Source organism: Leptothoe spongobia TAU-MAC 1115, from assembly GCF_018739885.1.
Classification (GTDB): domain Bacteria; phylum Cyanobacteriota; class Cyanobacteriia; order Phormidesmidales; family Phormidesmidaceae; genus Leptothoe; species Leptothoe spongobia.
The window spans coordinates 1-42147 of sequence record NZ_JADOES010000046.1 but is presented as its reverse complement, the minus strand read 5'-3'; the positions used below and the strand labels follow the sequence as shown (position 1 = coordinate 42147).

Sequence of the window (42147 nt, the reverse complement as noted above, 5' to 3'; positions counted from 1 at the left end):
TCCAGTATGGCTGTAAATCCCTACTTTGAACTATTTGAGACGATACCAAGCTATGGCGAAAAATTAGTGACACTAACGAGAATAGCGACTACCTCTATGTGCTATCTACATTTATCTATGAGCCGGTGCGCTGGTGCGATCGCTTTGGTTGGCGATCTCTGAGCACCTTGGAAAAACAGGCCATGTATCACTTTTGGGTTGCCGTGGGGCAACGTATGGGCATTACCGATATCCCCGACTCCTATGATGCCTTTGAGCACTATAACCAGAGCTATGAACAGCAGCATTTTACCTATGCTGTAGCCAATCAGCGGGTGGCAGACGCAACTCGGGCCATGCTGTTGGGATGGTTTCCGATGGGGGTGCGATCGCTAGCCAACACAGCCATTCCAGCCTTGCTAGATGAGCCTCTTCTCAAGGCCTTAGGGTGGCAATCTGCACCGGCCCATCTAACCACCCTACTCGAAAATAGCCTCAAAATTCGCAGCCGGTTTCTCCGAAAACTCCCCCCTCGTTCCCTACCAGACTTCTTCGCTGACCAATCAATTCGTAGCTATCCTCAGGGCTATAAACTGACTGACATTGGTCCTCCGTCAATGCTGACAGATCTAAACTCTACCAATGAGAGAGAATAACCATTAGGAGATTTTTATGGCCATGCAGTTAGACAACGTAGTCCCGTTTGGTCGGTCGTTTGACGAATATGTGAGCATGTTTAACCTGATGGAGCCAGACCTGCAACAGTCTATATTGAGTGTGGCCGATGGGCCAGCGAGTTTTAATGCAGAAGGGACTCGTCTGGGCTATCGTATTAAATCGGTTGATCCACTCTATTGTTTTGAGTCTAGCGAAATCAAGCAGCGCTTTGATGCTGTTGTTGACAACATTATTTCTCAGATAGAAAGCACTCCAAATGACTGGGTTTGGGATTATCATCGCTCCCCAAGCAATCTTCGAAAAAATCGTGAAACTGCCCTCTACAAATTCTGTCAAGATTTTGAGCACAGCAATCATGACGGGCGCTATGAAGTAGGAGAACTGCCTCAGCTTAAATACGCGGACTCCAGCTATGGTCTGGGTCTCTGTTCCCATTTCCTGTTTCTCTACTCTGATCAGTTTGACCAATCTTTTCATCTAAACTCAATTCGCGAAATGCTACGACTATGCCGGGAAGTCCGCATTTTTCCTTTGCTTAGCCTCAATCTACAAACCTCCCCCCATTTAGAGTCTGTTATGGGCACCCTAAGGGAACTGGGCTATCGGTGTGAGATTCAGCCAGTTGCCTACGAACTCCAACGCAACGGCAACAAAATGCTCAAGATCACCCCCCCATAGTCAGCGGTTTGCCCCCTCTCTTTTCCTCGTTTCCCCCGTCTCCCATGCATCCCCTACCCACTTCCCATTGATACCCTAGCTTCACGCCCATTCCCAACCATGGTCACCAGACGACAACTCCTCCAAAACACTGCACTATTCACCGGAGGTTTACTCATGGGTTGCACCAATTCCAACACCCATACCGCTAGCCCATGGCGAATGCCCGATGAAGCCATGCCCCATGAGCGCACCTGGATGGCCTTTGGCGCAAGCGAACGTATCTGGGGACGACGGTTACTCCCAGAAGTACGCCGTAATTTAGTCACCATTGCTCACACCATTGCCCAATATGAGCCGGTTTCCATGCTGGTCAGGGCTGAAGATCATGATCTAGCTCACAATCTGTTGGGTGCCGCCGTTGAGTTAATTGTCTCGCCGTTGGACGATCTATGGATACGCGATACGGGACCACTGTTTGTGCTTTCTGAACAGGGTACAAAAGCAGGTATAAACTTCAATTTTAACGGCTGGGGTAGGAAACAAGTTTTTCAACAAGATGCGGCCATTGCCGAGTTTGTCACTCAACAAGCCAGCGCTGAGGTGATTAATACAAGTCTGGTATTAGAAGGTGGCTGTATCGAGGTAGATGGCCAGGGTACTGCCATTATTACCGAAAGCTGTGTGCTGAATGACAATCGCAATCCCGGCATTACCAAAGCGCAGTTTGAAGATCTACTGATGCCGCTGCTGGGGTTAGAAAAAATCATCTGGCTACCCGGTATAAAGGGCTATGACATCACCGATGGCCATACTGATTTTTATGCCCGTTTTGCTAAACCTGGTCTGGTGTTAGCCGGGTATGAACCCAATCCAGAGTATTTTGACCATGGGGTGACTCAACAACATTTAGAGATTCTGGAGGGGGCAACCGATGCCCAAGGTCAGCCTTTAGAGGTGATTGTGCTGGCAGCACCCAGCACAATCCGAGATACTTATGAAACCGAAGACTTTGCCGCTGGCTATATCGGTTTTTATGCCTGTAATCATGCCATTATCATGCAAGAATTTGGCGATGATCAGGCCGATCAGATGGCTCAGGCAGCCTTACAACAAGCCTTCCCTGAGCGAGAAATCATTGCCATTAACATTGATGGTATTGCCGCAGGCGGCGGCAGTATCCACTGTGCTACTCAGCAAGAGCCCAACCTGGTTGGGTAAAGAGCCCAGCCTGGTTGGGTAAAATGCCGCCCTAGACAATCTTCAAGCGAAAGCTATTGGCCGTAACCACTGACATTAACGAGTCGATAGCCATCGGCCACATACTGGTCAAACCGGTTCTGATACTGACTAGAGTTCATCCCATGACGGGCGACCCAGGCAGCACCGGACTGCCTTTCCCAAATGGCGGCATAGCGATTGCGATTGCCGACCTTGTAGCCACTGACGTTGACAAGGCGATAGCCCTCTGCAGTCAGTTCATCAAATTTGGCTTGATACTGACTAGAGGTCATGCCGTGGCGGGCGACCCAGGCAGGACCTGAGCGCTTTTCCCAAATGGCAGCGTAGCGAGCTTGGTTGCCCACACTGTAGCCGCTGACGTGAACGAGTCGATAACCATCGGCCACATATTGGTCAAACCGAGCCTGATACTGACTAGAGGTCATGCCATGACGGGCAACCCAGGCAGGACCCGAGCGCTTTTCCCAAATGGCGGCGTAGCGAGCTTGGTTGCCTACACTATAGCCACTGACATCCACCAGTCGATAACCATCGGCCACATAGCGGTCAAAGGCATTTTGATATTGCCTGGAGGTCATGCCATGACGGGCGACCCAGGCAGGACCCGAGCGCTTTTCCCAAATGGCGGCATAGCGAGCTTGGTTGCCGACACTGTAGCCACTGACATCCACCAAGCGATAGCCATCGGCCACATATTGATCAAACCGAGCCTGATACTGACTAGAGGTCATACCGTGACGGGCAACCCAGGCAGATTGGTGGGAGGTTTGTTGCCAGATGGCGGCATAGCGAGCGGTTGGACTGCTTTGGGCAACACAATGGGTGCAGGATGACGTTTCATCCAGGGCCGCTACCGGCAACGATACAAAGGGGGTTAAAAGGGTAGCTGCGCCAATAACGGCGGCTGTAATTTTGGCTAAAGACATGGGATGGGATTCCTTAAGGTGACGAGCAAATGGCTAAGGCATCAGGACATTTGCGATAGAACATAAACAAGTTAGAGAGTCATCATCAACTCTCCATAGGTTTTCTCCGTAGGTTTGTTTGAAGCACTATCCATCACTCACAGGCAAAGACCAGGAATTATGCAAATGGGCAAAAAATTCTATTTTTGGTTTGAGGGACAGAACAGACACAGCTGCTGCCCGATGCAGACAAATTCTGATGCAGACAAATTCTGATCCAGGGGGATCAACTTAATACGGGACGTTTTCTAGAAGATAGTAGTTGGTAGTTAGTCGTTAAACTCCAGTCAGGGACTAACCACCAACCACGAACCACGAACTTCCTTACCTGATCAGAATTTCCCGGCTTACGCGGATACCCCCAATAAGGCTGACCCGCAGGTTTTTGCCAGGTTTTGCCAGTATTAAGGCATCATTGTAGGCTGACAATAGTGTTCTAGCTCCCACCCCAAAACTATGCGCAATACGACAGCCATTGGCCTTGGGTTAATCACCCTATTCACAGGTCTAACCGTTGCTTATTTTTCACGTCAGCAGGCGATGGCTCAGGCCACAGCTCCCACGGGATTGATTCTTAAGGCCAGTCCCTACAGTGTGGAAGAAACGGAGACGCGGTTTAAGAAAATCCTGGAATCCAAAGGGTTGAGCCTATTTGCCACCGTTGACCATGCTGAAAATGCCTCAGGGGCTGGCCTTGAGCTGCGACCTACTCGCGTGGTCATTTTCGGTAATCCTAAGGTAGGGACGCCCTTGATGCAATGTCAGCAGACCATGGCTATTGATCTGCCGCAAAAGGTTCTGATTTGGGAAGATGAGCAGGGTGATGTACAGCTGGCCTATAATGACCCGCAGTATTTAGGGGGACGTCATCGCCTCAATGGCTGCGGTGTGGAAACCCTGAAAACAGTGTCCGGAGCGCTAAACAATTTGACGAATGCTGCGATCGCACCTTAAAAAACCATCCCGATGATTTGAAATTCGCAACTTAATCCCCTCCTGGGAGGGGCAACGGGGTGGGTTGGCCGTGAGTGCTAGCGATCGAAACCCACCCCGCCTTTCAGGCAACCCTCCCGAGGAGGGGATTAAGTTGAATACCTTATGAAATCCTCATTCCTAAGTCAAGTAAGCCGACAAACAAGTGGGTGTTGTTTTCGTTCTCAACTCAATAATCCCCTGGGTTTCAGATGACTTAGACAATAGGTGTTCTAAGTGCTGGCGATCGGTCGCTTGGGGAGGTTGAATACTTAGTTTCAACAACCCCTTGCAGATTAAATCCATGAGTTGAGCTTGGTTAGCCGGTGTTATAAACCGAGACCACTGAGGCGTTAATCGCTGAATGGTCTGTAGAGTTTCATACAAGTCCTGATTAATCTGATAAGTCGTAAAATAGGGATCATCAGGTACAAAAAGCTCTATCTGTTGCTTAACATTACCGAGGCCCGATTCTATTCGAAATCTCAGATTTGGCAACAGGGAAAGAAAATACTCATCTCGGTTAGAGGATTCTAACAACTGACGTTGCTGGAAATAACCCTCTACAAAATCAGAGATCGTCTGGGTGGGGTTATGAACTGTTCGACAGAAATAGGAGCCTGATGGTTGCTCAACCTGTCTTCGGATCAGAATATAACCAAAATTAACCGCCTGTAGACCAGCCTCATGGAAATTATTCAGCCAGTTTTCTAACTCAGTATTGTAAGCCTCTAAACTTTGGCCAAAGGGGGCATGGCTATGGGGTACCGAGAACAATACATCATCTCGATCAGCCGTGCATAACACTAGCTGATGGGCACGGCCACCACACCACCACTGGTCAAGTTTAGCCTGATAAGTTTGCACATCCACCAGATCCGTCACAATAAAGACGTGGCCTTGGGGTTTCAGATACTTGGCACTATCCCGGATGATGGCAGCAAGAATCTCTTCTCCGTTGGCTCCTCCATCGCGGAAACCTAGATCCCGTTTAGGACTGGGCACAAAGGGCGGATTTGCCAAAATCGTATCAAAGGTTTGACCCGTAACCGGTTGATACAAACTTCCCTGGTGAAACTGAATGTTACGGATATCATTGAGTTGGGCATTAAAGCGAGAAAAACGAATAGCCCGTGGATTCAGATCAACAGAGGTCACCGTCTGACCATAACGACTGGCGACTAATCCCTGGACACCACTGCCACAGCATAAATCGAGAACTGCCTCAACAGTATATCGAGGAGCCGTATAGACGAGTCCCTGGCTATCTGCACCGATATACATCACCGGACTTTCCGCCATGCTATCTTCTGGCAACAGCATGTATCGGTGATCCGTGGCGATGTAAAGGCCCTCCACACAAAATAGATCAACCCGTGACGACCATTGCTCTCCCCGTGGAATCAGCAGCCCCAATCGAACTAAAAGCTGTGTTAACTGCTCTCCAAATAGCTCACTTAAGCGAGCTTGGGGCAACGCCACCCGCAATAAAAAGAGACGAATTAAGTCATCCAGATTGCTTTGACCCAATTGATAACGGTCATAATAATGTAAGCGCGTGGGCTCAATGGATTGTAATGACTCCACCTCTAATTTTTGGCAAATTGTTGGCAACGTGTAATCTGCCCGTTGTAAACAGTTTCGCAATTCCCCCAACTGATGCCGCAATATAAATTCTGCATCTTCAAAAGCAGCCAGAGTCTGGCTACTCTCAGCAGGCAGGGAAGAATCTACAGTTCTCCCAGGGGAGAACGTATCAGCTAACTCAATGCCATATTGGGCCAGTTGGGTATGGGCCCATTGTATCTGTTGAGAAAGCTCGGCATGGGTCAAACACAGCTCGTGGCGAATTGTCTCCTGCCAATCAGGCTGCTTGGATAGTATGGCCATCAACAATTTGACCTGATCAAAGCTATACCCCCTGACGTTCTCCCCATTGAGCAACTGCTTAGGATTGCCTCCACTGACTTTAGACGCTAGTCGAACAGCACAACTAAAATTATGACTGCTCACGTTTGAGGTTGAATTAAGGTCTGATTTATGATTTGAAGCATGGTTAAGACGCTGCTGCACAAAGCCACTTTCCACTGCGAGATTAACAAGAGTAGATTTATTCAGCGGATCGAGTATCCATACGACATCCTGGGTCACCTTAGTATTGATCGGTCCGATCAAGGGGGAGTCAGGAAAGAGAACACTGGTTTCCTTATACCGTGCCCCCAGGGTAGAAAGCCGTTTCAATTCTGTTTCGCTCCAGGGGCAATTGGCCTGCTCCCCAAGAAATAGAGCCCGATCCAAGGTGGCCATCAGGTCAGTAACCGCTGGTTGATGAGGCGCTAGCCCCTGGGGAACCACTGCATCTCCAGTTTTGGATAAATGTTCGCCATAGTTTTGGACACGGACATGTTTTTTAGAAATCCAGACATTTTCAATGGCTAAATAGTCAATATCCGTATTCAAGAAGGTTTGAATTGCTTCTGCTGGAGTTTCGACAATGGGTTGTCCAGCCACATTGAAACTAGTATTGAGTAATACGGGGGGTCCCTGTCGGAGATCAACCAAACGGTGACAAAGCTGATGGAAGTAGGGATTATCCTGGGCTGTGACAGTTTGAACCCGTCCAGTGCCGTCAACATGGGTAACCGCCGGAATCTGTTGACGCATCTCTGGCTTGATCGGGGCAACCATCAGCATAAATGGCGATTGACCGTCCAGCTCAAAGACGTCACCTACATTTTCTAAAGGAATCACTGGGGCAAATGGCCGAAAAGCCTCACGGAATTTGACCCGAGCATTGATAATGTCTCGCATCCGCCGAAACGTTGGATCCGCCATAATGGAACGATGACCTAAGGCTCGAGGGCCATATTCAGCTCCCCCTTCAAATCGAGCAACAATGTGACCATTGGCCAGGGCTTGAGCACTGCGCTCTAACACCCCCTCGGGGGTAAGTTCTTCGAAATCAATGAGATCAGCAAATTGTTCTAGTGATTGATTGACCTGGGGCGGTTCATAGGCATGCCCTAAGGTGGCTTGGGTCAATGCCGGTCGTTTGCAACCGCCTTGTTGAGCATAGGCCCACAAAGCAGCCCCTGCCGCAATCCCACTATCACTAGCCGCTGGAAAAATAAAAATATCGTCTAAACCCAGCTCACTAAAGAGCCTGTAATTAGCAACCGAATTCAGGCCTACACCACCGGCAATACATAACTTCTTTAAGCCGGTCCGCTCCATTGCAACTTTAACAATGTGCTTAAGCGCCTTTTCTAGTTCATCCTGAATTTTATAGGCTAAATCGACTAAATAAGAACGCAAATAGGGTTTACCCTCGCCAGTATCATAGGTCTTTTCTAAAGCCGCTATCTCCAAAAAGATATCGTAGGGAGAAATTGATAGGCTGTAGCTATCTTCTACTGGTTTGATCCAGGGATAAAAATTAACCTGCTCCCCTCCGAAGGGGGCTAACCCCATGAGCTTACCCGCTTCTGCATGGCTCACGTTAGTATTTCCTAACTTGGAAACAAATCCAGCTTTGCGAGTGACATATTCATACAAAAAGCCTAGGGTAGATAGACCTGCTAAATGAGAGTCTACCGTCTCACTATGGAGAGTATGGAGACTGTGGCCATCACCTGCATAGAGAGTGTAGGATTCAGTACGATGCTCCTGGTCTATGGAACCAGTGGCATCAATCACGAGCACCAGTGCCTGATCAAAACCAGATGGCCAGTAGGCCGAGTAAGCATGGGCGAGATGATGGCTGGGAATGGCCATCACCTTGTCAGCAATGTCAGCAGGCAACGTATTCCGCATAATGGTAGGCGCAAAATCATGCCCTGGCATATTAGCGGTAACGGTCGCTAAATCATCGAGGGTAATACCACAGCTATCTAAACAGTAGCGAATAGCTTCATGGGGGGGTTGCATACGTGCCGTCACTCCAGGTGACTGCAGCATGAAACCGATACTATATTTTTGCCGATCTAAGCGCTCTTGTTCGATCGCCACCAAAATCTCACCATCTTTAACAATGGCAGCTGATCGCTCATGACTAAGATTGAGTCCAAGAAAATACTGGGACATTTCTATACACCCTAATGAATGGAAGTGGTGTCGTTATTGATCCTCGGGTTCTTGGCTCGAACATACTGACATAAAGCAAGATTTACAGATCGCGCCCTTCCCTAAATCGACAACGACAAAATTGTTTTTAATGCGATATGGCTCCGACTTTTTTTGTGGAGTTCTTATGATGACAATAGCATCTGTAGTAGCAAAAAGAGTGAAATTTTCCGTATATTCCCAGAAGGTACGTCAAAAATCGACCATAATAGTCTAAAGAGAAAGGTATTTTAAAGCACCAAAAGACGTAAATTTTAAGCGGATTTAGCAATTTTTAAAATCTGTTGGAAGTAAAATCTTTTGCTAAATTTATGACAAGACGGTATGGTGATGACTATTAGGAACAGAAAGACTGCGTAAGCACTTAGATTTAATTAAGTTGTTTTTGTACTATAGCTAGTCTTATGTCGGTAGGCATGGAGTAGTACATTGCTATTCCGTAATGCAAGTCCCTGCTGATATTGATGATTCCTTATTTGAGAATCTCTCTCCGAAAGTTGATTCATATGGCAAGAGTCCTATTAAAAAGTAAAGTCAACAGATGTCATGGCTATGGTTGAAAATCTGTTGAAAATCCCTAAACGCCATAGAAAAAAGGGGGGAAAGTAGTTAGCACTACTCTCCCCCTTTTTGTTAGACAGTCAGTCAGGCTTAACTCACAAACAGAAAGCTGTCAGGATTTGCACCACCGGCACCCTGCACATTGGCGATGGCATCACCAGACTCAGTGAAAATAAACAGATCCGTACCTGCGGCAGTAATTTATCCGGTCAGAACCGCTTGTACCTTGCAAGAAGTCGTTTCCACTCGTACCGAAAACATCATTGGACTCAACATTAGAGTTAAGCGAAGTGAGATTCATGGGGAACAGCTCATTAACAAATTACTGTTGGTAATTTAACGGAGGTTGCTTGCTGTCCCCTAAGCAAACCCTGAGAGTCTGCTTTGTTTCGATGAGAGTTTCTTGTTACTGACTAGGCAAACCCTGAGATTTGCCTGAGGTTTTTAAGGATTATCGTTACAAAAGACTCAGTATTGGGAGCAGGGATGAGCCCCTGCCCCTCCTAAAGATTGATTTTAATGGGGCGTGTGGAGCTAACGTCTGGCCATCACCGTTGGTGCCATCAGCTGCAACTGCTCCTGACTAACCCAGCGAGTCTGCTGGTCATTGGCGATTTTGCATAAATAATAGTTGCCATCATCCAGCAAAACTTCTACAGCTTGAACAGTCCACTGTTGATCAAGATAGCGGACCGTATCCCCGACTGAGGGCACCCAGCTGGGGATGGCAACAGCGGGTTTGCGAGCTAGCAAATAGTCAATGTCTTGCCATAGGAGGCGCAGGGCTCTTTGTAGTAGAGGTGTGACGGCATCAGCAATGGCGGCGAGGATTAGGGTGCCGAGGATCATCAAGGGAAGTGCGATCGCATACCTCACACCATCCCCCTGAACCACCAGCCCCAATGTCCGGTCTACCACAAAATTATGGATCAAGAAAAAGCTATAGCTGTACTTACCTAAACTCAGTGCTAAGTGATGACTCCATCGAGCTGTCGTTAACCAGCGGCACACCACCATGCACACTAGCGTTAGCCCCAAAGGCACCAACAGATCACAGACTAGCCAGCCCAGTTTGTAAAACTGACAAATAAATCCCACACCATAAAGTAACGTACCGACCTGTAACGCTTTGGCTTGAGACCAAAAGAGCACACCACGACCATGCTTATAGGCCTGGGCCGCGACCATGCCAATCACAAAGGTACTTAACTTAGCCAACAGCACATAAAACGGCAGGGGACCATGGGCCGTATCAAGCATGGTATAAGTCGGCTGTCCGCCAAAGACATAGGTGGCCAAGGCCCGGTAACCCAGGGTGACCACGAGACTGATCACCACCAAGTTGCGTCCTCCCCAGCGATACATCAACCGATGCAATACCGGGAAGCACAAGGTAAAACTCAAGATCAACGGAATAAACCACCAGGGACCGCTAATGGGTAATAAGAGACTACCGTGATAGTCAAACAACAACGGAAACGTAGACGCGGCAAACAGATTCCAAGTGGGGGGAATATAACTTTGGGTAGCCGCACCCACGACCCACAAAATCGGATAAGCGAGCAACGCCACTGTCCAAAATGGCCACAGTAAACGCGATAGACGTTTTTGCCAAAAAGCTAACCAGTCAAAGGAGCGCTGTCGGGTAGCCAGCATCAGGCTAAACCCACTTAACAAAACAAATACATCGACAAACTGAAACCCAAATAGGGCGGGAGTCCCCAACAAATGGATCCAGCCCGACAGAGTGGTGAGAGAATTTACCTCGGGAATCAGCTGTTGTAAATTGTGAAATAGGCCTGTGGGCTGTGGAGTATAGCGATACTGGGTAAACAGCAACTGCGCGTGGTAAAGCAAGATCATGACGGCAGCAAACATGCGTAATCCGTCTAGCCAGGCAAGGCGCTGTACCGTCGCTGAGCGTTTCAACGCTGATGAACGACTAAAACGACGAGTCATAGTAGGTGTGAGCGTAAAAGTTGTTTTCTAAAAGTGTGGTTTGAAACAATGTGGTTTAAAGCTGTTACGCAAGGGACACTATTAACGGCTGTGATCAACCATCTTGCCCAAACAAACATTATTCAGATATAGATTGCTTTAAAGCCTGGCTGTTTCAGGCAAGGCGTAGACCTTTTCAAAGTTGGCAACAGCGGGAGCCACATCCCGTGGAGTGACCACCCAGTCGGTTTTTCCATGGAGGTGATCATAGAGTGCGACCACTGCGATCATATTCTTAAACAAAGAATAGAACGGTGTGAGCAGGGCATATTGCAAAAAGTAATACCCCGGATAGTGACAATATCCAACCTTGGCCGTTACCAACAGTTTATAAACACTGCTCAAAAAGGTAATGACTGTCGCTGATAACAAAAACAAATTATCAGTGAAATTAATGGTTCCCATCACCAGCCAGCTGCTCAAGACAATGGGTAAAATTTGCACCGACAAAATCGGAAATATCTCTCGGTAATATAGCAAGTGGGTCCACACTAGCTTTTGACCAAAGGTGAGCTGGGACGATTTCCAAAATCGCTTTTGATAACGCAGGCTAACTTCTAGCCATCCCTGGGACCAGCGCTTGCGCTGGGACCAAAAAGCGCCCACACGGTTAGGAGCCAGCTCTGTCACCGTAATGCTGCGATCGTGGACAATGCGATACCCCTGTAGCAGAGTACGTATTGAGGCATCAATATCTTCAGTCAGCATGGTGGGATTAAATCGGATCTGCTTGAGTACCGATGTGCGCCAGTAGCCATTCGATCCGCCAAACAAGGCCGTATCCACCATCAACGACTTGGCAGAATGACTGACACCATAGATGGACTCAAACTCGACCGCAACCAGACGGGTCAGCAGATTTTCACCCCGGTTACGAATCATATTGCGCCCCTGCACCACATCATAACCATTGTTAATCCATCGGTTCGCCCGCTCAAAACAGTCTGGAGCCGGGTGATGGTCCGCATCTAGAATGCAGGTGATGTCGCCGGTCACGATATTGAGGGCTGCATTAATATTTTCGGCTTTAGAATGGCTACCCTTTACCCGGTAGGGCCGAAAGTTAGGGTATCTTCTAGCCAGTTGTGACAATGTGTGCTCAATGGGCAGCGCCACAGGGGTGTTATAGGCCAGAATGACTTCTAGGCCAGCTGCAGGCTGATGCACGCGATTGAGCAGATGGTCAATCGTTTCTAAAATAATGTTCTGTTCATTGGGCAAATAGGCCGCCACGATAAACGAACAGCGGGGCAGAGGCTTGGTCTCAATCGGTAAATCCGCCCCTCTAATGCCAAGGCCCTGCTTTAGTCGATGCTTAAAGGTATCAGGGGGCGATAGGGAAAAGGGCGATTGTCCAGCAAAGCGGGGTTGTCCAGCAAGGCGGGATTGTCCAGCAAGGCGGGATTGTCCCGTCAAGCGGGGTTGTCCCGTCAAGCGGGGTTGCCCCGCAAACCGTCGCCAAACGGCTGCGGTAGACTCGGCAATCAACATGGCTGCACTGGTTAAATATAGGATAACCAGTGAGAAATGTAGCCATTTTAACGAGAGGTTACCTAACGTCAGGCTGTAGTAGCAAACAATGGTCGGCAGCCCGATTAGAAGCACATTTAGAAAAATCAGCTTGCTGGCAATTTGCCAACGCACACTCTTAAATCGCAAGGATTTGCGATCGCGTCTATTATTTTTATTCTGCATATAGCACCCCTCTGCAGGTGTCCGATCAAACGTTGAACAATCGTTGAAGCACAAACACGCCGCCTAGTCGCCATACAAGTGCATGACTTGCAGCCCAAAAGCTGCTCAAACGTAAGCCAGGAAATCGCCAAAACACGTTGCTGATCAATACACCAAATCAACTTTTTTTGATGAATTTCGTGACTTGACTGCCAATTCTAACCCAATGTTAAGCGTATGTTAACTTCTGTGTGTACGGACATTGGGCAACGATATGGAATGCTTATCAAAGCAGGGGGTTATTTTATTGACTCGGTAGGACTCTACTTTCGGAGCTTCGGAGAAATATATCGGGATACAAATGTAATGCTGCAAACAGCAATGTCAGTATCGATAAGAACAAGAGACATATGACGTTTAACTAAATTGCTTCTTGTCGCTGTTGGCGAAGGAACGTGAGAAAATCTTTCTCGTTAAGGATTTTATAAGGTCCAGAAATATTGGATTTGGAGAGGCGTTCCATGGAACGCCTGTACGTGAAGAAATAGGTTTAATTGAATCCTTGTTCCTTAGCCTAAATTTAATTGCCGCCATTAATCATTGGGAGGATTGTTTTTATCCCATTTGTGATACATCACTCCAAAAAGCGTGTTAGCGCAGCATTGTATACCTGATAAGGTTTTACCCCTGTCAACGTCTCCATCAGTTCGCCATCTTTAAAAAACATAACTGCTGGCATCCCCTTCAGCCCAAACCGCTTAGGCACCTGCTTATTCGCATCAAAGTCTATTTTTCTCACATTGACGCGTTCCTTATAAGTCTCTGCTAGCTGATCGATCAATGGAGTTACCAGTTTGCAAGAACCACACCAAGACGCCATGCAATCTACCACCAACAGAGATTCTTTTTCCAAAAGAGAATCTAGCTCTGACTCATCTTGAATAAAACCAGCGGCTCCGGTTTCCTCCTCAAATAACTCAGCCAATGTCTGGGTTATCTCCTCAGCAGACAGGCTAGCATTGATTTTTGATAGCTGTTGCTGCTGCTGATAATAGTCGAGTAAAGGTGCGGTCTCTTCCTGATGGCGAGCCAACCGACGACGAATTGCCGGAATGGGTTCATACTCCCCCTCGGCTGTCAGTCGGTTTATCAACAGTCCAGTCATCGCCCTCAGATAAGCAACCGTTGCCACAGGCTGACCCACCTTTGCTAAAAACTCATTCAGTCCCTGGGCCTGAGTTAGCGTGCGGGGAAAGCCATCCAAAACCCAGCCCTGCAGCATGACATCCGGTTGCTCAAACCGCTTGCGGAGTAGCTTCATGACCAAAGCATCAGGCACCAGCTCACCTGCTTCCACATAGGGGCGTGCCTCAATGCCAGTGGCAGACTCCTTAGCGATTGCCTCACGGATAAGCTGACCCATGGATACTTGGGGAATATGCCAGCGTTTGGACAGGGTGACCGCCTGTTCCTTTACCCCGGCACCGGGAGGTCCTAAAAGGATAAGCTGCTTGAATTCCATGGATAAACCCTTGTAAATCGAAACGTTGACTGTTTTAGCAGACCTGCAGATGCCCCAGGTTAAATGGCTTGCGTCCAACGGTCTACACCTACAGGTCACTAGTATGTTTCAGGTGTCCATGATGGCCCCATTTTTATGCTTATTCTTTTAGATTTGGCCTGGATGCATCTGCTTGCATGGGGGACCCAATCCTTACTCAGCCCGACCGTAGCGAGCCACGCCATCTGGGTCGCTATCAGTGATTCCTAACCAGGCCCACATTTGATCCCCCAGGGAAAAGTGCCACCACTCATTGGGATGCTGACGAAAACCGACCGCCTGCATCGCCTCTGACAACAGGGTGCGATGCTGATGAAATAGCTTCCCATCCGGTTTATCAGCAAAGTAATTAGGGTAGGACCGCTCCGAGATTTCATCAATCGCAGCCCCCATGTCTACTACCCGTTGCAGTTCGTTCACTAACGTGATGTCGATGGCCGCTCCAGTGCTGTGGGGGGGTGGGGTCGCGATATCGTCGCTGGGGGCCGCCCAAAACTGATACACCTTTTGGCGCAATTTCTCTTTGGGGGGAGTCTGCCCAGCTGGATGGTCACTTTGCCAGGCTGCTAACAGTTGTTCATAGGTGTAGTCCACCATAAACTGTTGCACCGCAATGGGACGATAGGCATCAAAAATTTGGATTTGCCAGCCGGGCTTTTGCTCCTGCAGATGTGCTTGAGCCTGGAGCAGGGCACGCAGTACCCCCTCCCGCACATAGTAAGGAGAACGCTCCCCATAGGGAGCCCCCAGCACTGCATAGGGATGGGGATCGACCACAGCGAACTGGTTCAAGGGAATTGGCACCAGAGGTTCGCCGCACTCCTGGATCGGAATCCGTTGATAGGGTTTAGCCATCATTAACCAACGGCAACGGGTTGTTTCACCATTTCTACAAAGTTGGCTAGCAGCTGTAGCCCTGTTCTGGCAGACTTCTCGGGGTGAAACTGGACTGCCATCAGATTATCTTTGGTGACAGCGGCTGTGACCGTTTGACTGCCGTGGGTGACTGTGGCCGCAACAATGGATGGATCGGTGGTTTCTGCATAGTAGGAGTGGACAAAGTAGACCCATTCGTTGGAGGCAATGGTGGCCCATAGAGGGTGGTCGGACTGGGTCAGCTGCAGTTGGTTCCAACCCATGTGGGGAATGGTGATATCGGGCTCTGGCTTAAACTTGCGCAGGGTGCCTTTAAGTACCCCAATGCCGGGTTCAACGCCTTCTTCGGAGGCTTCAAACAAGAGCTGTAGGCCAACACAAATACCGAGAAAGGGTTTGCCGCTGGCGATTACGTCACGAATGGGTTGAACCAGGTTGCGATCGCACAAATGCCGCATGGCTGGATCAAAGGCCCCCACCCCTGGCAGCACCACACCATCTGCTTGATGTAGTACGTCCGGTTGATCAGTGACTATCGGCGTAGCTCCAGCAAACTCTAATCCCTTGCAGGCAGAGTGCAGATTACCCATGTCGTAATCAATCACAGCGATAGTTGGCATAGTCATTCTGGTAGGTGGCGACTGCTCTATACTATCGGCTTGACAGAAGGATGGGTAAAAATGTGGCATTACCAATTTTGATCACTAGCTTTCGTCCGTGGAAAGCGCATCAGGGATTGAACAGTAGCGACGTGTTACTGACCCAGGTGGCAGCAAAATTGCCTGACAACGTGATTTGCCTGCGCTGGTTGCCGGTTAATTTTGACCTGGCCCCCATGCAGGTGATGAGTCACATTGTTCAATACCTGCCAAAGGTGGTGATCTGCTGTGGCATGGCAGAAAACCGTAAAACGCTGACGGTGGAGCAATGGGGCACCTATAAAGACCAACGATTGGCTACCCCCATTGATCTACAAACCCTGATCCAGAAAACAATTTATACCCACATCAGCTACGATGCCGGAGACTTTGTTTGTAACCGTCTCTATTATCGAGTACTACACCATTTACAACATCAATCCGCCGCCGCCCTATTTGTGCACGTACCGGTGATCACCCCCGCCAATCAGGCGGTGCTTGAGTTCGATTTTCTGAAAATTGTTGATCATTTAAATCGGAGAGAATGATTCTCCGGTATGATCCCCAATGCTCACTCATCTTTTACAGTGGCTGAGCGTAGGAGCTGTTAAGAAACTACTTCATGGTTTAAACCTGAAAGGCTTGTTAAGCCAGGATTTAAATAAACAAAGCCATGATTTTAATTTTTAACAAGCCCGTCGTCGTTCGCGAAGCGTCTCCACCGGAGTTAGCCTGCCCCCCTGCTGGATCAGCCCATGTTCCCCCTGCCTATCACCCTTCCCATCGCCCAAACCCCTGCGCCCCAACAGATCGTTCGTCCCCAAGACGTCAGACCACTCCCGGCTCAGTTAGATACAATCCCTGTGTTTAACAGCAACAGCCCTGAACTGATCGGCGAACCGGGGATTTTGCTATCGACGTTTCCCCCTGGGGGCATGGCAACGCCAGAGGCCCATCTCGACTTTGCCTTTGAGGGACGGTTTGATATGTTTGCCCACCATGTTTACAAGGCCACGGATCCCGACGATCTGCGGTCGATGTACGTGGCAGTTTTAGTCCATAACCCTGGGGTAGAAACAGTCACGGTGAATGTGCTGGCAGGGGCTAGCTACCTGAGTCAGCCGGATGCACCGTTTATGCAATTGCCTAGTGAGGTGCCGTTTTCACCGCGCGCTCCGGTTTTTGCTGGACCGGGCAGTCGGGTGATGGGCGATCTGATTCAGGGCCATCGCCAAGCAACCCTACCGTCCCAGTTGGTGATTCCCCCTGGGGCCAATGCGTTATTGATCAATGCGCCGATCCCGGTGGCTGAGTTTGATCCGCCGATCAATGGTCGCTCTACGCTGATCGAGCTGGATAGTAGTGGTCCGGTCTATGTGGCCAGTCTGGCGGAGTCGGCCAATGTGGATGGTAATGAGACTGAGATTGCCCCCACCCTGGCTCAGTGGGAAACGATTTTGGAGAATTCGGGCTTAGCTGGGCCGCGCGATCGCATCCCCACCCCCATTACCGACAATCCAGAACAGGTGATCTACGGTCGGGTCGCTGGTGTGGCCCAGGGTGCCAGCTGGACTGCGACCGTCACCGATACTGATAACACTGATTTCCTCACAATCCCAACGTCAGGGCAAGCCTTTTCCTATGGCATCAGTACCTTATATGTGGGGCAACTAGGCACTGACCAAAACCAAAGCGCGTCCATGCTGGTGCGATATGACGACACCGCCTACCAGGCCCACGGCAACTATGGTGTAGCCTACAACCTTTCGTTCCCCCTCTATAACCCAACTGACGCTCCCCAAACCGTCACCGTCACCTTTGAAACCCCGATCAAAGAAGACGAACTATCCACAGAGGGGCTGCAGTTTTTTGAAACGCCACCCAACCGCACCTTTTTTAGAGGTCCGATCCAAGTCAAATACCGCGATGATGACGGATTACCCCGCATTCGCAATCTCCATCTGGTGCAGCTGCGAGGACAACGGGGCAATCCTCTAACAACCGTTACCTTGGCACCCCAGGAAAAACGACGAGTAGAGATAACGGTGCGCTACCCCCCCGACTCCACCCCACCCCAAGTACTGACGATTCAAACTCAATAACCAGGCCAAAGGTTCCCAGACCCATGCGATACCGTCATTTTATTTTCTGAAAAACGCAATTAATATTACTTTAAATGACTTTGATGGCTTGAATCAGTATAACTTGCGAGTTATGCTCGTAACGAAAGACACAGGTGCATTTATCCCCTATTTCACTAGATATTACTTTTCCCAACTGGTGAATGTTGGCTCTATTTTTTAATGAGACTTTGACCATAGTCTGTACTCAGCCCTCCTCGGTGTAGGGCAGCGCGCGAGCATGTCACACAAATCAATCATTGACGAGCTAGACCAGAAAATTCAGCGAGCAAAAGATAGCTTATTTACTGGAGTTCTAGCGATCGGAATCAACAATCAGGTTGAATGGTTTTTCTATTTTCTCGTTGGACAAATTGTATGGGCCAATGCCCATACCCATTCAAAACGTCGTTGGCATCGACAATTCCTTAAATACTCGTCCCACTTAAACCGACAAACGATCAAAGAGATTGCGCATCAGGCTCAAAATTATAAAACTGTGGCGCAGTTGGTAATGCACCAAAAGTTTAGCCGAGAGCACTTTTCTAAGATTGTTAGGGGCTGCATCTCTGAAGTGCTGTTTGATGTTATTCACAGTGCCACCCTGACAGCTCACACATCTGAGTCACCCTTGATCTATAAGGTTAGTACCCGTAATGGAGCTAATTTCCCCTGCATTGGCCTGCACCGTGAGCCGATTTGGGAACAGGTTCAGCAAGACTGGCAAAACTGGCAACAGGCCAATCTAGTGGGCTATTGTCCAAATCTAGCCCCTGTCATTACTCGGCCTGAGATTTTAAAGGAGCGGACGTCATCAGACACATTTGATGCCTTGAGATATTTGGCCAATGGGACACAAACCCTACGAGATCTAGCTGTCAATACACAACAGCCGCTGGTGGCCCTAACTCAGTCATTGGTCCCCCACATGCGGCGAGATTTGATTAAATTGGTCCATGTGGATGACCTGTCCTTAAAGAATCATCCCCAGAAACAGATAGCAACATCTCCGCCAAAAATTTCTGAACCAAATTTCTCTCCAGCCAGGGTGAAATTAAATTCCAAAGAGTTAGCCTTGGCCAGCTGTCCTTCCACTCAGAAAGGAATCAATCATGGCCCTGTCATCACCTATATCGACGATAATCCTGTCGATAGTCAATCCATGGCTGAAATTTTTCAAGGCTCAGGCTATCGCTATGTCAACATCGCTGATCCGCTAAAGGCTCTTCCCAAACTGATAGAGCTTAAACCTCAGCTGATTTTCCTCGATCTGGTCATGCCAGTGGTCAATGGTTATGAGCTATGCGCCCAGATTCGACGAGTTTCCAGGTTAAAAGAGGTACCTGTCATCATTATGACTAATAACAATGGCATTCCCGATCGGGTGCGAGCCAAAGTTGTTGGTGCTAGTGGTTTTCTAGGCAAGCCCATTCAAGCGAAACAGGTTCTAAAGGTGGTTATCAAGCATTTGCAAACCAGCCCTGCCACCCCCATCAGACAGCCTTACTTCTCCAGGTTAACGCCCTCGGTGGTTTCCTAATGATTGCTAATCAAATAGCCCCTCCCCCAACCTTTCTCCAAGAAGCCTCCCAGCTACTCCAACAAATAGACGCAGAGCTCCCAACCCTGAGGCAAAACTTTAGCATTCAAAAAGCGCATACCCTGATGCGGTTGACCCATACCCTGAAAGGAGCGGCGGCAACTGTCGGACTAGATGCGATCAAAACCACCACCCAAACCCTCGAAAATGCTTTTAAGGCACTATGCGTGCCAGACGCCAAACTAACATCTGTGGTCGAGGGGTTGATTTTTGATAGTTATGATTGTCTCAAGTTATTGTTCTCAGTCCAGCTAAACAAGACTGCCATCAGTGAGTTTGATATTTTGGAGCGGATGACGGGCATTGTCTCCAAGCTTCAGGAAAATTTAGGTGATCAGTTTGGTCAAGATGGCCAATTGCCTACGTCCACACAATTGGGTGTGGATGTGACGCAATCAATTTTTGAAAGCGGTGTGACCGAATACCTGGATGAGTTGGAGCATGCTCTGGAGATTTCTGATGCAGCGATTCTCACCGATCTGTTACAGGCTCAGGCCGACGTCTTTGTCGGGTTGGCAGAGTCCCTGAGGCTACCAGGATTTGGTGACATCGCCCAAGCTACATTGGTAGCTTTACAACAACAGCCCGTTCAAGTGGTGACCATTGCCCAATTAGCCCTCGTTGATTATCGTGCTGGCCAAGCGGCTGTACTCCAAGGAGATCGGACCCAGGGGGGGACCCCCAGTACGGCATTAAAACAGCTGGGGCATGAGCCTATTGCTCTGAAAAAAAGCTGGATTAGGAACCTCTGGAAATGGCTAAATCAACCTATTTCCCTTCCCCGTTGGTCACCTCAGTCTAAAAATACTCAGAACAGTCAAATTATTCCATTAGTGGCCAAGATACAGCCACTGAACACGGTCTTTCATCACTGTCGCCAGGTTCTCAATGAGTGCACCCAACAGCAAGGGAAACCCGTGGATGTGCAAGTAAAAGGAGGTGAGGTCCTAGTCGATCAAACCCTGCTCAATTCACTATATGCCCCCCTTTTACATCTGGTTCGCCATGCCTTTGAGCAGGATATTGAAATCCCTGCCGTGCGTCGGCAACAGGGCAAGTCAACAGTGGGCACTATTCAGCTGGCGGCTAGACAAGTAGAAGACTGTTTAGTGATATGCATTTGGAATGATGGGTGTGGATCAAATCCAAACCTCATTTGTAAACAGCTACAGCCTCAGATAAAGGCTCTACTAGGAAAAATTACGGTTACCCATCGTCCTCAAAGGGGAACCTGCTTTACGCTGAGACTGCCGACTGAGCTTTGATGAGTAATCCCATATCGTGCCTCCCTGTACAGCTACTCAAACCTGAAAATTTCGATTGGTTTGGGAATCAGCTTATATTAATGGTATTGCTCTGATTTGACCAGGTGGCTAAGAATATCGAAATGGGCTCTGCTAAGCAGCTTCGCATCAATTTACTGGGCCATTTTCGACTGACATTTGATAACGAAATTATTACAGGGTTGCAAGCCGATAGATATCAATCCTTATTGGCCTATTTCATTCTATGTGCACAAACGCCTCAACCCAGGGGCCAGGTTGCCAGCGTATTTTGGCCAGAGACTACGGATAAAAAGGCAAAAACTAATCTGCGCAGGGAGCTGCATCGATTCAGACAGATGTTACCGGATGCGGATCAGTTTATCCATGTGACCACTCAAACTCTTCAATGGCAGCCTCAGTCTACAGTCTGGTCCGATGTGAGTGAGGCGAGCTGGTGGGCGGTCCAGGCAATGGAATTGGACTTACCTGACCCGGCGCTGTGCTGAATCAGGTACTTTTGGCCAGCCCCTTCTTTTCGGGTTTTATCAATCAGCTGGTTCACCACCTGCCACTGGTGATAGCGGGGAAAGATTAGTTTTTCTTTGGGTTTACTGGAGCCGTCAAAGTCTTCTTCTTTGGGCTTTTGCAGATGTAAAAATCGGTCCAGCACCTTGAGCCAGGCATCGGGCTGAAACAGATGTTCCCATAGGTAAACGGTTACGGGGCGGTCGTTGCAATACTGGCGTTTGGCATTTTCGATGGATTGTTTGAACTCACTTTTGAGTTCCAGGGTGGCGGTGGGGATACCGTTGATGAATAGCACCAGGTCGAGGCGGGGATTATATTCGCCCTTGCGGGCATGGGGCGAGTAAGACACTTCGGGCACTACCCGCAGGCGGTTGGCCTGGTAGCGGGCCTGGGTGTCGGGGTTCATGCCGTGGTCGGGCTTGATTAAATCACCTCAGATATTAAAACGACAGGTATATCAGTTAATTTCTTAAACTGCCGGTCATTGGTTAAAAACGAGGTACATTCTGCTTTTAGAGCAGTGGCCGTATGTATAGCGTCTGGAAGCTTAAGTTGAGTGTTGCCCCTAATGCTTGCTGCATCGATTAGCAAATCTCGGAAAATGGGCACAACCAAGAAGTTTTTTCGATTGACGATCGCTTTCTTGTACAATGCTTGCTGGTCTGGGTTCCCGTCTCGACAAGGTTGGACGAGTAGTTCAGCCAGGGTTAGTTCACTAGTTACACCTATCAGTGTCCCAGACTGGATTTGCTCAAAAAGCTGCATCAGATCTGCACGAAACGCTGAATAGCCTTCCAGAGCATAAATCCAGATATTAGTGTCTATGTAAATTCGATTACCCTGTAGCGATTCTAGCAATCCCATTCGTCTCGTTCTTGGCGAATAAACTGGTCGGCAGCGGCTGGGGTGGCAAAGTTACCAGGAGCAGCACCAATCAAACTGGTAAGGGGAGTATCATCAGCCGTTTCTGTTGTGTAATTGACTGATAGCTCTTCTTCGGCACTCATGCAGCCAATCCAGCCAGAAGCTTTAAATTGCTCGTACACAGTACCTTCGGAGGGACCAGGCTCCTGAGCATCAGAACCGTTTTGTTGCGTGACGGGCTGGCTACCTTTTTTGAGGAACTGGATAAACTGATAGACCAGGTTCAGTGCCTCTTGGGGCAGGATTTGGAGTTCTTGCTGGATTTGCTCAAGAGATGCCATGGTGATCGCTGGGTGAATGGGCGATTGTTGGTATTTTAGCAATTGAGGCAGTGTGGCTGCATCCTCTAGGTTGGACAGTGACGTTAGTGGTTGGTTTTCCATTGATTTTTCTGATTCCATTATTGTTTCAGGACCTACCGGATTAGCGATCGCAGCAGCATTATGCAATCACAATCTACTTCTAACTTCTAACTATGATGCTTTCTTCACTTTCTGTTTTTACGAGTTCTTCACTGCCGTTTCTGACCCCGCTACTGGCCTCAACCGGTGGCGCTGAAGGGGAATCCTACGCCAAAATTCTGGCGGCGGCAATTACGTTAGTCACCATTGTCATTTTTGTATTTGCTCAAGTGTTTGGTGAGATTGCGGCTCGTTTTAGCCTGCCTGCGGTGTTAGGGGAACTTATTGCCGGGCTCGCTTAATGTTGCCATTGTGTTGATGGTGATTGCCACCACCTTTGTGGCTCCTCCCATGCTGCGATGGGTATTTGCAAGTAAGCAAATGGCTGCAGCTCAGCAGGAACAACAACAGTCTGGTACAAAATAAATCTGAAGTTTTGCTTGGGAGGCTACACCGCACTAACGGCTGCAGGTGCAACCATCGATATTGCCTGTTTAGAGCTGATTCACTGTACTTATCTAACCGGTCAACTCTAGAAAGCTGTACTACACATTAGCATTGAGCTATACCCAGCAGGGGTTGGACGCTTTGGAGACGGGTTAGAGACACTTGTTTGATTACAGTTAAACCATCGAATAACGACGCCATCAACAGTCAATTTCGAACCATAACTAGGGAGTCTAAATCATGAAGCATTCTAATGATATACAGCTACAAAAATCATCTGAGGTCATACAGCTACAAAAATCACAAGTTTCAGCGGCTAGCATAGTTGCAGCCAAAGCCTTTGAAGACGATCCCATACTGGCTTATATAATCTCTGATGATCGAGAATTTCGGCTGCAGTCTTTAACCTGGTTAATGAGTAAAGCGATTGCTTATTCTACTCAGTACAATCATGTGTATACAACCCAAGATTTAGACGGGATTGCTGCCTGGTTGCCGCCGGAAAAAGTCTCTAGCAGTTTACTTCAGTTATTGAAGATGGCCTGGAGTCTTCAATTGTATGCCTTACCGACGAAAATTCGCTGGAGCCGATTAGGGCGATGCCTAAAGTTGTTATTGGCTATTGATCAGGCCCATCAACAAGATATGGGCGATCGCCCCCACTGGTATTTAAACGTGATGGTTGTAAATCCTGCAGCTCAGGGACGAGGCGTTGGCAGTCAGTTACTACAACCGATTTTGCAACGGGCAAGCAATGAAGGTATTGTCTGCTATTTGGTGACTTTTGTAGAACCAGCCGTACGTTTTTATCAGAAGAATGGATTTGAGATCGTACAAGCCCAGAAAATAGCACCCGATGCGCCACCCTTCTGGACACTCAAGCGAAATCCATAATGTATGAGAGTTAATACAACACTGGAAGTGAGCGGAGCTTCATCTTAACCTATGTATAGTTAGAGATAGTCGCGCCCTAGCCGCATCTACGGCCAAATTCCCCAACTTTCTGTCATGCCATGTCTTTTGCTAAACTACTACGAATCATAATTCTTGGATTGATTAGTCTATTTGGGATACTTATCTTGGTAGGATTAGCAGCCTGGTGGCACTATTGGTTTTATGGCACCCTTAATCCAGATAAGGTGAGACCGCTTGAGGATTGGACGCTGGGATTAGGCGTAGGCGTACTTTATATGCAGGGCGTGACCTTGATAGAAGCCCTGCTCATAAGCCTTGCCACGCGGTTGCGATGGATAAAATTTAATCGAGGAAGAAACGCGGTTGGACTACTTAGCCTGATGCTACTGTCATTAGCGCTACCCAAGGGCATTACGTCAGCTACACCTAGCGAAATCGTATCGCTCTTATTGTATTTGTTGTACCTCACTTTACCTGTGATACCTGCCTGGTGCTTATTGTCTCTTCGGCGTAACCAGGGACTTGTAAATAGATAGAGTACGCAGTGTTTCTGACGATTACACATTCGGGGGTTATATTGATGGGGATGCTGTTTGCATATTGTTCCCTGTTCCATATGTTTGCGGATTGAAATTTTGACTAACGCACACGCGCACCGCGATAGCGTAGTTCTGGTTTTACCAGCTGCCGTTTGATCATAGATGGTAGGTCTCCCTGGTGTCCCATGAGAATCAGGGCATCACCAGAGGCCAGAAATGTATCTTGGGTGGGATGGATCAAAATCTCACCAGACTGACGTCTTAGCGCAACAATAATAAATGTGCCATGGCCCTGGGTTTCAATATCTTGAATAGTGGCTCCCACCAGGCTAGATTGGGACTCCACAGGCAGTTCACTGAGCTGAATATCAATCTCCGATAGCAATTGATTGAGAGTATTACGACCTTCTCCTTGGGCCAAAAAATCTTCAGCAGCAGGATTGATCAATAGATTGGCCATACGTCCCGCACTAATCGTGGCCGGTAGCACGACATGGTCCGCTCCTGCCAGGCGTAATTTCTTCTCGGTAGACGGGAGCTCTCCCCGAGCCAAAATGGTAATATTGCTGTTTAACTCGCGGGCTGTGAGGGTAATAAATACATTAGCCGCATCATCAGGGAGAACTGTCGCTAAGGCTCGGGCGCGATGAACACCCACCGCTTCTAGACTAGCCTCATCGGTGGCATTGCCAAGATGCATTAAATAGCCCTTTTCTTGACCTAAGCTCACACGCTGTGGATCCGCATCCACCACGATAAATGACAGACCATCGTTTTGAAGCTGTTGGCATAACAGCTGTCCGATCCGTCCATAGCCACAGACGATCACATGCTCCTTTAGATTTGCAATGGTTTCACTCATACGTTTGAGACTCAATGCCTGACGAATTTCTCCTGCTGCCACGGATTGCACCACACCCGAAATAATGTAGGTAACCGACAGCACTCCAGCGATGATCACCAAAATGGTAAACACCTTTAAACTGTTTGACTCTAACGGTTTGACTTCGCCATAACCAACGCCAAAAATGGTGATCACTACCATATAAATGGCATCCATCAAGGCCCAGCCAGCGGCGACATAACCGATTACAGCCACAATTACAGTGGTAACGAAAAAGCCAACTCCAATAAAAATACGCTGTAGCGACTTTTCCACGACGATTTTACCCCGTAGTTAACAGGGCTTTATCATAATGGGGAAAATGTCCTTGAGTAGTATGGAAAACTGCAAATTGCTATTTTCAGCTATAGGGCATTGCCAATTAGAATAAATGGAGCCCAATGATAGGGATGGGCAATAGAGCTGTTTGCTCCGGGAGATTGACCCTCCCAAGCAGTGTCAAATGAATTGCTGCTGCGCATAGCGGTGAGTCGAGTTTCAACATCCTGGCTATAGAGTAGGCTGAGTTGAGCCTGTTGTAGGGCCTCTGCCTTAGTCAGTTCACCCGATGCGAGAAATTCATAAAATCGCTGCATTAACAGACTGGTACTCTCGTCATTGACGGCCCATAGGGAGGCCATCACCGCTTGGGCCCGATTTCCTTTGAGAAAATAAGAGCTAATCCCCGCAATTTCACGACCATCGCTGCCTTCTTCACCGTAGGCGGTTTCACAGGCTGACAGGACTACCAGGTGTACATTTTCCAGATCGGCCTGCAGCAGTGTATCAATTTCAGGAATGGGTAACGGTTCACCATTGCCTAACAGGATAAATGACTGGTCCGGGGAACCAGGTTCAAATTTTCCATGGGTGGCGATGTGTAAAATCTGATGTTGATAGACTTCCGAGCGCATCAAGTCTCGATTAAAGGCTTTATTCAAAAAGACTTTACCATCATAAAACCCTCTGCTGTCGCTGCTAGTTTCTTTGACAATACTGTCTAACTCTACGGGCACATTCTCCAGGGCTAAAAAAGGAGGAGCTGGGTCTGATAGGCCTAACCCCAAGACGGAGGCTTCAGTAACGGCTGGTGGACTGTCTAGATCGGTTGCAGTTGCAGCCAAAATACTAGACACCGCATACTTTTCAATCAGATATTGTTCGCCATCATGGAGGGCGGCCATGGGAATATAGCGGGTATAACGGTCATGGGCAAAGATCAGATGCTTGATCTGGTTTTTGGTGAGTTCTGCCTCTAAGGGCCGAATCAGCCAGTCATAGAGCTTTTGAGACTTGGCTTGAATTTGTTCTAGGGAGGCTCGATCGCCATAGCTATAGCTGCCTCGACCAATCTCTTGACGAAAGTCTGCCACAGCCAGAGCTAACTGTTCTCGGCTAACATCCTGCACTTCGATGCTGCCAACCACATTATTTTGGGCCGCCCATAGTATCCAGAGTTTATTGTCGACGACAAGGGGGTAAACCAGTACAGCATCTTCGTTAGCTGCCAATAGCTTACTGGCCTCATTGCCTAAATCTTCGGGATTCACACATTGATCGTCAACCTGTTCACAATCGCGTCGATAGGCAGCTTCAATTTTCTGAACCTGTTGTTTATACTGGGCAATTAAATTCTCTCTCTGCAGGCTCAGGTCTCCTCTGGTGGCACAGCGGGTGGCATCACAGGCTTCTATCGCCTGGCTGAGGGCGATTAGGCTACCGTGGGTCTCGTGTACCGATTGCTCCAGGGGGGTAAGAGAGATGCCATTGCTACTCCATACAGAACGGGTTTGAGAGGTAAACTCCCGCAGTTCTTCAATTTTCAACAGATCTAGAACCCTCTGGGCTTCGGGGATACGCCCCTGGGTGAGCAAAACATCGGCCAGTTGTCGATAGGTATCAGCGATGGATTCGGTGTAGGAGGTTTGAAGCGTTTGGTCGAGGGTACGAATGGTTTCTCGAATGGTTTCATAGGTATTGACCGATTGTTTGAGAAACACACTGGCCAGTTCTGGCTGACCTTGATCACTGAGTAGGTTACCAATGGTAGCCAATGTACTGGCTTCGCTGGGACGATTACCCTGTTCTCGATACATGGCCAGGGCCTGTTGCAATAGTTCAAGGGCCTCAGTGGGTTGATTGGCCGCAGCGACAAGCCCTAATCCCTTCAGGGATGAACCCATATCTGAGGCTCGACCAATCCGTCGCTGGATAGTGAGTGCCTGGGTGAAGCTATTTTGAGCAACGTCAAGGTTATTTAGGTTGTACTGGGCATAACCTATGTTGGTCAATGTTAGGGCCTCTGCTCCTACAGCACCCACCGTTTGATAAATAGCTAAGGCCTGTTGGTAATTGGTGAGGGCATCAGCATAGTTCCCTTGATTTGCAGCACTATTGCCCAGGGTATTGTAAATAGAAGCTTGCCCCGTCACTGCGCCAATCTCTTTGAAGATGTTCAGGGCCTCCTGATATCGGGGGATGGCCTGATCGGGTTGACCTAATGTTTCATAGGTTTGACCCAATGCCTGTAGAGAATAGGCGACATCATCCAAATCATCTAACTCCCGCGAGATCCTGAGAGCCGTTTGTTGGTCAGTTAATGCATTGGAAAAATCACCCTGGCTCAGGTATACATCACCGCGTATGCGAATACTATTGGCTTCACGACTCCGTTGTCCAATGCGCTGATGAATTTCTAATGCTTGATTGGCATAGTCAAGGGCTGCCGCATAGTCACCCTGATCACCGACCAAATTGCTGAGATTTAGCAGCTGGGTGGCCTGGGTGGGCAAAAACATCAGGTCTTGAGATAGCTGTAATGCCTGTTGCAGATATTGATCGGCTTGGACATAGTCACCTTGGGCCTGGTAGAGGGTGCCAATATTGCCTAATGTGGTAGGCTCTAACGGCTTCAGACCAATGTCTGTGACTAGCTGCAATGCTCTTTGGTAATAATCAAGGGCAAGGGTATATTCTCCCTGGCTATCGTAGACAATGGCAATGTTATTTAAGCTGGTGGCCATACCAGAACGGGCGTCAATGCCTGCCTCGATGGCCAGCGCTGCTTGAAATGAGGCCAATGCTTGCGTGTAATTGCCCTGTTCTTGATGAATATTGCCAATATTGTTAATCAGCTGGGCTTCAGCCGCTGGATTATTGAGGTCTTTGACAATCTCGAGGGAGCGATTTCTCAGGTCTAGGGAATCTTGATAACGCCCTTGTTCTGCATAGACACCGCCAATGTTGTTATATAGAGTCTGCTCTAGCTCCCAGGTACTGGCTAAACACAGCTGTCGTGCTTGTTCAGCTAATTGTTGGACTTGACGGTCGTTAAAATCCAGGTCTTGATAGGTCCATAGAAAACAGCTTTCTCCCAGGGTTTGGAGCGCATTGGAGGCAGTAAGCTGAGTTCGGATAGTTTGGTTAAGTGCTAAAGCTTGATTATAGGCATCAAGGGCGGTGGTATAGTCGCCTTGAATGCTAGAAATTAGGCCCATATTATTCAAGACCGTGAGCTGTGTGCTGATATTTTTCTGACGCTTCGCTAGATCCTGGGTTGCTTCATAACGCTTTAATGCCTCTGGATAGTTACCTAAGTCGTCATAGAGTCTGGCCAGCCAGAGGGTGGAACGAAGTAACAGCGGCGGAGAATCGATCGCTTGGGCAAGTTGTTCGGTTTGGATGGCAATGTCGAGTGCCCTGTCATAACGGGCAAGGCGCTGATACTGCACGGATATTAAATTCAACGTGTTGAATTCTTGGTTTTTGTTGCCCAGGCGTTGAACCGTATCTAAGGCTTGTTCATAAAATTCTGTGGCAGTAGCATAGGACTGTTGATCTGCATGCAGATCGCCAAGGCTGATCTGGACTGACCATAGGGATGTCAGCGTTAGCTCTGTAAAATATGTTTTATCTTCAGAGGTTTTGATCAGGACAGAGTCTGGTAAAAAATCAGAACTTGGAAACTGTCCTAGGGGACGATCACTGATTGCTAGGACTTGTTCGGCATAGGTCCTGGCTAGGGTTAAGTATTCGAGGGATGGCAAATACTCGCTGTCTTTTCTAGCAGCTTCTCCTAACGCCCAGTGGTGCTGAGACAGGCTCAGCAGGGTAAAGAGTTCTAATTTTGATGCGGCCAGGTGCTGGGCAAGCTCTAAAGTTATGGTTGCGGATTCTATGCCCTCCAGGTGTTGTCCCAGTTGATTATGGGTTTGACTGATGCTCCAGTGGATAATGGTGAGACCGACTCTAGTGGTGACAATGAGTTCCTGATTCTGAGAAGGGAGAATAATCTCTAGTTGTTCTGTTTGGACTTGGAGATTATTTTGTTGAGCCAATAGCTGTTCCGCTAGCTGATCTTGTTTGCCATAACTGGTTGCTTGCAGATTATAGGTTGAACTAAGGTTGCTGTAAGCCTTGGCTAACTCGGCATAAAGCTGATCTGTTAGCTGGTTGTCAGCGGTGGATTGACTCAGAGCGAGGGCTTGCTTGAGCAGTTTGATGGCTTGAGTGCCGGAGGTGATAGCCTGTGTTACCAGGTTTTCGACCTGGTTAAAGGTTTGGGCTTCGATCAGGGTGTTGATCTGTTGGCGATAGTTTAGGTTGGCTGTATTTTGGGCTTCGGCCTGCGATCGCAAGCCTGCGATTTCAGCATTGGTATCATTTTGCTTGGGGCGGGGGATGGCATGCTTGGGGAGTTCAAGGCTGTTTCCATAGGCCCAGGATGGCCGTACAGCCATTTCCAAACCGACACCAAGTACCGAAGCTAGGCTAAGGGCAATCAGACCATGACGCATTAACAGGTAGGGCCAACAGGGCAAGATAACGTTTGTAATGTCATAGTACTGGTGCGCCCTAACCTATTCAAAAACAGTTCATGAATTGTTCTTAAAATGAGAATCGACAGCTAGAATCCCTCAGAGATTCACTATCAAAACTGGGGGTATCGATCAGTATCGTATCCTGAGAACGTTGATAGAGAGGAGACTTGCCAGCATAAATCTCAGAAGCAGACTTATTATTGGATGGGAAGGATAACGACAGTCGATCATCCACCCAGAGAAGAATGACATCACCACTAGCTAGGGGACCCAGGTTATCGCAATAACGATAAACCTGTCGGCAAAAGAGTCCCACGGGGCCACATTCAAACAGAGTTAGCTGTCCCTGGATATCCATGCTCATCATGTAACCTGCATGGTAGTGTTTGTTCCAGTCCTTGACCTTAAGACTATCCACCGATACAAAAGAGAAGCCACCGACGGGAATCAGTGAAACCAATAGAACTACGAAGACTAAAAATGCAACCACGCTTTTAGTTCTCACTCGTTGGGGGAAACGACTAATCAGGATCAAAATCCACCAGATATCAAACAAGATTGCCAGGATTAGTAGCCCTAGCAGGCCCATGGGACCGGATTGGCTAAATAGGATGGGTATCAGTACAACTATGCTGATAATGCCCAACAGCATCAGCCCTAAGAATTTAGACCAGCGGCGTTTAATTCCTCGCAGCGTGGTGACAGGAAAAAGGACACTCGCTGGGACGATGGCCAATACTAAACACCAAAAGCCAGGTAAAAAAATACGTTGGAATTGAATAGCAAGATGGTACGGACCGGGTACGAGGCCGTGGATAAAGGATAAATGCCAGGCCAGATAGCTTAGGAATAGTAGCAATCCGATCCAACTGATTTGCTCAAAACGGTTTTGGCGTTGCCATAGGGAATAAATGTGTCGTAAAAACGGCATAAATTGAGCATAGGGAATAACAAGTCTGGCCTATACTTCACCCATCACCAGTCTGATTTCAGATCTTGTGGCCCATACATCATGACTGCTTATGAAATACCAGTGAAAGATTATTGGCAGGCATGTCAATCACTTCTTTCAAGGCTAATTGATGCACCTTAGCGGTTCCTTCCACGGCTTCTACATCGCGTACACCCCAGTCGGTTGTTTGTTCTTTGAGCCAGGTGTCAAAGGTGGCATTACTGGGGGCGGTGTGTTGGCCATTGCGTTTGAACGGGCCGTATAGATAAAGCACACCGTTCTCAGGCAATATTCGCCCAGCCCCTGCCATCATTGCCTCGCACGCTTTCCAGGGAGCGATGTGGATCATGTTGATATTGACGATGGCATCAATGGACTGTTTTGCATTAGTCTCAATGGGCCACGGCTCATCGCGGACATCCAGTTCAATGGCAGGTTGCAGATAGCGGGCGTTGGTGGCCTGCTGCCAAGCGGTAATGCTTTTGAGCATGGGGGCGCTGATATCACTGGGTAACCAGCGGCGTGGGGCTAGTTTGGGGGCGAAAAAGCTGGCGTGTTCGCCGGTGCCACTGGCTATTTCTAGGATGGTGCCTGGGTTGGGTAGAATTCGCTCTAGGACTTCTAGGATGGCTTCGCGGTTACGTTCGGTGGCGGGGGCGTAGAGGCGACCGTCGTTGGGTTTGAAGTCAGGCATGGGATTAGGGCTAGTGCAACAGGGTCAATTTATCCTACGGTGAATGGGGGGCGTTAGGGTGGTATTGGGATTAAAGATTGGGAAAATTGTTTGGATGGTGGGTGGGGAGTTTAAAGGTGTTGCTTGGGGTCCCTCCGAGTTCCCCAAACCCCCTGGGCAGGGCCGTTACGCCGCCCTAAGACCCAGTCATGGGATTTGTCAATAGAAGGTCGCAACATTCCTTGAAAGGACTTGTGTGACCTTCCTGTAGCTTGAGTAATAGAGCGTGATCTGGACAATTGGATAAAGGATTTAGATTAAGTTTTATTGTCATAGTTCACCTCACTCTAACCGACGTATCAACAACCAGTCATCCGGGGTCACCGTCGTAACAGTGCCACAATTTCCATATGCGCTATCGTCGAGGCTGCGCCCCACTCAACGTTCGTAGTCATTTACACTAAACGCTCACAGGGTCTTAGTCGGGGTCACAGCAAGATAGGTCAATTACTCGTTGTTAGAGAAGATTGAGCTGAACTCTCATTAACGGTTACCTCCAGATTAATGAACAATGTTGTTATTCTAAACGGTCACTTACCTCCAGATTAATGAATAATGTTGTTATTCTAAACGGTCACTTACCTCCAGATTAATGAATAATGTTGTTATTCTAAACGGTCACTTACCTCCGGGTTAATGAATAATGTTGTTATTCTAAACGGTCACTTACCTCCGGGTTAATGAATAATGTTGTTACTCTAAACGGTCGTGTTGGCCTCAGTAGGATAGTCCAACTGATAGAGTTCTCCTTTACGAAACGCCGCTCGTATTTTTCCAATCAGTTTACGGACCACGGCAATGATGGCTTTTTTCCGACCCATGCGCGGATGTAATCGGTCAAAAAACACTTGCAAGGCTGGGTCTTTGCGCACGGCCCGCCAAGAGATTTCCAAAAGGATTCCGCGCAGATGACGATTGCCCTGTTTGGTGATATGCCCTCGACGCACAGTGTCCCCTGAGGAATGTTCACTGGGGGTGAGTCCCGTATAACTAAACACCGCTCGCTCATTCTTGAACTGAGCCATATCACCCAGCTCATTCGAGAGCACTCGAGCACTAATCGGTCCCACACCTGGAGCCGATCGATAGGTGGCTTCGTTCGCATCGACCGCCGCTTGTTGTTTGAGTTGGGCCACTAGGTGATTAATCTGTTGGTCAAGGGATTGCCAGATTTGCCAGAGGGCCTCGATGGCTAGAGTGAAGGTCTCACTTGGCGAACGGTCTAATAACTCCTGGAAAAAACGAGGACTCATCTCTCGTCTATCTTCAGGGGCAATCAGGCCAAACTGATGGGCCTTGGCTCTGATTTGTTGTTTCACCTGAGTGCGAGTTTGAACCAGTTGCTCACGCGTACGACTGAGTAGACGGGCCTGTTCCTGGTCTTCACTGGGCACTCGAATCCCTTTTAACCGACCTGCCTCTAACTGTTCTGCTAGTTTTGCCGCATCTCGTTTATCGGTTTTCACTCGATTGTTGGCAGCCACTTCGACAGCGGCGGGATGAACCACAATGCTATCGATGCCTGCTCTGGTCAGGTCTCGGTGCAATCTAAAGCCGCTAAAGCCAACTTCGTAGACGGTATGAATCTTGCCCCCCTTAAAAAACTTTAACAGTTGGTTGGCCAGGGCCTTCGGGTCAGATGCGGTGGTCCATTTCTTGACAACCGTTTGACACACTCGAACCACGACTACGTAAGTCCTTTTGTGCGCATCGATGCCGACGTAAACCGCTTCGCCGTCGTATGATTTAGAGGGTGTGGTGGTTTTCATTGGGGCTACCTCTTAGCTTAGGTTTCGTAACTTCAAGCTACTGGTTAACAAGCTGCTTTGAGAAGCATCACACTATCCACCATAGGGACAACGTACTGGGTTATCTGCAATGGCATTAGGTTGGGGTTACGGCGGGGTCGATTATGTAGGTTCTTCACTGGTTTTTGCGAAGATTTTGGGGTGGGACTTACTGAATGACTTGGGTGTAGAGCTGTTGGATGGTTTGATTTGCTTGCTTTAGTTGGAGCAATGCTGCTTGCAGTTGGTCTAGTTCTGACTGGCTTTGGTGTTCTTGGTCTTGTTTTTGATTCAGTAGGGTTTCTAGGTCGTTTTTGCGGGCTTTGATGTCGGTGTCTAGGCGGCTGATGACGGATTGTTCGTAGTTGCGAAAGTATTGGACGATGGCGGAGTGGATGGGTTGCTGCTGTTCGGCGGCGATGCGGGGGAGGTGGGTGGTGAGTTCTTGACGGGCGGCGACCATCAAGGCACGACGGGTTTGGTCTATTTGGAAGGCACCGATGCCGAGGCTGGCGATGCCGAGGGTGATGGGACCGGCGATACTACTAATTAAACTGGAGGCTAGGAGGCTGGCACCGATGGCGGCGACGAGGTTGATCAGGATACTTTGTAGGTCGATGCTGGCGAGGATGGCTTTGACTTCTGGTGTATCGGTGGGTTGGTTGAGGGCGTCGATGGCCCATTCGGCCCAGCTGGGTTGACCTTTGTCCAGGGGAATCTGGACTGACTGACCGCTGAGGGTGGTGAGGATTTGATGGGTGATTTGATTATAGGAAGCGCCATAGTGGGCGGCGCGTTCGGAAAGTGTTTGGAAGGCGCTGCGTAGGGTGGGCTCCAGGGTGCGGCTCCAGAGTAGGAGCTGGTCGTTGAGGTACCTCTGGAAGGCGGTTTCGAGGGATTGGTTAAACTGTTGTCGACCGGCAGGGCTAACCAGGTCGATCAGGGAGAGATCGGGCTGGTAGGGGGCAAAGTCTTTTTCAAAGGTGTGTTCTAGATTGAGGATGAAGTCTTTGAAGGCGGTGGTGGTGGCGGTGGCAGTGCGATCGCAACTTTCTCGTATCTCCTTTTGAAATTCATCCCGAATCATCACTAGCTGTTCAAACACTGGAGCTAGTTGCAATATACTTTGCTTGAGCTCAGCCACCGTCTGGTGCAACAGGGTGCGCCGCAGGTTCACTTTTTCCGTGAGTTCTGCCAACGACCGCTGGGATAGTGCCACCACTGGCTGAAACTCAGCCCTGGCCCGTTCCTGGGTGAGAAACTGATCGAGGGTGGTGAGAAACTGCGAGAATCCTGGATCCTGAATTGGTTGATCTGGAGTCTTGATCCGCTGGCGCAATACCTGCAGCGCAGAGATGGGGAAGACTCGTGCTTCGTAGTTGTCACAATAGTCTTTGAGGGTACTGTAAAACACCTTATGGAGCCGGGTTTCGGCCTGGGCCAGTTCATCTGGATCGTCCGGGTCCAGCAAACTGTCTTTAATATGGTCCCAGGCATTTAATAAGAAAAATAGCGACAGTCCTTTATTTTGCAGATAGTTACTCAAATAGCGTCGCTCAGCCAGGGTACAAGGCTGGGTGGCCCGCAGCATAAACAAAATTGCATGGCAGTTTTGGATATAGCCCAGGGAGAGTTTGTTACGGGCCTCGGTATCGTTGAGGCCAGGGCTATCGACAATTTCTACGCCGTTTTGTAATAAGGGTAGCGGGTAGTTGATCACCGCATGACTGACATGGGCAAAGGGGGAGGTGCCATCGGTCTGGCGAGTTTCTGCTGGATCGATGGTATAGCGCTGGGTAAAGGTGTCGATGTCCAGCTGCTGGTCGGTGCCGTCGTTGAAGTGGACGGTGGCCTGGGGCGTAGGACCGTAGCGGAGAACCGTAAGGATGGCGGTGCAGGGGTTGACGTTGCTGGGTAGGAGAGCCTCTCCTAAAAGGGCGTTGAGGAAGGTGCTCTTACCCCGCTTCATATCCCCCAGGACCATAAGACGAAAGACACCTTGGCGGAGGCTTTGGCTAGCAGCGGAGAGATCGGCTAGGGGTTGGGTGAGGTCAAACGTTTGTTGCAGGGGAAGGAGAGTATGGGTAATGGTATCAAGCTGGGTGGCGAGGGCTTGACGGAGATCGGCGATTTGGGAGAGATGGGGTAACAGGGACATGGGCAGAGGGTGGTATCTATCTTGGTTATTAGGTACTGCATTAGGGTGTTAATCCTTACGCTCCAAATAGGGTATTAGGGGCAGCCCTGTAAAGGTGAAATGAATACTTTTAATAATTCTCAAAAGCTCCTCTCTTAAGTAGATTCAACTTTTCCGAGCTAGAAAAGCATTCTCTACAAATTAAAAATTCCTGATAGCAATAGCCGATTTGTTTGGGATATTTTTTCTGAAATAGTCTTAAACTGCCTGAATTTCTCTGATTTTAGTGCATTTGAACTAGCTATCTAAATTGCAAAGTTTGGTCCTAATCCATGAGTAATAATGGTTTTGTCCAAATATAAAGCTCATTGCTAGCCCACCTTGAAAGGGCTGGGTATTAGGGGTTATGTCTAACTCTGGCACCAGTGAGGATTTAACCTTTTCATCGTCTTTATAGATAGTGTCTTCGTACATGCCATTTTCCCAGTGACAGATTGTAATCTGCTGCAGTTCGGGGTCAACTATCCAGTATTCTTCAATGGCTCGGGCAGCGTATTCGGTGTGTTTGTAGCGGTAGTCTCGGTCTCGGTTGGTCTGCCCTGGGGATACGACCTCGAGCACTAAGGCTGGGGGTGGCATATCATGGGTGATGGTGGCACGTTTGGTCCCGGCAAGGGCGGCTTTGGATTCTGCGGAATGGACGAGGAGGTCAGGAATACGGCAGCTAACGCGACGACCACTGACTTCGATTTCGGTGCCCCATGTGACTAACTCTGAGGGAAAATGCTTAATCAGCTTTAATAGCAGCGTTCTAGCAATGCTCAGGTTTTTATCAGAGTCCGGTGGCATTTCGACCAGGGCTCCATCGACGAGTTCGTAGCGGGTCTCTGTGCCTGCGGTGTAGGCAAGGTACTGCGCTAGTGTGAGGTATGGGGCTGAGATGGCTTGGCTCATGGTGGGGTTGCCAGCTGTGGGGTATGACTATTGTAGGTAATCAGGCAAAGCAACAATAACAGCGTTAGTCATCGCTTAGCTCATCTGCAATTTGGTCATCGTCCAGATTAATTACAGGTACCTGTAAACGCCCTAGTTCAAACATAAATTGCAGTTTAGGCATTTGACAAAATACCGCAGCCTTACCTAATGACAATCGACGCAGTTCAAATAGTTTGACTGCCAGCAAAAAAGCCAACTCTGCTTCTAAGGCCTGTGGCGATTTACCTGACGTGATTAATAAATCCTCAGAATATGGCAAAGACAGAGTAGGCATGATAGTTCAGTCTCATACAACTGTGTGTGCATCTATTCTAAACGCATCTACCGATTCCTTTAGACAACCCAATGTCGCTAAAGGCCAGGTACGCCAGGCTTTTCTCTTTATTACATACCAAATCCTGGCTAATAGCCCCTGGTATTGCCGGGCTGGCACAAGGCACAGCCCCTACGAGGTTATCCATTGTGAGGGTCACTTTAAAACTGACACGCTTTTTCAATGCCTGCTGCTTCAGGTGTTTGCAGAATAGAATGTTCGCGGATGCGATCGCAGCCCCAATCCACCCAATCCTGTACCGTTCCCCCTTCCCAGCGCCGTAAAAACCCATCACTATTCGCACTCAGAATCTGCTGACCATCACCACTAAACAAAACCGTCTTAGCGATCGCATTGTGACCCATCAGCGGCTTCCCAATCGGCTCCCCTCGTAAATCCCATAATCGTAACGTCTGGTCACGGCTAGCACTAACCACATACTGACCATCCGGACTAAAGGTCACCGCCACCACATCGCTAAGATGCCCATTAAAAGGACCGGCAATGGGGCTCCCATCACGGTGCCATAACCGCAATGTACGATCTCGGCTGGCACTGACAAACATCTCACCATCAGGACTAAAGGCCAGGGCATTAATATCATCCGTATGCCCCTCTAAGGGATCTCCCATCGGGTTACCCTGTAAATCCCATAGACGAATCGTACGGTCATCGCTGCCGCTGACCAACAACTGCCCATCGGGACTAAAAACAACCGTATTCACCTTGTCTGTATGCCCCTCCAAACTCTCTCCCATGGAGTTCCCCTGCAAATCCCACAGACGAATCGTCTTGTCATCACTGGCACTGGCCATCAGTGACTGGGTCGGATGAATCGCCACCGAATTAACCAAGTCCTGATGCTGGTCGAGAGCCGCGATCGCATCCCCTTGACGCGTCCATAGTCTCACCGTGCCATCAGCACTACCGCTAGCAATCATGTTCCCATCCGGACTCATATCCACCGACAACACCGCGTCCCCATGCCCCGCAAAAGGTGACGTCGCTGCCTCTTGGTTATTAGCCCACAGCCTGACTGTGCCATCCTGGCCAGCCGTAACCATAGTCTCTCCATCACGACTAAGGGCCATCCCATGGACAGCACCATTGTGAATCGGTAGAGATTGACGCGCCAGCACATCGTTGATCTTCCACCATCGCAAGGTGGCATCCTCTCCACTGCTGAGAATGGTCTGTCCATCCGGGCTCACAGCAACAGAAAAAACATAATAATCATGACCCATTAGCGGCGGGCCAACGGGCTGACCATCACGACTCCACACCCGCACCGTATTGTCATTTCCCCCACTGATCAGCCACTGGCCATCGGGACTAAACGCGAGAGACACAATGCCGTCCGTATGGCCTTCCAGTTCTCGCAGTAATTTACCCTGACGATCCCATAGGCGGATAATCTTATCATTGCCCCCACTGGCCATCAGCTGGCCATCGGGGCTAAAGGTTACGGTCAGGACTGCACCGGTATGTTCTGACAAACTCTTGAGCCGTTGACCCTGGAGATTCCATAGATGAATCTTGCCATCTTCTCGACCACTCACAATCTGGGTACCATCGGGACTAAAGGCAAGGGACCATATAACACTCTCACCCTCTAATGGAAACGCTCGTGCTTTTCCTTGACGATCCCACAGTCTGACAACACCGCCCTGATCGCCGCTGGCCAGCGTTGTCCCATCAGGGCTAAAGGCCACCGTCTTGGCATGGCCCCAATGCCCTGCAAAAACATTCAGCTGATTGCCCTGGAGGTCCCACAAACGCACCGTGCTATCAGAACTGGCGCTGGCAATGGTGGTCCCATCGGGGCTAAAGGTCACTGACCAAATGTCATCTTCATGTCCTGTAAATGGCTGTCCCATGGGATTGCCATCGCTATCCCAAAGACGCACAACCTGGTCAAACCCACCACTGGCAATGGTGGTCCCATCAGGGCTATACACCGCCGACCAAACTGCATCATCGTGGGCTTTTATTCGATTTTTCTCCACCGTTATGCCAATGGCATTGCGTAGGGTGGAACGGACGGAGGGACGCAGTGCCCAGAGTCTTGCCCGACTTTTACCCGTTAACTGGAGAGACTCTAGAAGTCCCTCCACAGGTTTGGTTACTAGTGATCGACTCACCCTTGCGGCGGCTTCATCTAATGTCAGGCTACTACTTTTCTTAACTGCGATCGCACTGGCCCCGATGGCAATGAGACATAAAACACTGACCCCTGCCAACAGTGATTGTGTAATCATCATGCGTCGCTTTTCACGACGGCTCTCTGCTGCAAGCGCAGCCTGGCTAGCGATGATAAAGGCCTGTTGCCCCTCGGTGACCACAGGAGTTTTGGACTGTTTTTGGCTGGCCTGGAGCCATTGGGTTGCGATCGCGCTCTCAGCCCCCCGCAGTAGCAGATCATCACTCTGTTCTTTTTGCTGCCACTCCAGGGAGCGCTGTAGCCATTTGGTATGGCTTTGCACATGGTCTCGATCCGTATCCAGAATACGGATCAGATGGTTGAAATGGGTGGTGAAATTTCCCCGCTGTTGACTAAAGTCCAGCCACTGCACCTTAGCCAACTCTGGATGCAGGTCAGCCGCCTTCACCGGCTGATGCAAAATGGTGACAAACCGCTTATTGAAGCGAGCTGCATGCTCAACTTCTAAGGTACAGTAGGGGGAACTCACCGACCGGGGTGACAGAATAAACAAGATATTGTCGGACACCTCAATCCCCTGATAAATCTCTCGTTGAAAGTTGGCTGTCCCGGCGGCAATACTTTCTTGATCAAACCAGGTGGTTTTTCCCTGACTTTGCAAGGCATTATTCAATGTGCGGGCAATATCGGCATCGGCACTGGAATAGGAGATAAAGACATCAATGGACGCCGGGGGCGGATGGTCTAGACTCGTCTGAATAAATTCACTGTGGAAATCTGTGGCTCCATGGTTCGCCCGCCCCCTGGCTGTCTTTAACCATGCTTCCGCCTGACGTAGATCGTACCCCCGCAGGAGGATACTCGGATTCTGCTGCTGTCGTTTCCATTTTAGGGCCTTGACCAACAGATGCTTATGCTGGCTATAGTAGGCCCCATCATGATTTAGGGTCTTAATCAGTTCACTTTCATCCAACCGATAATCATCGGCTTTGACGTTGTCAGTCAAGTCAATGTACTGCAGAGACTGCAGCGCTGGACTGACGGGGACCACCGTCAAGGGTCTCACCAAAATGGGAATTACCCGTTTCTTGAGGGCGACGGCATAGTTCAACTCATACTGGCAGTATTGCGACTGGAGAGAATCCGGCGACAGTAGGTACACCATCGCGTCAGCTTCTTCGATACCCCGATTGACCACCCGCTTAAAGGCCTCTCCCGTGGGAATATCTGTTTGATTACTCCACACCGTAAATCCCTGCCGCCATAGCGAGCGACGAATGCGATTCATCACCTGAGCATCGGCCTGGGCATAGGCCAAAAACACCTGGGTCATCTTGTTGTGAGCATTTTTGACGCTCTCAGTGATGAACTCACAGTGTAAATCGGTGGGGACACAGGGAGGCTGTTCGTCCTTAAACCGCTGATTGAGCCATTGCTCGGCTAACTGTCGCGTTTCTCCCAACAGTAAAAATTCTGTTTGTTTTTGCTGTCGCTCCCAGGCCAGGGCCGCATTGAGTAATTGGGTATGCTGTTCCACATAGCCCCGATGCCGATGAAAGATCTGTTCTAGACTAGCAAGGGATTGATCAAAATTATCCTCGCTTTCCCGCATGTACACCCAGTTGATTTTACTAATCTGGGGATTCATATTCGGAAAGCTGGAATGTAGCCCTTGGGCCCGATAGTCCTGCCACTGAGCATCGGTCCCATCAGGATGACGCCATTGCCAGGTCTCTCGATCAATCTCCTCCACATGCAACAACGGAATAATCCGCTTTTGATCATGTAAAGCCCGATCGATCTCTTTAGCACAGTAGGGTGAGTTTACGGCATGGGGTGAAATGACAAACAGAAAGTTATGGGATTTTTCGATACCGCTATCAATCTGGTTTTGAAAATCAACGGCCAGGGGAATGTCGTTAAAGTCACACCAAACCCGATAGCCTGCGTCCGTCAGCCGTTTATATAGCTTGAACACAAAATCTTTACTGTCAGGCCGACCGTAGGAAATAAATACGTCGTAAAGGTCACCCATAGGAGATCTGGAAACTTATCATCCCCAACCCTAAAAATAACTTAGCTCAATTTCAATCCTGGTCTCGGCTCCAGCGACCAAAACCACAGCCTCACCAAACTCTGGTGGCCCCGTCAGCGCCTCTGGATTCCTAGAAAATCCAAACCCTTCAGTCGGCATGCCCACAAAATTTCGATTAAACTCGCTATCGCTGTTGGCATCATGAAATACCGACACGGCATAGCTACCAGGTGCCAGGTCCTCAAATGTGGCGACCAGAGACACGTCTGCTGTCGTCTCTAAACATTGAGTCTGTAATGCTTGATCACGGTTACTTGGAAACCCAGCACCACTATCAAAAAGATTTAAACAAACCTGTCCCTGAGGCTGATTGAGACCACTGATTTCTACCGCTAGCTGAGTTGGCTGATCCAGCTGCCCATGGGCAGGATAGGCCAGCCCCCCGATGGCGGCCAGGATCAAAGCACCGGTTAAAACAGGTTGTCTATTCATTGTCACCTCCTCTTGAACGTCTTCTTTGCCCTGTGGATGCCCTTCGATACCGGGTGCTATCAGCCAGGATTGCATATTAGTTATGTTTAGCACATTCAATAATTGGACTTTGTACAAATTTGTAGAGAGGGATGTACGAAGAAGCGGCAATAGGCGATAAAGAGCAAATAAAAACA

Annotated in this window: 31 protein-coding genes and 1 pseudogene; 12 read left to right on the top strand and 20 right to left on the bottom strand. The window is 48.9% G+C overall.

The window, feature by feature from the left end; translation table 11 throughout:
- The first annotated feature begins 62 nt into the window (after window positions 1-62).
- The 3 genes from IXB50_RS18655 (at window position 63) to IXB50_RS18645 (ending at window position 2535) form a co-directional block, all read left to right on the top strand.
- Window positions 63-635, top strand: coding sequence for an oxygenase MpaB family protein (locus IXB50_RS18655; protein ID WP_215610507.1), 573 nt, complete (start codon window positions 63-65; stop codon window positions 633-635).
- A gap of 16 nt (window positions 636-651) precedes the next feature.
- The gene (locus IXB50_RS18650; protein ID WP_215610504.1) at window positions 652-1335 is read left to right on the top strand and encodes an SAM-dependent methyltransferase; all 684 of its coding nucleotides are present in this window, start codon (window positions 652-654) and stop codon (window positions 1333-1335) included.
- Between the two features lie 99 nt (window positions 1336-1434).
- Window positions 1435-2535, top strand: a complete 1101-nt coding sequence (locus IXB50_RS18645; RefSeq protein WP_215610503.1) for an agmatine deiminase family protein — start codon at window positions 1435-1437, stop codon at window positions 2533-2535.
- Between the two features lie 53 nt (window positions 2536-2588).
- Here IXB50_RS18645 and IXB50_RS18640 read toward each other — a convergent pair whose 3' ends face one another.
- Entirely contained in the window at window positions 2589-3482 is an 894-nt protein-coding gene (locus tag IXB50_RS18640; RefSeq protein ID WP_215610502.1) for a hypothetical protein, read from the bottom strand.
- 579 nt (window positions 3483-4061) lie between these two features.
- Between IXB50_RS18640 and IXB50_RS18635 the strand changes: the two genes are divergently transcribed.
- Window positions 4062-4475, top strand: coding sequence for a DUF302 domain-containing protein (locus IXB50_RS18635; protein ID WP_407658825.1), 414 nt, complete (start codon window positions 4062-4064; stop codon window positions 4473-4475).
- 159 nt (window positions 4476-4634) lie between these two features.
- On the opposite strand, the gene IXB50_RS18630 is transcribed toward IXB50_RS18635, so the two are convergent.
- From IXB50_RS18630 to hisH, 6 genes are all read right to left on the bottom strand, one after another.
- Entirely contained in the window at window positions 4635-8576 is a 3942-nt protein-coding gene (locus IXB50_RS18630; RefSeq protein ID WP_215610500.1) for a carbamoyltransferase C-terminal domain-containing protein, read from the bottom strand.
- A gap of 1134 nt (window positions 8577-9710) precedes the next feature.
- Window positions 9711-11135, bottom strand: a complete 1425-nt coding sequence (locus IXB50_RS18620; RefSeq protein WP_215610498.1) for an acyltransferase family protein — start codon at window positions 11133-11135, stop codon at window positions 9711-9713.
- A gap of 138 nt (window positions 11136-11273) precedes the next feature.
- Window positions 11274-12869 carry a glycosyltransferase gene (locus tag IXB50_RS18615; protein ID WP_215610497.1) on the bottom strand — a complete coding sequence of 532 codons (1596 nt, stop codon included), beginning with the start codon at window positions 12867-12869 and terminating at the stop codon, window positions 11274-11276.
- 613 nt (window positions 12870-13482) lie between these two features.
- Window positions 13483-14370 (bottom strand): nucleoside monophosphate kinase, encoded by an 888-nt coding sequence (locus IXB50_RS18610; RefSeq protein WP_215610496.1) that lies wholly within the window; start codon window positions 14368-14370, stop codon window positions 13483-13485.
- Between the two features lie 192 nt (window positions 14371-14562).
- Window positions 14563-15267, bottom strand: coding sequence for a M15 family metallopeptidase (locus IXB50_RS18605; protein ID WP_215610495.1), 705 nt, complete (start codon window positions 15265-15267; stop codon window positions 14563-14565).
- On the bottom strand, window positions 15267-15905 hold the full coding sequence (hisH, locus tag IXB50_RS18600) for an imidazole glycerol phosphate synthase subunit HisH (protein WP_215610506.1): 639 nt from the start codon (window positions 15903-15905) through the stop codon (window positions 15267-15269). The genes IXB50_RS18605 and hisH overlap by 1 nt, the downstream gene beginning before the upstream one ends.
- Before the next feature lie 50 nt (window positions 15906-15955).
- Between hisH and IXB50_RS18595 the strand changes: the two genes are divergently transcribed.
- The 4 genes from IXB50_RS18595 (at window position 15956) to IXB50_RS18580 (ending at window position 20908) form a co-directional block, all read left to right on the top strand.
- Window positions 15956-16471 (top strand): pyroglutamyl-peptidase I family protein, encoded by a 516-nt coding sequence (locus tag IXB50_RS18595; RefSeq protein WP_215610494.1) that lies wholly within the window; start codon window positions 15956-15958, stop codon window positions 16469-16471.
- Window positions 16472-16678: 207 nt separating this feature from the next.
- Entirely contained in the window at window positions 16679-18025 is a 1347-nt protein-coding gene (locus tag IXB50_RS18590; RefSeq protein WP_215610493.1) for a DUF3370 domain-containing protein, read from the top strand.
- A gap of 259 nt (window positions 18026-18284) precedes the next feature.
- Window positions 18285-19583: a response regulator gene (locus tag IXB50_RS22220; protein WP_246564700.1), complete on the top strand. Its 1299-nt coding sequence runs from the start codon at window positions 18285-18287 to the stop codon at window positions 19581-19583.
- A complete protein-coding gene (locus IXB50_RS18580; protein WP_215610492.1) occupies window positions 19583-20908 on the top strand; it encodes an Hpt domain-containing protein in 1326 nt (441 codons plus the stop codon). Before IXB50_RS22220 ends, IXB50_RS18580 begins: the two co-directional genes overlap by 1 nt.
- Window positions 20909-21338: 430 nt before the next feature.
- Here the strand turns inward: IXB50_RS18580 and IXB50_RS18575 are convergent.
- From IXB50_RS18575 to IXB50_RS18565, 3 genes and pseudogenes are all read right to left on the bottom strand, one after another.
- Window positions 21339-21857 (bottom strand): annotated as a pseudogene (locus IXB50_RS18575) (type I restriction endonuclease); the annotation flags it as partial.
- A 2-nt stretch (window positions 21858-21859) separates the two neighbouring features.
- A complete protein-coding gene (locus IXB50_RS18570; RefSeq protein WP_215610491.1) occupies window positions 21860-22300 on the bottom strand; it encodes a type II toxin-antitoxin system VapC family toxin in 441 nt (146 codons plus the stop codon).
- Window positions 22288-22743: a hypothetical protein gene (locus IXB50_RS18565; protein ID WP_215610490.1), complete on the bottom strand. Its 456-nt coding sequence runs from the start codon at window positions 22741-22743 to the stop codon at window positions 22288-22290. Before IXB50_RS18565 ends, IXB50_RS18570 begins: the two co-directional genes overlap by 13 nt.
- A gap of 92 nt (window positions 22744-22835) precedes the next feature.
- On the opposite strand from IXB50_RS18565, the gene IXB50_RS18560 reads away from it, so the two are divergent.
- The 4 genes from IXB50_RS18560 to IXB50_RS18545 all read left to right on the top strand — a co-directional run bounded on the left by IXB50_RS18560 (window position 22836) and on the right by IXB50_RS18545 (window position 24659).
- On the top strand, window positions 22836-23063 hold the full coding sequence (locus IXB50_RS18560; RefSeq protein WP_215610489.1) for a hypothetical protein: 228 nt from the start codon (window positions 22836-22838) through the stop codon (window positions 23061-23063).
- Window positions 23047-23187 carry a hypothetical protein gene (locus IXB50_RS18555; protein WP_215610488.1) on the top strand — a complete coding sequence of 47 codons (141 nt, stop codon included), beginning with the start codon at window positions 23047-23049 and terminating at the stop codon, window positions 23185-23187. Before IXB50_RS18560 ends, IXB50_RS18555 begins: the two co-directional genes overlap by 17 nt.
- A gap of 261 nt (window positions 23188-23448) precedes the next feature.
- Window positions 23449-24102 (top strand): GNAT family N-acetyltransferase, encoded by a 654-nt coding sequence (locus IXB50_RS18550; protein WP_215610487.1) that lies wholly within the window; start codon window positions 23449-23451, stop codon window positions 24100-24102.
- Window positions 24103-24221: 119 nt separating this feature from the next.
- Window positions 24222-24659, top strand: a complete 438-nt coding sequence (locus IXB50_RS18545) for a hypothetical protein (protein WP_215610486.1) — start codon at window positions 24222-24224, stop codon at window positions 24657-24659.
- 103 nt (window positions 24660-24762) lie between these two features.
- Here the strand turns inward: IXB50_RS18545 and IXB50_RS22665 are convergent, their stop codons facing one another.
- The 10 genes from IXB50_RS22665 to IXB50_RS18495 form a co-directional block, all read right to left on the bottom strand.
- Window positions 24763-25821: a potassium channel family protein gene (locus IXB50_RS22665; protein WP_215610485.1), complete on the bottom strand. Its 1059-nt coding sequence runs from the start codon at window positions 25819-25821 to the stop codon at window positions 24763-24765.
- A gap of 89 nt (window positions 25822-25910) precedes the next feature.
- Window positions 25911-30341, bottom strand: a complete 4431-nt coding sequence (locus tag IXB50_RS18535) for a tetratricopeptide repeat protein (protein WP_215610484.1) — start codon at window positions 30339-30341, stop codon at window positions 25911-25913.
- 91 nt (window positions 30342-30432) lie between these two features.
- Complete coding sequence (locus IXB50_RS18530; protein WP_215610483.1) at window positions 30433-31296, bottom strand: hypothetical protein; 864 nt, start codon at window positions 31294-31296, stop codon at window positions 30433-30435.
- Window positions 31297-31375: 79 nt separating this feature from the next.
- Window positions 31376-32011, bottom strand: coding sequence for a DUF938 domain-containing protein (locus IXB50_RS18525; protein WP_215610482.1), 636 nt, complete (start codon window positions 32009-32011; stop codon window positions 31376-31378).
- Between the two features lie 737 nt (window positions 32012-32748).
- Entirely contained in the window at window positions 32749-33819 is a 1071-nt protein-coding gene (locus IXB50_RS18520; protein ID WP_215610481.1) for an IS110 family RNA-guided transposase, read from the bottom strand.
- Between the two features lie 187 nt (window positions 33820-34006).
- Complete coding sequence (locus tag IXB50_RS18515) at window positions 34007-35995, bottom strand: dynamin family protein (RefSeq protein ID WP_215610480.1); 1989 nt, start codon at window positions 35993-35995, stop codon at window positions 34007-34009.
- 276 nt (window positions 35996-36271) lie between these two features.
- Window positions 36272-36928 (bottom strand): Uma2 family endonuclease, encoded by a 657-nt coding sequence (locus IXB50_RS18510; RefSeq protein ID WP_215610479.1) that lies wholly within the window; start codon window positions 36926-36928, stop codon window positions 36272-36274.
- Between the two features lie 64 nt (window positions 36929-36992).
- A complete protein-coding gene (locus IXB50_RS18505) occupies window positions 36993-37244 on the bottom strand; it encodes a UPF0175 family protein (protein WP_215610478.1) in 252 nt (83 codons plus the stop codon).
- A gap of 200 nt (window positions 37245-37444) precedes the next feature.
- Window positions 37445-41479 carry a toll/interleukin-1 receptor domain-containing protein gene (locus IXB50_RS18500; RefSeq protein WP_215610477.1) on the bottom strand — a complete coding sequence of 1345 codons (4035 nt, stop codon included), beginning with the start codon at window positions 41477-41479 and terminating at the stop codon, window positions 37445-37447.
- Window positions 41480-41509: 30 nt separating this feature from the next.
- Window positions 41510-41971, bottom strand: coding sequence for a DUF2141 domain-containing protein (locus tag IXB50_RS18495; RefSeq protein WP_215610476.1), 462 nt, complete (start codon window positions 41969-41971; stop codon window positions 41510-41512).
- Window positions 41972-42147: the final 176 nt, after the last annotated feature.

Bases quoted from the DNA above. Each gene is read 5' to 3' on its own strand.
- IXB50_RS18635 (WP_407658825.1), top strand. From the start codon at position 4,062: ATGGCTCAGGCCACAGCTCCCACGGGATTGATTCTTAAGGCCAGTCCC.
- IXB50_RS18605 (WP_215610495.1), bottom strand. From the start codon at position 15,267: ATGATGGCTAAACCCTATCAACGGATTCCGATCCAGGAGTGCGGCGAA.
- IXB50_RS18505 (WP_215610478.1), bottom strand. From the start codon at position 37,244: ATGCCTACTCTGTCTTTGCCATATTCTGAGGATTTATTAATCACGTCA.
- IXB50_RS18530 (WP_215610483.1), bottom strand. From the start codon at position 31,296: ATGCCGTTTTTACGACACATTTATTCCCTATGGCAACGCCAAAACCGT.
- IXB50_RS18550 (WP_215610487.1), top strand. From the start codon at position 23,449: ATGAAGCATTCTAATGATATACAGCTACAAAAATCATCTGAGGTCATA.
- IXB50_RS22220 (WP_246564700.1), top strand. From the start codon at position 18,285: ATGTCACACAAATCAATCATTGACGAGCTAGACCAGAAAATTCAGCGA.
- IXB50_RS18520 (WP_215610481.1), bottom strand. From the start codon at position 33,819: ATGAAAACCACCACACCCTCTAAATCATACGACGGCGAAGCGGTTTAC.
- hisH (WP_215610506.1), bottom strand. From the start codon at position 15,905: ATGCCAACTATCGCTGTGATTGATTACGACATGGGTAATCTGCACTCT.
- IXB50_RS18615 (WP_215610497.1), bottom strand. From the start codon at position 12,869: ATGCAGAATAAAAATAATAGACGCGATCGCAAATCCTTGCGATTTAAG.
- IXB50_RS18630 (WP_215610500.1), bottom strand. From the start codon at position 8,576: ATGTCCCAGTATTTTCTTGGACTCAATCTTAGTCATGAGCGATCAGCT.
- IXB50_RS18510 (WP_215610479.1), bottom strand. From the start codon at position 36,928: ATGAGCCAAGCCATCTCAGCCCCATACCTCACACTAGCGCAGTACCTT.
- IXB50_RS18595 (WP_215610494.1), top strand. From the start codon at position 15,956: ATGGGTAAAAATGTGGCATTACCAATTTTGATCACTAGCTTTCGTCCG.
- IXB50_RS18525 (WP_215610482.1), bottom strand. From the start codon at position 32,011: ATGCCTGACTTCAAACCCAACGACGGTCGCCTCTACGCCCCCGCCACC.
- IXB50_RS18500 (WP_215610477.1), bottom strand. From the start codon at position 41,479: ATGGGTGACCTTTACGACGTATTTATTTCCTACGGTCGGCCTGACAGT.
- IXB50_RS18645 (WP_215610503.1), top strand. From the start codon at position 1,435: ATGGTCACCAGACGACAACTCCTCCAAAACACTGCACTATTCACCGGA.
- IXB50_RS18590 (WP_215610493.1), top strand. From the start codon at position 16,679: ATGTTCCCCCTGCCTATCACCCTTCCCATCGCCCAAACCCCTGCGCCC.
- IXB50_RS18560 (WP_215610489.1), top strand. From the start codon at position 22,836: ATGATGCTTTCTTCACTTTCTGTTTTTACGAGTTCTTCACTGCCGTTT.
- IXB50_RS18495 (WP_215610476.1), bottom strand. From the start codon at position 41,971: ATGAATAGACAACCTGTTTTAACCGGTGCTTTGATCCTGGCCGCCATC.
- IXB50_RS18565 (WP_215610490.1), bottom strand. From the start codon at position 22,743: ATGGAAAACCAACCACTAACGTCACTGTCCAACCTAGAGGATGCAGCC.
- IXB50_RS18570 (WP_215610491.1), bottom strand. From the start codon at position 22,300: ATGGGATTGCTAGAATCGCTACAGGGTAATCGAATTTACATAGACACT.
- IXB50_RS18535 (WP_215610484.1), bottom strand. From the start codon at position 30,341: ATGCGTCATGGTCTGATTGCCCTTAGCCTAGCTTCGGTACTTGGTGTC.
- IXB50_RS18620 (WP_215610498.1), bottom strand. From the start codon at position 11,135: ATGACTCGTCGTTTTAGTCGTTCATCAGCGTTGAAACGCTCAGCGACG.
- IXB50_RS18650 (WP_215610504.1), top strand. From the start codon at position 652: ATGGCCATGCAGTTAGACAACGTAGTCCCGTTTGGTCGGTCGTTTGAC.
- IXB50_RS18545 (WP_215610486.1), top strand. From the start codon at position 24,222: ATGTCTTTTGCTAAACTACTACGAATCATAATTCTTGGATTGATTAGT.
- IXB50_RS18610 (WP_215610496.1), bottom strand. From the start codon at position 14,370: ATGGAATTCAAGCAGCTTATCCTTTTAGGACCTCCCGGTGCCGGGGTA.
- IXB50_RS18580 (WP_215610492.1), top strand. From the start codon at position 19,583: ATGATTGCTAATCAAATAGCCCCTCCCCCAACCTTTCTCCAAGAAGCC.
- IXB50_RS18515 (WP_215610480.1), bottom strand. From the start codon at position 35,995: ATGTCCCTGTTACCCCATCTCTCCCAAATCGCCGATCTCCGTCAAGCC.
- IXB50_RS18640 (WP_215610502.1), bottom strand. From the start codon at position 3,482: ATGTCTTTAGCCAAAATTACAGCCGCCGTTATTGGCGCAGCTACCCTT.